We start from the raw sequence: 49,124 nt of genomic DNA, 5'->3' as shown, positions 1-49,124 counted from the left end.
TTAAATTCTCTGGCCCATTGCAATACCATCTTTGGATCAAGCTCATGTTGTCTTGCTATAGCGGTCATGTTGCCGATTTCCTTCCCCTTGGCAACCACCATCTTCTTGAAATTTAGATCATACTGTTTCTTCTTCATTTCGTTCCCCTCCGCCTCAATATTATTGTATCGGAGTAAGGGGTGTACTGTCCAAGTTCAAATAGGGGCTAAATAGATACGACTATGTCCATTGGTTTAACCAGCATCGAATTCATGGAACTTTAGGCTACATGACGCCTTGCAACCCTTAAAAAAATTGTCTGATTTACTGTTGACAATCCAGTTATACTTTATGTATTTCAATAATATTCCTACTTAAACTAGCAAGGGAACTTGCATCAAATGTTTTTTTGCTTTCTGTATCATGTGGCCAAAGCCTAATAAAGCTATAAACATTTAAAAGTACTTTTTCAAATAACCCCTCTGCATAAAGAATTCTAGGTGTAAAGTATACTTTTGGGTTTCAATTCGTGAAACTTGCCTTGCAATTCCAGCCAGTTTCTTTAAGTCGCTTGCTCTCTCTTTAGGTTTTATCATCTATGTTCAGTGCATCCCTTTCTTATAACTTTCTTGTATTTACGAACCTTTAGTCTCTTAAACGAACAAAAGTAGTGACCAAACGCGGTTAGCAGTTTAGGGTTGTCTCGTTGAATAAGTTTCCTTGGTACTGAATAGACTTCTTTCGAACTTTGTGAAAGTCAGGAAAATAATATTAAACGAACACACCATGTTTCAAATAGTCTTTTATAGCATGTTTTCATTATACTATTAATTGGTAAAACATTACGATTATTAAATACACTTTGAAACAAAAAACTTCAACCAAAACTATGGTAGAAGCTTCTGAAAATTGATTCTTATGCACATCCCATCAATGGCATGTGCATAAGAATCATCAAACGTTAACTATACCTAATAGATAAGAAAATAGGCTTATTCCATGTGTAGCATTTGGCTAGGCTTTAATCGTACTAGCAGATAAGTCAATTTCTCAGCGATTCACCCCGGACTGCATAATAAATGAAGTCATTGTATAAATCCCAGAGGCATGTTGTATCCCGGCGATCAGCTCATCCGCCAAATTGTCCGTAATAAGCTTGACATTAAGCTTCGTCGACATCGATTAAGAACACCCGCTCCTGAAAGCCGCCCCGTGCCTCGGCTTTGTCTGCCCGCAGCTTGTCCAGCTCTGCCACATCCGCCCCATGTACTTCTGCCAGCGCCCGGATGACTTCCAGCATATCCGCAAGTTCTTCCAGCGCGTCCTTATCTTTCGCCGCTTTAAAATATTCCTCTGCTTCTTCACGAAGCTTCGTTCTCAGCTCTTGCTTATATTCCTCCGGGTCCAAAATGCGCGTGTGGCATTCCTTGCCCTGAGACGTAATGATGTGCGGAATCCGGTCCCTCACCAGCTTGTTGTATGTAGGCATATAAAATAACACCCTTTCTGTTGTGGAGCCTTTAGGCCGCAGCCAACATCTCCCTTTTTTCCATTATATCATTCGTGAGAAAAGGTTGGGTGTTATTAACATATGATTTAACTGAGCATTTTGCATAAATCCCAAGAGCGATTTCAAATCAGCAATATATAGATCAAAACGGTCTAGTTTGTCTATATATTGTACTTCTAAGCGTTGGGAATCGAATTATGCAAAATGCTGAACTACTTCATGGACTGATTTTCTTTAAAAATAGATTGATACCGCTCAGCAGGATCAGCTACAATTCGCCGAGATAAACGTACTAAAATATGGTCCGTTCTAAAAAGCAGCCTATCGACCTCCTCCAGCTTCATTGGCTTGTTATGTGCATGATCCTCTGCGGAAATAAGGTAATGCACTGTACTGATAAACAGCACCATATCCAAACTCGGCTCAGCATCCGTGTGGATTAAAGTTGGCAGATCGGTTATAGATAGGCTAATAGATGATAGAATGATTTGATTTCGATGAACATAAACGGCCTTAGCCATAGAAAACATCGCCCGGTCACAAAGAATGAGGCAGTTGTGAAATTGATGATAATCACGCATGATCTGTGCAAGCTTTATCTGATATTGGGCCAGCTTTTGAAAATCCATCATGCAATTCAATATGTTGGGGTCGCTATGATTAGGCTGTATGGAATCTGGATCACTATGTAGGTGGTTGCTTAAGGAGTAATTTTTCACGGGGAGTCAACTCCTGAATTTTAATTTAATGAACAGTGAGGGCATCGTAGTACCAATAAGGAACGATTACAATGTACAAATTTCTAGCTATCGGACAAGCTTTATAATAAATATTACTATATAGTAGTTTTTAATTCAATTTACTTATTAACAGTTATTAATTAGAAGTAACTCTTTCTCTACACTTCTAACTAGAAGATTTTGCAAAAATCCAATAAGCGACTTCCAATAAATAATATATAGATTGAAATGGTCTAGTTCGTCTATATATTGCACTTTGGAGCGACTGGAATTGAATTTTGTGAAATCCTTACTGTAGAGAGGTGTAAACATGTCTGAAATTTTAGATTTAGTCGGTACACGCATTCGGGATATTCGGAAGTCCAAAGGGCTTTCCCAAGAAGCTTTAGCCGAAAAAGCAGGATTCAATTCGAGTTATATTGGTTTTATTGAACGCGCAGAGAGAAATATATCTTTAAAAAATCTGGAGAAAATAGCGGAGGCATTGAACGTGGGCGTTTATCAGTTGCTTACATATGTAAAGGAAAATGATGAGCTTGCCGAAGAAGATTCGAGTATAAAAACCATTTTGACTCTGCTAAGAACTCGTGAATCCAAAGATACTGAGCTGGCATTGAAGATTCTTACGGACATATTTATAAGAATTGATGAACGGTGAAAAATAAAAGGAACTGCACTTTGCAGTTCCTCCCATTCCAATCCCCTACGACAATGCCAGCATTGCTTTCATATCTTCCTCCGCTGTAGTAATCAGCTTCAAGCCAAACATCTCCACCAGTATATCCAGTACGCCAGAAGAAATAAACTCGGGCGGCTTCGGCCCGATGCGGATATCCTGAATGCCAAGGCTGAACAAGCCTAGCAGGATCGCCACCGCCTTTTGCTCAAACCAGGACAACACGATGCTGACTGGCAGCTCGTTCACTGTACAACCGAAAGCATCTGCTAACGCCAGAGCGATTTTCACCGTAGAGCCGGAATTGTTACATTGCCCCAGATCAATATAACGTGGAATCCCCGTGTCCCCTACGGTGCCATAGTCCACGTCATTAAAGCGGAATTTCCCGCAGGACGTGGTTAAAATAACTGTATCGTTCGGCAAGGAAGTGGCCAACTCTCGGTAATAGTTGCCGCCTTTACCTGGTGCGTCGCAGCCTGCAATGACGAAGAAACGACGGATATGTCCATCTTTAACCGCCTGAATAATCTCGGGAGCGAGTCCGATAACCGTCTCGTGATGATATCCCGTCGTAAGCACCTGCTCAGATTCTACATCTGCGGGTGGCAGCGCCAACGCGCACTCGATCAACGGTGAAAAGTCGTCTTCCGTAATCTTGGCGACACCCTCCAGCCCGGCTACTTCATAAGAGAAGAAGCGGTCTGCATATGTGCCTTTAATCGGCATCACACAGTTCGTCGTGGCGAGAATCGCGCCCGGGAATTCCTCAAACAGTCTGCGCTGATCGTACCAGGCTTTGCCGATATTGCCTTTCAGATGTGCATATTTCTTCAACGCTGGATAACCGTGGGCTGGCAGCATTTCCGAGTGGGTATAGATATTAATGCCTTTACCCTCCGTTTGCCGCAGCAACTCCTCCAGTGCATACAGATTATGTCCTGTCACTACGATACATTGACCTTCAATTTTATTCTGGCTGACGGTAATCGGCTGCGGAATGCCAAAACGATCCGTATGCGCGCGATCCAGCACATCCATAATCCGTACGGCTGCATTTCCGACCTTCATCGCCATGTCCAAATGCTCTTGTACATTAAAGTTAGAATTGGTTAAGGTCATATATAACGCTTCATGCGTGATACGATCCACCTCTGGATCGCTATAGCCCAACTGACGAGCATGTGTCGCATAGGCCGCAATACCTTTTAACGCAAAAATCATCGTATCCTGCAAGCTCGCTATCGTTTCATTCTTGCCGCACACCCCAACTACGGTACACCCGCCACTCGGCGTCTGTTCACACTGATAACAAAACATATCGTTTTCCTCCAAATATTGATAGATATTTGTTCGTTATCCACAGCGTAACAGACCCCCCAACGCGCAGGTGTGATTACACACACATTTTTTAGCACAGTTCATTATGAGACAGTGTGGGACAAATTCCGCATTCCAATAATTCCTACTCCAACGTATTTTCTTTAATTCCACCGCCTTTTCGGTACTGAACAGGGGACACGCCCATGGTCTTTTTAAAAGCGGTGCTAAAATAATGCTGGCTGTCGTATCCGGTACGCTCTGCTATATCGTAGATGGACAACGTCGTGGAGTCGAGCAGTTGCACTGCTTTGCGGATACGGGCGCGCGTGACGAGGGTCACGAAGCTATCGTTTAGCTCCTTTTTGAGCACACGGCTGAGATACACGGCGGATACCTGTAAACGTGAGGCGAGGGATTCCAGTGTCAGTTCCCTGTCTGCGAAGCCTTCCTGAATAAGCTGTCGCGCCCGACGCACGAGTGGAGATAGCTGCGATTCGCTGTATACACGATCACGGCACACTTGGAACGCATCAACCGCGCCTTCCAAGCCCCCGGCGTTTCGCTCCACATGCGTATGAACCGCTATATTCAGGTAGCGCCCGATAGCCTGCTCCATCGTTGCGCCGAGGGCTTCGGGTGCCTCCTGCCACAGACATAGGCCTATCAGCCCGTTTGCATCGCGGAACAACACATGCGGCAGGCCATCCAGCAACTCGCCAATGATATTTTCAGCGGCAAAAAGAAACAGTTGGCGGTCATTCTCACGCATAATCGTCTGCCGCGCCTCTGCCGCAGGCCACCGTACAACGCCGATCTGAACGGGTGGCCGAGATGGAAGACGTAAAAACGCCAGTTGTTCCATCACGTCTTTTCCCGTGTTCTGTCCTTCCAGCCATTCCAGGCAAAAGCGCTGGCGCAGCAGCGGAATATTCCGCTCAATCTGTCCGGCGGCCTGTTCTACATAGGCAGCACGCTTGCGCTCTTCTTCCAGCCGCTGAACGAGTCGCGACAGTGCAGCGTGAAGCTGCCCTGCATCTACCGGCTTCAATATATAATCCTCCACGCCAAGTCGGACAGCCTCCTGCGCATAAGCAAATTCATCATGACCGGAAATGATCAGACAACGACATTCCAGGCGTTCTTCCCGCAGCCGTCGAATTAGCTCAATGCCGTCCATGAACGGCATATTCATATCGACCAGCAAAATATCGACGCCAAGCCGTACCGCCAGCTCCAGCGCTTCTTCGCCATCCTCCGCCTCACCCGCAACCTCCATGCCGAGAGCCGCCCAGTCTACGCAATCTCGTATGCCCTCTCGAATGATCGGCTCATCATCTGCGATCAGCACCTGATAACGTTTTTTTGTGTACCGTTTTGCCGTCATCGTTGTCACTTCTGTTATGGCCTTGTCCGTCAGACTCGTCGTTGTCGAGGTGCCGGTGGTCTGTGATCTCGTCATCCTGATCTGCTCCTTTTTCATGAGACTTCTTCAACTGTGCCGTATCCCGCAGCAACGGATGAACAATCGTAACGCAGGTGCCTGCTCCTTCTTCACTGTCCAATACAATTCCATATTCCTCACCAAAAGATAGCCGTATACGCGCCTGTACATTCAGCATGCCATAGCTTCTGCCGTTCGCACTGGTAACGCTTGGCTTCTGTTGCCCTTCCATCGCCTCCAGCGGCGCTTCCAGCAAACCCTTCAGCTCCCGCAACCGTTCCACCGTCAGCCCTGCGCCATCATCACGTACCGTCAGCAGCAGCTTATTTCCCTCAATCCGCGCTTCTACCCCAATCGTGCCCGGACCACGTCTGGCCTTGATGCCGTGGTAAATGGCATTTTCCACCACAGGCTGAAGCATCAGCTTCAACACGAACAGCTCTCCTAGCTCCTCGGGTACGTTTAATTCCCAGCGGAGTCTGTCCCGATACCGGGTTTGCTGAATTTGCATATAGCTCGATATATGCTCAATTTCACTGCATAGCGGAATAAAGTCATCCCCCTTACTCAACCCGAGGCGAAACAATCTCGATAGCGCCCCTACCATGTCGGACACATCATCTCCTCCGTTTTTACGAGCCATCCAATGAATCGTATCCAAAGTATTGTATAAAAAGTGAGGCTTAATATGCTCCTGTAGGCTACGCAGCTCGGCATCCCGCTTCTGGCGCTCTCTTAGCTCACTAAGCGACATCAAACGGCGAATTTGCTCCAGCATCCGGTTGAAGCTCCTGCCAAGCATCCCGATTTCATCCCCACGGTCACTCCATTGGCGAACCGTAAGATCCCCTGTCTCTGCTGTCCGCATATAGGACATCAGCCGGAAAATCGGCTGCGCAATCGAACGCGACAGCCTTAAGGATGCCGTCAGCCCGAACAGACATACGATGAAGACAAAGGAGACGACGTAGAATTGAATTTGTCGTACTTCCAGTGTCGATTCCCTCGCCGGGAATACGCCCACCGTCCTCCAGCCCGTAAACTCGGAAGCCCGGAACATGAACAGTAATTCCCTTCCTCCGGCTTCACGGGTAAACATCCCGCTGTCACCTGTGCCGAACCATTCCGGGGGAATGCGCTCAATCAAAGGCATATCCGGCATATACACGCTACGTCCCTCCGCATCTGTCACCATTAGATACCCGGTTTTGCCCAAGGTTACATCTCTGGCGGCCTGCGATACGGCCCGTAGCTTGAGATCAATCATAATCACGCCTAGCACACGTCCAGTTTCCGAATCCGTCACCGACCGGACAACAGACACAATTTCACTGTCCTTGTACCGAACATGAGTGGTCACATTACGATGGCTCGGCTGTCCCAGCACGGTAAAAATACCTGCATGCTGAGCCGCCTGTTTATACCAGTCTTCTTCGGTCAGGCTGTGCGTGCTTCGAGCATACATTTCGTTACTAATATACTCGCCGCGTCCGTTCACGATCAGAATACCCGCGATTTCGGGATATAACGTGGTAAAACCCTGCAAAAATTGCTTCATCCCATACAGCGTATCCTGTTCCCGCTCGCCTTGCTGCTTCTCCTGCGTAACCGACTGCGCTACCTTACCCGTGTGACCGTCAGCCAGCGTCCGTCCTTGCCAAAACTCCCCGATATCCGGGTTAAATCCAATCAGATACGTCATATTCTGCAAATTTTCCATTTTGGTATCCAATGCTTCATTTACCTTGCCAATGAGCTGCATCGTATGGTTTTCCACCTGCCGCTCAATAATCCGTTCCACCGTCCAGTTGACCAGCAGACCTAGTCCCAGTGAAGGTACGATGCCAAAAAACAGGAATAACAACATAAGCTGATACCGCAAAGGCATATTGCGTAAGCGCAAACGCTGCATCCTTTGATCCATCCATGCGCGTATACGCTTCCATTGATCATCATTTCGCATAATAATCATCTACATTCGCCCGTGTAACAACGGATATTCCTGTGTCCACCCGAACGGGCAGCGGGGCATTGTCACCGGAGGAGGAAGGAGCCGGAATCGTCAAATGATGATGGAGATGGAACAGATATTGAAGCGACCAATAGCCCATATTCCACGTTCCCTGAGCAATGGTCGCCGAGATCGTACCTCCACGGATCATATCCAGGGTCGCTTTATTGGTATCAAAAGAAATGATTTTCAACGGACGACGGCTCTTTTGGCTCAACACTGCTTCACCGACACCTGTTCCTCCCGTCGCCTCGGTCACAAAAATTCCTGCCAGCTTCGGATACGCCTTCATCAGCCGCAGCGACTCATCCCGGGATACCATTGCGTCACCGCGTCCATCCGCCACTTCCACCACCTTCATGGCAGGATACTGCCGCTGAATGGTGTCACGAAAGCCACGGGAACGCTCCTCGTGATTTTGCTGACCGGGTAACGTCAGAACAGCTACTTCGCCTTCCCGTCCCAGCAGCTCCGCTATTTTATCCGCAGCGGTCACACCCGCCTTATAATTATCGGTTCCCAAAAAAGAATACGCCCGGCTCCCCGGTGCTCCTGCATCAAACAGCACCACAGGAATGCCCGCATCCAACGCCTTATTGATCGCCGGGATCAGTGAGTGCGGATCAATCGCAGAAATCGCAATCCCTGCGGGCTTCCGGGCAATCGCCTGCTCAATCACTGTCGTCTGCTCCTGCGCATCATAACGGGTAGCCCCCCGATACTCCACGGTCACGCCCATGGCATCCCCGGCATCCTCAAAGCCCTTAAGCCCGCTTTTCCAATACTCCAAACCGGACTGGAACGTAATCATGATATACGTTTCTCCGATGCTGCCGCGCAGTCCTTTTTCCTCCCAAGTGCCATTCAACGGCCCGGATTGTTCATACCTGAACACATAAAGCGCAAAGGCCGCAATCAGCAGCATATATACCAGTAGCGTTTTTTTCATTTTCCCACCTCTTCCGTGCGTATCCTCAAGTTGTGAATTCTGTGATTTTACTTAGATTGTAAACGCAATCATATCAAATTGGAACTACTCTCACTCTTCCAACTTTCAGGTAACGTTAATCCTGCACTAATGTTCCTGCGTTACAATACCTACAATTGTGTTATGGAGAAGATATACGATTTCTTTTGGAAAAGGAGTGATATGGATGAGCAAGCCGCGTATCGCGGAGTGGACAGAACTACGGGGTCTTGCCTACCTCGCTGTCGTGCTTCAGCATTGCATTGGCGAATATATTTATCGCAGCGATATCCAGCAGCCGGATTCCGTTATGCTCGCAATGCTGTACCATTTGACACGATTTGGCACACCGACGTTCGTTTTCCTGTCTGCGGCGCTGCTTTTTTATAATGGTAACAAACCGATTGGCTATCCCCGTTACATTGGCAGACGGTTTCGAGATATTTATGTTCCATTTCTCTGCTGGACGGTCGTTTATTGGGTATGTAACCAGAACTGGTCGACGGCGCAGTGGGGAAATATTTATTTTTACAAGGGCATGTTCGAGGAAATGATTATACCTGTCAGCGGATATCATCTATGGTTTGTGGTGATGATTTTTCAGTTTTATATTTTATTTCCCTTATTTGCAAAAGCGGCCGGACATGTGCAAACGTTTCTCCGACGCTACAGCACCAAAAAACGAAAACAGCTCGTTCTGACTGTGATGCTTACAGCAGCGGCGGCTTATGCTCTGCTATTGCAATGGTCCTACTATGACATGTCTACATGGAGCCCCAAGTTACCGTCCCTTTGGCAGACTCTGCTGGATTACCGCACCTACAACTTTGTCATGTACTTTTTCTATTTTATGCTGGGCGCGGTATGTGCCTATATGACGGACACGTGGCGGGGACTGGCTAAGCAGACATTACCGTGGAATGTATTTGTCTTTATTGGTCTGTTCATGCTCATGGGTCACACGATGCTGATCCAGTCGGGCAATACGATCAATCTCAATATTTCCACCTACCTCAAGCCAAGTACCTTTGTGCTGATTGTCTCGCAGTTGCTTTTGTTATATGGACTGCTGCTCCATTTGCAAAAAGACCAGCGCTCCGAGCCGTTCCGCCGTATGCTGAACTGGATCGGACGCTATTCCTTCGGGGGATATCTGGCCCATGCACTCGTGCTGGCCTTCATATCCTACTTCACCCGCCCGCTTTCACTGGGCGATCATCATTTTACGGCGACACTGATTACGTTTGCCGTCGTGGCAAGTGTTTCTCTCGGCATCAGTTGGCTGTTCGCCCATCTACCGGGAGGCAACTGGATTGTCGGCTCCAAAGGCAGACAGCGCTTGACCTGGCCGTTTCGGTTCCAGCCGCTTTCCTCCAAACGCGCTTCCAAAAACACACAGGAGCTTGGCTAATGGAAAAAGGGATTCGTACGGGGAAGCTTTTCGCTGTACATATCCCTTTCTCCTTGCATCCATTACCTTTACTGAATTATTCGTGGTCGATTGTTGGATCAGTTTATGATTGCGAATAGGCTTTGTAAAATGTAAGGTAAGTGTATGCAGAAGGAGCTATTCGGGCTTGGGGCTATTTGTATATGCAAGTATTCCATTTTGTAAAAGTAACCATAAAGGAGTGGTACTATGGATGAAATTATGGAACTTAATGGTTTGAAGTATCGGAAAACCAAGGAATATCTGCTTGTTTATTTTGAACCTACGTCATTCAAACAAGGGTATGTAGTTTCTTTTAAACTTCCTCATTATCCTTTTTCCAGCAAACAAGAATTTATAGCAGATAGTAGAACGTTTGAGTGTAATCACTTTGAGCAGTTCAGAAATTTTGACCCTGATAAACCAGCGGAATTAGAAAGGACAGGTATCGGATTTTCATGGCCTAACAGTGGTCTGACTAAATTTTTTGAAATGGTAAATGAGAACTTAACTGTGTAAAACGAAAAAGGCATTCTGTCCATTTTAGGACAGAATGCCTTTTTATTAATAGACTGTGAATGTAATATCACAGTTTGGCACTACTCTAGTAAATTGTCTATTTGTATCCCAAGCCAAGCCTGATATTTTCGCTTCATATCTACCTGGTCTTAGTTTAGGGTAGAACGAATCGCTTACAGACAAACCACCGACATTTGTCGCTGAAATGTCCCAATCCGCTACATACCCACCATTATCAGCGTTGGTAAACTCTATTGTTCCCTCAAAATGATAGAAAACGCTGAACTTTGGATCGACAGACCAAAAAATTAAACCTGTATCCCAACGATCTCCAGCAGTATAAACCAAACGAACAGTACCAGCACTCCCTGTGCATGTTCTTAAAGGTTCAATAGTGCTACTTGTACGTTGCCCTTCGTCATAACAAAAGTTCACTGTAGAAGACAGATTATCATATGTAGCATCTGTGATTGAGGTAGAAGGCTTTTCAGAGGAAACGTTTGAATTGACCACAGTTTTAGGATTTTCCACAGATTTTGAAAATGGTACTGGTGAGTCAATATCTACTTCATTTGCATAAGTGGTTGCTGGAGAGAACCCGACAAGTAATAAAAATATGAGACATAAACTTGCAATAGTCTTTAACAGGTATTTCACATTATCATCTCCCAAATTTTGGTGTATCACTCGCACTCAAAGCAGGATATTACTTTATCCGAAATACACATCAACATCCTATAAACGTCCAAAATCAAGTAAAACCAAAAATAGGATAGAAAGAGTCTCCTTTTCGGGTAATGGAAAGTACCACCCAACCATTCCGAAAAGAGGCGACCCTCATGAAACAGTGAACCTTATTTCAAAACTTGCTACCAACTATCCTTAGAGAATCCAAAGTGAAAGCCGTAGCTGAGGAACAAGGCTTTGAAGATACAGCCCGCAAATTTCAACTCCTGTGGTACTGGACTCAGCTGCCTTTGAGCAGTGGAAAGGCTACGGCTACATCGTGGATCAAGCGTCGTTAAGCGGTTTGCCAACAATTAAGGCCCACCTCTTTCCAAGACAGGAATGGTCTTTATTAATCAACTCCCAGTATGTATAAGTTCCAATTTTGCTATATGACTAATAAAGAATTTCCAAAAGTACAGCAGTATCATTTAGCAGCTATACTTTCTACATTTTTATGTCTCATTTTACTTTATAAGTCTTTCATTGTAGTTTTTCAATAGAAATTTGGACAGTCGTACCAATCGCTTTAAACAATAGCTTTTATTTTATCAGTCAGAACAGACATATGACACGAATGCAAAAGACGGAGCCTATTGACTGGTACACCTTCCATCGCAGGTATTCAGCCTGGCTACTATTGCGAATGCAAAGTATGCATCACCCCAACTTATTAACATATTATTCCATGAACATGTATTTTATTTTAAAATAAGTCATTATATTGAATAATGATAAACGTTATGAGGGAGAAGTCACAGTTTCAATAAAAAGAACGGGGGGATGGACTGAATATAGCATCGTCTTTGTCAATGATTTGACCCAACACATAGTGAGATTGCTTCTTGGTCTGAAACATACGGTTGTACTGATTAATCAGTTCATCCAAAAGCATAGACTGCTCAAGTACACAAGCGTGTCCGAGGCCATACTCTTCGTAAAGATCATGCATGTGTTGTCTGGCGTGTTCCATCTGTTGAATTAACGTTAATGTTTCATCCCTGTTCATCCTGCATCCCTCCTAATGAATCTCATTTTAGGAGGTAATGAACAAATATCTCATATCCTTTTTTGAGCCAAAAAATTACAAAATAATACAAAAAAAGACCAGCAATAAGCTGGTCCAGTGTAATGAATATGAAGATGAAGATGATTACTTGGATTAAGATCCACCAATGTGTCCTTAAGTTTGAATTGTGTTTGAGCTTGGATTTCCAACTTGCACTGGTACTGCGAATACCAGCAATAAGCTAGTTACCGTCAAGAAGAAAACCATCTTTTTGATCAATTTTTTCCCATAGACTTTGTAACTGATCTCGGGTTTCAGAAACGGCATACGCTTTGAATCGTTCAAATAACATTGCACAATTATGCGAAAGTATTCCTTTATTAATGAATTCAGCCTTTTCCCATGCATTTAGCAGACATTTGAAACCATATGGATATCTACCTTTATTTAGACTGTACTTGGCCATCTTGTACCAGAACCGAACGTATTCTCCTGGTAAAACCTGCTGTGTATACATGTCAGAAGATGACGATTCTTGATAAGCTGCTATTTGGGGTTCAAAGCGCTGAAGGATATGGTCCACATCTACATTATATCGGTTAGCCACTTCTAGGACGTTCAGTAGCTCAGCAAAAATCTCTTTTTCGGCAGCCATATGCTCTACGTAATCCGGCAGAACACTTATATCCCCGGACATAAGTTTGTTTACGTAGGTATTAATTTTAGCCCATTGCTGATATTGTCTCTTCCAATAAAGCGTATCAGGATCCTTCTCCTTTACCCAACTTAAATCAGCATAACCACGAATATGTTCTAATGCCTGTTCATGTTCTCCTTTTGCATCGCAAGCATTAGCACACAGTAGTTCAGAATACGTTATGTAAGTAAAAAGTGGTCTAACTGGCTTTTTTTGCGGCTCTGTTCCTTTTCGCTTGGAATTATGAACCAAATTATATTGAATCTTTCCCAATTGACCCATTTGATATGCAAATTCTTGAACCTTGTCCCACAGGCTTAATGATCTGTATACGTTTGCTAAATCTTTTAAAGCATCTAATTGCTCTATCTCGTCCAAGCGATCCACAAAAGGGGCAAATTCGGTGGCAGCTTGAAGATTGACAGCCCGATCCTGTCCGATGTTGATTTGGAACAGGCGATATTGGCAGATCGCCAATCGCTCTGAATGCTGGTGCTTCTCACTTTCAGCCACCTTTTTGTACAGGTATGCCGCTGCTTCATTGTAGCCGTCTTTGTACACATTTTCTGCAACTTCAAAGAGCGACGGCGGATAACTAGGGTTATCCAACAACAGAGTTACAACTCGCTGCAAGCAGTCCAGTCGCCCTAGCTCAATGCATCGGTATAGGAATGGGCTGATTTTTTTCCAGTTGAGTGGAGATTCTTCAATGCACTCTTCAATGTAACGTTCGTAAAAATAATCTGGTGGTAAATTCATTCCCGCAGTAATGCAATCTAATTGGTGAACAGAAATAGAACGATTGCCCGTCACAATGCTACTAACTGTACCTACATTCAAATCAATAATGCGACCAAACTCGGTCATAGTTAAGCCTTTTCGTTTTAGATAGGTTTGAATTTCTGCCTGTATCGTAGGTGTGATTTCCATGGATAAACCACCCTTTCAGCGTGAACTTTAAATTAGTGCAAATTTCAACAAAAAATGAATTGGAAAACTTATAGTATAGTTAATATTTTTTCTATTCATGATAATACCATCTTCTGGAACAACAATAAACGCTTTTATTTTATTGCTTTTTATCTTTTTAATAGGAGAGTATTGGATGATGGCCGCAAAAATGACAAGAAATTTAGAAGCTTTTGGTAGACTCGTAATTCCCAAAGAAATACTCATAACCTGTGATATTAGTGCAAACGATGCTATAGAATTTTTCACAGATGAAGAAAAAGGTATCCTATCCCTAAAAAAATACATTGGTCAGTCTTGTAAGTTTTGTCAATCTACCGAGGGATTAAGTTACTTTAAGAGTTCTCTTATATGTACAAGCTGTAGATATATGCTCAAGAGTCATCCAAAGCCCGTGTAAGTCAGCTCATACCAAAAATGTTCGATCAGGTAGGTGACCTGTTAAGAAAATAAAAGGAGAAGATCACTTGAAAAATACAGGTATGACACGTCCCTTGGATACGTTAGGCCGGATTGTTGTTCCTAAAGAAATGCGGGCCTCTATGGGTATTAAAGCTGGCGATCCTTTAGAATTTTATTTAGATGTTGAAACAGGATTTTTGAGTATGCGGAAGTATATTGGAGTTGCCTGCAACTTGTGCAGTTCGGTTAAGGATTTAACCTATTTCAGGGATTCATTTTTATGTAAAAAATGCATACTCGACCTGAAAGGAAACATAGGTGTGAGTCAAATTCCTGCTCCTGCTGTTAAGGAACCGTACAAAGAAAAAAGAGCAAATCGGTCGTCTTCAAAAAAATGGGCTGCACAACTAAGAAGACTCATGCGTGAGCATCCAACAGCCAAGCAAGGCGACTATGCCAAATGGCTTGGCGTATCCCAAGGCCGTATTTCCCAGCTTAAAAAGCTGTTATAGGTACCGCTCAATTCATATTCTTGTAATGCTAAATAACCAGTCGCTGGTTGATTTTATGCGACTGGTTATTTAGCTTACATAGACATGTTCTGCTCTATCTGTACTCATATCTTCTGGTGTCGCATACGATAAACCCTTTTTGCTTCTAGTTTTTGTGAACCGAGGTTGAAGGTGTCCCTGACTCCTGCTTCAATTGCGCTTCATGCGGTGCTCCAGACTTTCGGTCAAACGTAATCGGGCCTTTGCGATTAACCAGCCGTTTCAGATCAACGGTCATTTCATTTTTCAGCTTATCAATCAGTTGCTCCTCTTTGATGCCCTTGCTTTTGGCGATATCGACCAACGATTTTCCTTGTCCCAGCTCATTCTCTAGCCGGGCAGGAGTGATACCCAGAAGCTTGGCGACCTTCTCATTCAAATGGTGGTTCCAGCCGCCAGGTCCTCTGCCGTGTCCATGTTTGTGAACATGCCCATGTTCATGACGGCCCTGTGGCTCAGCATTCCGCTGTGGGGCTTCTCCTTGACTTGAAGCGTTGGGAACGGGAGCTTGCAGCTGGTTACCCGGTTCAGTACCGGAAGCTCCGGCGATACCCGCAGTCCCATACATCATCATCCCTCCATACAGGGTAGCAGTGATTAATTTCCATTGTTTTTTCATATTCAGGCCCTTCTTTCACCCTTTTTAATTTAATATTTTCTCTTTCCGCTATTTTTATTCGTATTTTCACCTGTTAAGTAATCACAAGACCGGGAAAATACGAGCTCATGAACATTTCTATCACGGTTACACCCCAATCTTCGATCTGTACGCGCTCCTCGGAAACCTTATCCTGTAGGGTAAGTAAAAATGAAGTACTAAACTTTCTACAATATAATTCGAAATTTTTCAGGGAAAATATTAAGGAAAATATGATAAAATTTTTTTGTAATCGATTACAATTAATTTTTTGGAAAGAAATGTTGTATCAAGCTACTACAGAATGCACTGCATCATAGTCAGACTACACGCAACTACACATAAGGAGGAAAGTCAATGAAACAAAAAAGAATACGGTTATTTTTATCAATTTTGATTTGTTTTTCGCTTATCTTACCCGCAGTAAATGCACAGGCGGCAACAACGATCACCTCAAACCAAACCGGTACCCATGACAACTACTACTATGAGTTGTGGAAAGATTCCGGGAACACAAGTATGACTCTTAATAATGGGGGTGCGTTCAGTGCCCAGTGGAGTAACATTGGAAATGCATTATTCCGCAAAGGCAAGAAATTCGACGAGACCAAGACACACCAGCAAATCGGAAATATTTCCGTAAACTACAGTGCCAACTACCAGCCAAATGGTAATTCGTATTTATGCGTCTATGGATGGGCAGTTAACCCGCTCGTAGAATATTACATCGTCGATAGCTGGGGAAGCTGGCGTCCACCCGGTGCAACATCCAAGGGCACTTTTACCGTTGACGGGGGAACATATGATATTTATGAAACCACTCGGGTTGACCAGCCTTCCATTAAAGGAGACAAAACAACTTTTCAACAGTATTGGAGTGTCCGGACATCCAAACGCACAAGCGGAACCATATCGGTTAGCGAGCACTTCAAAAAGTGGGAAAGCATGGGCATGAAAATGGGCAAGATGTATGAAACTTCACTTACTGTAGAGGGATACCAAAGCAGTGGGAGTGCCAATGTAACTAGTAATACAATTACGATTGGCGGCAGTTCTGACGGCGGAACGACTACTCCTCCAGGTACAAGTACGAAAATAGAAGCCGAAAGTATGACCAAAAGCGGTCAGCACACCTCAAATATCAGCTCGCCGTTCAACGGAGTGGCTTTATACTCCAACAATGATTCGGTGAAATATACGCAAAATTTCACTAGCGGCACCCATAGTTTTTCACTACGTGGTGCCTCGAACAACTCCAATATGGCCAAAGTTGACTTGAAAATCGGTGGACAAACAAAGGGGACCTTCTATTTTGGTGGAAGCAACCCTGCCGTCTATACTCTAAACAATGTCAGTCATGGCACCGGAAACCAAGAGATCGAGCTCGTTGTAACAGCCGATGACGGAACATGGGATGCTTATGTTGATTATTTGGAGATCAACTAACCTTACTATCTATTAAAATTGTTAAGGAGGTACAACCTTGTCTATAGCTAAAGCAGGAAAATGGACGGCGATTATGTCAATCACCTTGTCTTTATTCACAGGCTCGCTGGTGATCTCGAGCAACCAGGCGCTTGCGGCTGATTGTTCAAGCGGTTATGTGGCGTTAACCTTCGACGATGGTCCCAATCCCTCTAACACCAAAGCGCTGCTTAGTGCTCTGAAGCAAAACGGTTTACGCGCGACGCTCTTTAATCTTGGACAAAACGCGCAGAATAATCCTTCGCTTGTACGTGACCAGCAAGCAGCGGGCATGTGGATCGGTAACCATTCATGGTCACATCCGCATATGACACAACTGAGCACATCGCAGATGTCATCGGAAATTACACGCACGCAGCAAACGATACAGTCCATTACTGGCACGGCACCAAAGTTGTTCCGTCCTCCGTATGGCGAGACCAACGCAACCCTCAAATCCATCGAGACCCAAAACGGTCTTACCGAAGTATTGTGGAACGTTGACTCCCAAGACTGGAACGGCGCCTCCACCGCACAGATTGTAGCTGCCGCGGGCAAACTTAAAAACGGCGATGTGATCCTGATGCATGATCAGTACCAGACTACACTCCAAGCGATTCCACAAATTGCACAGAACCTCAAAAACCGTAACCTTTGCTCTGGTATGATCTCACCAAGCAATGGCCGGGCGGTAGCGCCTGATGGCGGAAACGGCGAAACGCCGCCAAACACAGGCACAAAAGTGGAAGCAGAGAATATGACCAAAGGCGGTCAGTACACTTCAAATATCAGCTCGCCGTTCCACGGAGTGGCTTTATACTCCAACAATGATTCAGTGAAATTCACACAGAATTTTACCAGTGGCACCCATAGTTTTTCACTCCGTGGTGCTTCAAATAATTCCAACATGGCCAAAGTTGACTTGAAAATTGGTGGACAAACGAAGGGTACCTTCTACTTCGGCGGGAGCAGTCCTGCGGTCTATACTTTAAACAATGTCAGCCATGGAACCGGAAATCAAGAGATTGAGCTTGTTGTAACAGCCGATGATGGGACATGGGATGCTTATATTGACTATTTGGAGATCATCTAATTTTTAAAAAACACAATCCCGGCGGGATCTTCCCGGCCGGGATTGTTGTCGATATCCTTTTTACATAATTCTTAATGTAAAAATAACATAATATTGCAATATCGCAATCTCTTATATAATGGCGGGTAACAACTAGAAATCGCTATAAAAATATTCATAAGAGATGCAGGTGATGGCGATGGAATGGTATTTTGCATACAAAGATGAATTGGAAAAAGTTTTTCGTCAAGCGGAAGAACGGACAGCCGCGTTTCCTGCTCCATTTCAGAGTCAGGGCTTGGAATATCTGGCCCGTTTTAATCCGTTACGGGAAGACAGCACGCGTAACTACATATGCTATTTGCTTCCGTTCTGGCTGCAGGAACTCACCGGGCTGGCTCCCGAAATTTGCCGTAAGCTATCAGTAGGCAACGTATTCGTCATGGCTCATTATTTGATTCAGGACGATGTGATGGACACAGCAGCAGACAACCGCAAAACGCAACTCGCCTTAAGCCAATTGTTCTATACCGAATGCTTGGACGTATACCGGGACCTTTTTGCCGCGTCCTCGCCTTTTTGGACGTATGCCCGAACGTATATCGGTGAATGGGCCGTTAGTGTGACATCCGAGGGAACCGAGGACTATTTTCAGGGGGAACGACATCAGGTGGCGCTGAAAGCCAGTCCGTTAAAAATGGCTGGAACGGGTGCTTTGCTGCTCGCAGGACGGTCCGACCTGATCCAGATCATTACGGACATGACAGATACAGCGCTGATTGTACTTCAAATGTCGGATGACTGGGCCGACTGGTCGGAGGACTTGGAGGAAAACAGCTACAACTGCCTTTTGTCCCATATCAGCGCCGAGCAGAAGACCGCTTATCGAGAAGGTCTTGGACCGGAACAGATTCGGGAGGCGATTTATGTACGCGGCGCGCTTGCCAGTTACGTAAGTATTGCTGATCAAGCGGTGCAGCAGTTGGAAAATCTGGAGCCGGACATCCCCGGCCTGCGTATGTTCACACGTTCGATCGCAGAAGAGCTGGGCGAGGAAGCGACGGAGATTGAAGCCGGACGTTCGCATTTGCGAAGAGGTGGCCTGGATTTTTGGCTCTCCAAAAATATGAAATAATGCTAGATTTTGATGAGACTTTCGTGGTATACTGACTAGGTAAATATAACCAATTGAATGAGAGGGTGATTTTTGGTGGCTACTGAAGTTCTTCAAACACAAGTCATTCAAAAAGCGTGGGAGGATGCCAGTTTCAGAGAAAAACTGATGACCGATCCCAAATCAGCAATTCGTGATGTGTTAGGAGTCGTGATCCCCGATCATATCCAAATCAAAACGTTAGAGGAAACAGCCGATCAGTTTTATCTGGTCATTCCTCCAGACCCTTCCGGCGTGCTCGCTTCATCCCAGAAACCACGCTCTATGTGGTAAATTGGCTTTTGTAGCAAACTTGTTTTATATTCCTTAAACACCATGCGGGTGGGTTCAGCAAACTTCCTTCCGTTTTCCCTAGCACAAAAAGCCGGATATTATCCGGCTACGGGGAAGCGGATGGTCGCTTCTGTTCCCACCCCTTTTGCACTTGTAAAGGATATCTTGCCGTTCATTGTCTCAATAATCCGAAAGGTTACCATCATGCCCAAACCTGTGCCTTTGGTCTTATTGGAAAAGTAAGGCTCGCCCAGTCTCGATAAAGTCTGAGCGTCCATTCCTTCGCCATTATCCCGAATATGAATAACAGCTTCTCCGTTCTCTACATAAGCCCATATATGAATATGCCCTTGATCTCGCAGCGCTTCAATACTGTTTTTAATAATATTGATGAACGCCTGCTTGAACTTGGAGGAATTCCCGCGCACTTTGATTTCCTGGGGAATATCCAAAGAAATTTTGCCACCTTGCAAGTTAGCCATTGGACTAATGATTCCTTCAATATGTTTAAACTCATTCAGGATAGACAACGTTTTGGTTTGCTCAAATTCAGGCTTGGCAAATGTCAGAAAATCGGTAATAATCGCGGAAGCCCGATCCAGTTCCTCCAGTGCGATATGCAGATATTCTTTGTTCTTACCATCCTCCTGCTTGCTCATTAACTGGAGAAATCCACGGGTAACCTGAAGCGGATTGCGTACCTCATGAGCCACAGATGCAGCCAGATCGCTAATAATCTCCATTTTCTCCGAACGCTGAAGCTCATTATTGAACATCTCCAGCTCTCTGGAATAGCGAACGACCTGCTTATGCTTCTCTGCCAGCCTTCTGCCCAAAATCGCTATCAGCGCCAGCACAAAGCCGAACACGCCCCATTTCCACAGAAACATATTGTAGTGTCCATCCCTGAGGAAGAACCAGGTCAGTTCACCGATGCAAATGACTGCGAAAAAAGCAAAGCCTATCGATAAAATGATCGCTTCATGATCCCCTTTGATCGCCATACGAACCGAAGCAAACACCAGCAATACGAGTAAAGCCACGAGCAATACGCTCAGCACGGATACACTGAAAAAATAATATACGTCGTTTAAACGTTCCTGTGCTCCCAAATTTACAATCATCATCGTAAAGCAGAACAAAGAGTAAAATGTCAGCACTTTTCTAAATTTGCGAATCAGGATGATTGAACTTATGTTTTGCTCAAAAAAGTAGGCTAGTGAAGGAAGGAGAATAAACATTCCTACATCAAAAAGCTGTAAATAGAGCTTGCCGTAGCTGCGATAGAACGTATACAGGAAAGGTGAATACGTCACGATCATCAAACCAATAGACAGCACAATTGCGCTTAGGGACAGCCACATTGCCATGCTCGGACGGAACAGAAAAAATGAGCAGATCAGCAGCACCAGAGCTATAAATATAAAGGTACTGCCCAGTACGATATCCAGAACATCCATTCTGACCAAGGTCCCCAGCAACTCACGATAATCACCAGTCATCACATTTCCGATAATGCCCAGTCTGTTCTTGCTGCTTTCCGTCCATATGTATAATGTTTTACCACCGTCTTCCGGTCTAAGCGGGATCAGAATGCGATTGTTTTCATAATTGTACCCGCGATAGGACTCGTAAAAATTGATGCCGTCCTTATACAGCGTAATATGTCTGCCATAAATATTTTCAAAAAGCACCGCCGGCGTTTCATCAATCAGCGATGGCAGCCGAATACGAATCCAGGCAGAGCCGGTGTTCGCGGGTTGCTTGGGCAACTCTGATTCATCATTAATATGCATCCAAACTTTGCTTGGGTCCCGCACCTCATCGAGTGATCCATCCTCCCCTTCCACTCCCCATCTCATATCCCAAGAGGGTATTCGGTATTTCATTTCCGGGGTCGTTTTAGCCGCATAGGCGGGTAGGCCTATCGACAACAGTATTACAATGACCGCCAGCAGAGCGGCGACAGCTTTGGGCACAAGCCTCATGTTAAGCACCTCAAAGTTACATAGTAGGATTACAAGCTTGTATACGTTTTATCATTTTTCAACGTCCTGAAATAATATTATTCTATACGATGATGTTCATACCTTCTTCATAAGAAGGGTATCATGTTCTTTTTACTCATTTTTTGTCAAATCTTCATATTGATTTATGATCATGTCCTGTTCACGTGGCTCCATCTGTTCTCTGAGGCCAATCCATGGTTCGCACTCTTCATCCTCATATATCGTCCAAATATCCGAAAATAAATAATCGCGTATTTCTACCACTTTTCCAGACTGACTGCCACCTGACCAGTATAAGCCTTCCGGACGTCGGATCAGGATACGGGAAAATCCCGGGGTAGATGCCTTTTGTCCTACTCGGATACGGCTAATCATCGGACCAAACATATACCATTCCAATTCCTATCCCTCCATATCCTCTTTATCATATCACAGCAGTTACCGAAAAAAACGTTCATTAGGAATGGCAACATTCCGATTTCGCATGATTTCAACCTCGTACAGACACACTAACCCCAGGTTTAGTCGTTCTGCCTTTTGGGTAAGGTCGAAATAAGCAATCAACGAACAAAGGAGCTGAAGCACGATGGCAAAAAGTGATCATATAAACGATAAGCTTCATGACAACGATTTTGAGCCTTCCCTGCAAAATGCAGAAACGAACTGGGAAAACCTGACCGAAGGACCGGATACTCCACTGGAAAAAGTTCCAGATGCCGATGATGTATCCCCGGACAGCCCTGTTGACCCTTCCGCTCCGGCGGAATTTATACATGGCACGGATTTACTGAATGGTGCCGATGGGGATGACGAGGACGAGCGGTTATCGAGCCTTCCAAAAGGGTAATAAAGTATATAACCGAGAGGAGTTGACGTGTGCATATGTATAAAGATCCTATGTCTCAGGCGGATATGGCGTATAAACGTTACAAAGCCTTGAATCCTGTGAAAGAGGACGACCGCAGGTCTGCGGACAAGTCAAATACAGATGATACCGAGCAGCACCTTGTCGAAGACAATCCGCGAGGAGTCGCATCGGCAATGCCCGTACCCAAGGATCAGACATGATCAGGGAACAAATATGGGAATGCAAAAAGGGTGCCTTCGCAAGCCACGCAGATGATGAATGGCTGGCTTGGAGTACCCTTTTTGTATGTGTATTTGTTACAAAGGCAGCAGCGCTACGGTTAATTGGGCTTCCAATCCCTCGACCATTTTATTCCATGTCGCAGGCTTGTTCGACAACACCGTGTAATAGCGGCGCAGGAAGGCGGCCACTAACGCTGCGCTCACCTCGTTTACGCTGTCATCCTCAGGCATATAGCCCAGATTCAGCCCTTCTACCGCGACACCATCGTTATTCCAGGATGGATGTACATAGTCCAGATCCAGCCGCTTGTAGCCCAGATGAGACAGCACCTCACGTCGCACATACGGGTCCATCGGCTTGACGCCGCCAAAGGTATGATCATTGCCACGATAAGGATCATAAATTTCCGCAAACATCCCCTGCAACCGCTGTCCGCTGGCCTGAGCAAGCGAATGCAAATCAGCCTGACGACGCTTCCAAAGGAAACGACCAATACCGAGTCCCGCCTGTCCAATGATCGTAAAGTCCGTCATGGCGACATTAAAATCCTCATAGTAGCGATATTCGGTTGCACCGACCACTCTATGGTCCTGTACGGCGACAAAAACACGGATGCCCGGGTCTTCCAGCGGTACTTTCCACAAGCTGTACTCCAGCACTTCCTCCGGTGGGAATACCTCCTGCATTAACTGATGCATGCTCGCAAACAGCGGATCTTCAATATGAGTAATGCGATGATATTCCATATGGCATACTCCTTTTTTTATTTTGGGATGTAGTGATTTAGTGATCGGTATGAAATGGATTTCTCCATTCCATCAGGGTCGCATAATTACGCGATTGTTCATCATCCAGATAATCAGGCATGATACCAACAGGCACCCGCCCGCAACGAAGCAGGAACGTTAACACCGGGTCCTTAAGCTCGCCGGATACCACGGCATCTACATACGCTTCGGCGCTTAACTGGTCTGCATGATGCTGATAACCCGGCATACGTCCCGCGCCCAGCAAACGATCCAATCCGCGCTCGATGACGAGATGGTATAAGGAAAAAATAAGCCATTTGCCCAGACCCAGTCGGCGATATGCGGGACGGACAGCCAGATCAATAACATACAGTGCCTTACCGTCCTCACGGTGGGTACGGATGTAACCGTCATCTGCGACTTCCTCCCACGTATGTTGGGGATGCTCGGGGTTGTAGTGCATCAGCAGGCTGGTCACCGAGCCGGCCAGTTCCCCCTCGATTTCCACGCATAGCGCTCCTTCTGCAAAATGCTCAACCTGACTGGCAATCTGCTCCCGGCTCCACAACAGCTCCTGCGGATAGGGGGGCGGAAAGCTCTCCTGCTGAATACGCAGCAGCCCCTCATAATCGGCTATCGAATAATTACGGATGACCGCCCGCAGCGGACGATCTTCGTCAAAGACAAGCCATTCTTTGCGATACATGACGCCCTTCCTTTCGTTAGCTCCAGTCTGTGTACAAATCTGTACGGCGGTCACGCCATGTGGTCACTGAGCCGCGCTCGCGTACATCATACAATAGCTGCAAATCCAGATCGGCGGTGACGATCATATCGTTGTTTAGTTCACCTTCCACCATAATGCCGCGTGGCGGAAATGGAATATCATTCGGTGTAATGACTGCCGCCTGTCCATAGTTGGCCCGCATAAAATCAACCGTAGGCAAAGCGCCTACCGTGCCTGTCAAAACCACATACACCTGATTTTCAACCGCTCGGGCGTGGCTTGTATACCGTACCCGGTAAAAGCCGTGGCGATCATCCGTACAGGATGGACAGAAAATGATATCTGCTCCCTTCGCCTTCGCCATGCGTACGATTTCGGGAAATTCAATATCATAGCAGGTCAGCATCGCTATTTTCCCCTTGGACGTCTCAAACACATTGAGTCCCTCACCGGGAGCCATATTCCATTCATGCACCTCAGTCGGTGTGATGTGAATTTTGTCCTGTGTGACTACGCGTCCGTCCGGGTAAAACAAGTGCGCCGTATTATATAAACGTTCGTTTCGTTGCACCACATGGGTACCGCCGATGATATGCATCCCGGTCCGGCGGGCGAATGAAGTGAATAATTCAAGGTAACGATCTGTAAAATCCGGCAGGGCGTTAATGGTCAGGGCCTTGCCTTGACTGTCACCAATCGACATGAGCTGGGTCGTAAAAAACTCGGGAAACAGAACAAATTCCGCACCAAATTCCTCGGCTGTTTTGATATAATGCTCCGATTGAAGGGCAAATTCCTCAAACGAATCAATCGTATGCAAATGATATTGAACCGCCGACACTCTGATTTTGCTCATAATTCCTCCTTGTACATAACGTCTTTTAGATGGCAAGGGATTCCCGTTGCTGTTCACATTATAACCGATTCAAAACCGGGCGAGAACCGAACCTGACAAACAGGTCTTGCCTTCTGCACCTACTTTGTTTAAAATAAGGTCAACTCTTTTGAATCACATGAACAAAGACATGGACGGAGATAAGTAAACGTCTACCCGGATTTCCACAGAAAGGTACGAATTGCTGAGAGCGTACCGAAATCCCGCGTTGAAATTCACTCCCGAGTCGAGCCTTGAACCAGCATAAGGATTCATTTCTTATCTGCACTAGAGGTTTCCGGAAGCCCCCGTTACGGGCATCAAGCTCAGAAGTAGCTACTGTCGGCTGGAATGACGCTGTCGACTTGTATGTATACTTCTGTAATTAGGGTGGTACCACGGCATTCGTCCCTTGCGGCGAGGGCCTTTTTGTGTTATTTCCTGAAAAAAGATCTATGGATTGACAGAAAAAACAATTTTTATTCGTGAAAGGATGTTATGTATGTCGACAAATGAAAATTCTTTGGAGCTGCTGCGGGAACAGCTCGATGCTACCAACCTGCAATTGCTGGAGCTGCTGTCGCAGCGTGCTGAACTGGCCGGACAACTTGGTAAATTAAAAGAAGCTCAAGGGGTGCCTGATTTTGATCCGGTGCGCGAGCAACAAATGCTGGACAAACTGATCGCGGCTAACCGCGGACCGTTCGACGACGCTACGATCCGCCAGTTGTTCAAAAATATTTTCAAGGCTTCCCTGAACTATCAAAAAGAAGAACACAAAAAGCATCTGATCGTTAGCCGCAAAAATCAGCCGGATAGCACAGTCATCAAGGTTAAGGACACGCTCGTTGGTGGCAAAGCCTCCGTTATGGTCGCAGGTCCCTGCTCGGTGGAAAGCTACCAGCAAACTCGTGAAGTCGGTGAAGCTCTGAAAGAGGCGGGCGTTCCGATTCTTCGCGGTGGCGCGTTCAAGCCGCGTACATCTCCATACGATTTCCAGGGACTGGGTGTTGAGGGTCTACAAATTCTCAAACGCGTAGGCGATGAGCTGGGACTGGCTACAATCAGTGAAATCGTCGATCCAAGACATTTGGAGGAAGCGATCCAATACATCGATATCATTCAAATTGGTGCGCGTAACATGCATAACTTCGAGTTGCTCAAAGCTGCCGGCGAAACCAGAACTCCGGTCCTGCTCAAACGCGGACTTGCAGCCACAATGGAAGAGTTCCTTCATGCTGCGGAATACATCGTTTCCCGTGGCAACACGCAAGTGATGCTGATCGAACGCGGTATTCGTACGTATGAAAAATGGACACGTAACACGCTGGACATTTCCGCCGTGCCGATTTTGAAAAAGGAAAGCCATCTGCCTGTTCTGGTCGACGTGACCCACTCCACAGGACGTAAGGACATCCTCGCCCCTTGTGCCAAGGCCGCACTTGCTGCCGGAGCAGACGGGATCATGGTGGAAGTCCATCCGAACCCGGCAGTCGCTTTGTCCGATGCCCAGCAACAGCTGAATATTCCTGAATTCCACAACTTCATGTCCGAAGTAAAAGAGTCCGGTTTGTTCAAAGTGAAATAAATCGCTTTCATTTTCTCGGATTATGATGTAACATCTAATCAGGATTGTGACTGATAATGCAGGCAAAACCTAGATACATGTATGCTCAATTTCTTTTTGACGCATAATGTATCTAGGTTTTTTTATACCTAAAATTAGATATAAAACCATAATTGTGTTCACAGTCCTAATCCTAGAAAACATCATGTGTACGTTCAGGAAGGGGAAAAGAAAATGAAAGAAAGAAAATGGTTAAACGTTTTTCTATTAGGTATGATATGTATTTTGGTCATCAGCGGTTGTAGCGGCGGAAAAGCTCCTGCTGTTGCAAAGGATGAAAAAGCTACTCCAGCCAAAGAACAAGTGGACAATAAAGTGGAAGCTAAAGCGACGAAGGCTAGAACCGTTATTACGACCGATGGAGAAGTCGATGATATGAATTCGGTTATTCGCTTCCTCCTCTATTCTAATGAAATGGACTTGTCCGGTATCGTACTGACCAGTTCCGTGTACCATTATGCAGGTGATGAAAAAGCAGGCATAAAACCATTCAGATGGACTGGAACTCAATGGGTAACGGATATGATCGATGCTTATGGAGAAATTTACCCTAATCTAACTAAACAAGCCGAAGGATATCCCAAGCCTGAATATATTAAGAGCGTGACCAAGATAGGCAATATTTCATACAAAGGTGAGATGGACAAAGAAACAGAAGGATCTAATTTCCTTAAAAATCTCTTCCTGGATGATGACAAAAGAGATTTATATGTACAAACCTGGGGTGGCACAAATACGACAGCCAGAGCTTTAAAATCCATTGAGGACGAATACAAAAATACAGCTCAATGGGCTGATATCCAAAAAAAGGTGAGCGATAAGCTCGTTCTTTATATCATTTTGGATCAGGATGACAGCTACAATAAATACATCGCAAAAAATTGGCCGGACATCAGAATTATCAATGATCAATCTAACTTCTGGCATTTTGCATACGCTTGGAAAATGCACACGGAAGAAGTAAACAGCAAGTTACACGGGGATTGGAACTTCAAGAATATCCAAAATGGCCACGGCAAATTGCTCGATATGTACGCTTTGATGGGCGATGGAAAAATGATTCCAGGTGAATTGCCTGAAGAACAAAGAGGCAGTGACGCTTATTTAAAGAAAAATCCACAATATGATAAATATGATTTTATCTCTGAAGGAGACTCTCCATCATTCTTCTATCTGATTGATAACGGTCTGCGGAGTATGGAAAACCCAACCTATGGTGGCTGGGGAGGTCGTTTCGGTGTGGTTAACGATAAATTATTTAGAAATACCGTGTTAGACTATGATGTGTATACGAAAAAATTTGAAGCGGAATATTCTCTGATGAGATGGTTTGATGATATTCAAAATGACTTTGCAGCTCGTGCAGATTGGGCGATTGCATCCGACTATAAAGATGCCAATCATAATCCAACTTTAAGCATTAAAGAAGGCGTAGATGTAGCAGCTAGTCCCGGAGAGAAAATAACACTGCATGCAGAAGGATCAGATCCGGACGGCGATCCATTAACCTATAAATGGTGGAGATATTTTGAAGCCGATACGTATGAAGATTCTAAAGTAAAACCGGCACCAGTTAAACCTGAAATGGGTAGTGGATTGCAACTTGGTCTCCATCGAGAAGTAGCTAAAGGCGAGAAATTAAATACGATTGACTTGCAAGGCAGCGATACCAATGCAGTAAGTTTTACAGTTCCCGCGGATGCCAAGTCCGGAAATACGATTCATATCATCGCAGAAGTACAGGACAATGGAAAGCATCAGCTAAAACATTACCAACGTGTGATTGTAACTGTAAAATAACAGACGGAACGTCCAATGAAAAAGGCTCATGGAATTATCACTCCATGGGCCTTTATTTATGCATTTTGGACCAGCGTATACTCGCTTTTAAGCCTTCTTTTCAGGTAAAGGGACATAATATCCTTTGCCATTCGGACCCATCGCGAATTTATTGCGAAGATGGTTAAGATTAGGGCCGAATTTGGCTTCCAACTCTTCACGAAACTCATACATGATTTCCATAATATAAACATCATGAATAATCACTTCCGTGATCGGCATCACAAGCCCCGGATGCATCGTCCATGCAGCACGGCTGTCATCCCCGAGCGAAAGTATACCGGCTACAACCTCCCGGTCATCTACGCTCAGTACAATCCACCGTCCCCCAATTTCGGACGTAATTTCCTCACTCATATCATGGTGATAAATGGTGGCGAAATCAAATTTAAGATCTCCGTACGCTACAATGAAAATCTCAATGCCTTCCCGGGCGACTTGCTCTAAAGCAGCTCTGAACACCTCGGCATCCTCTTTCCAAATTTCCATTAAGATTCGGTGTTTGGCTCCCTTAATCCCTTCATTGATGCGACTTATAATGGCTTCATAACCCGATATATTCCAAATATTCTCTCTGTTTTGGGACGATGCTGTATACTGCTCCAATGTCTCTTGCGCTACATTAAAAATCTGCTCTGCTTTGCGTTTTCTCTGGGCAATCAATTCATGGGGCGGGAGTGGTACATATAGCGGTGTATTATCCTGACTGACCATAATGTCCCCACGGTTAACCATCCCTGATAAAACCTCATAAATTTTAGATCTTGGCACGCCGGAATTCAATGACACAGCGTATCCCGAAAGTGGAGAGCTTTCCAGCAAGGTCACATAAGCTTTAGCTTCATATTCCGTAAAATTCAGATCCCGCAGAATTTCTAATACATTTGGTTTCATGATGCATTCTCCTCAAATTCATGTTCAACCTTACTATATCACTTCCCCTTGACAAAAACCGATATACGCACTATCTTTTTTATTAGTAGTCACCTAAGTAGCTACTTTAGTAACTACTAATATTTTATTTGATATGAGATCATGTCAGGGAGGATTTCGCTTGAACAAAGTCATAGCTATCAACAGCAACAGCAATCGCATCTACTACAGCGCTACGATTCTGGCTCTGCTGATTTGGAGCACATCGTTTATCGCCACAAAAGCAGCGTATACCACGTTCCCCCCTCTTACGTTGGGACTATCCAGATTTATGATAGCCTCCGCCGTGTTGGGTATTATTTTGCTTATAAGAAAGGAATTTGTCAAAATTAAGCCAAAGGACTTAGCTATGATTGCATTTAGCGGTGTTTTGGGGATCACTATCTATTTTTCAATGGAGAATATAGGGGTAAGCCTGACCACCGCTTCCAACGCAGCACTGATTGTCGCCTCCTATCCCGCGATTACATCGCTGCTTGAACTCATGATATATAAAGTGAAACTGTCCAAAAATAAAATCATCGGCATTGCACTGGCTATGATCGGGGTATATTTTTTGACTTCGGTAGGCGGAAGCTCGAATGGAAAGAATGAACTGATCGGAAATTTAATATTGATTGGAACTGGTTTTGCGTGGGCATTTTATATTTTCATGACGCGCAAGGTTGTGGACAAATATCCGCCCGTGACTTTATCTTTTTATCAAACTATTGCAGGCAGCATCTTCTTTATACCTTTGGCACTCATTGAAAAAGATAGCTGGCAAGCTCCGACAACGGGATCGTTTATGTTGTTAATATATCTGGGCGTGTTCTGTTCCGTTATCGCATTTTTGCTTTACAATTACGGATTAATCAAGCTGTCACCGAGTAGCTCCGTTTCCTTAATGAACCTGGTACCCATATTCGGGGTATTATTCTCTGTTCTATTGTTGCAGGAAACCATTTCATGGCGACAAATCATTGGCGGTTTGGTCGTTATCCTAGGTGTCCTGCTCAGTGCACAGCAACCAAGCAGCAAATAGCACAATAGTATTCATGCTCTTTGTTCATCTTTCGCTAGGGTTAAGAACATATATCCTTAAAACAAAAAGACGCGATTTACGCGCCTCTTATGAATATATCTTGTTGTCCTCTGACTCTTACAAGAGTCAACACTATGCCCTTCCGACTTCCTCCTGCGAAGCGAAAGGGCTGAAAAGTTTACTTTCATGTGATCTGGAGCGTTATTTCCCCAGCTTTTCTTTTTTATATAATTCAGGTAAAAAATCTGCTGGAAACCATTCTTCTACTCTATGGACAGAACCAATTCCTCCAGGGGAGATAGAAGGATGAATTGTCCATTCGAACATGTCGGGTGTAATGATAGCTTTTCTTTGCTTCTCTCATTATATTTCCCTCCATGTTGATAAATATGATTTTCAAGTTTCATGGTCTGTATTCAGCAGAAAACCTTTACTAAAGATTACAGTACAATAAAATTGATACCTATAGAAGTTCATTTGTCCAACAGTTACAATTCATGTATGACCATAAAGAATGGTATCTTACATTATGGAACCGCAACACGGAGTTATATGTTTTTGAGGATATGCAGCAATTGTTTGAAGAAAAAATGAGAGAGTGTCTTTATGAAAATGGACCACAATTTTCTGTAAATGAGGTTGTAGATTTTATAATAGATCATATTACGAACGGTATGTATCGTGCTTTTTTGTGAATTTTGCAGGGGGTATCGTAAAAGAGGTAAAGGTAACGCTATTTCCGAATACTAAGGCTTCAACTAAAATATATAACGATGTGCCACAATAAAAGGGCGAGTGACCTCACCATGTTTCTCGCCCAGGTCGGTTGCATTCATGCAGTCGGCTTTTTTTCTTTCACATAGAAATGGCGGTTATATTGATTAATGAGCTTGTCCAGAATCATAGATTGTCTGAGCACGCTGGAGTGACTGAAACCATGTTTTGCTTGCAAAACATAAAGCTTTTGTCGAGCTTTCTCCAACCGTTGTCGCAAAATGTCGTCCCTTATCATTATATAACCCTCCTTGTCGTATCCTTAGTTTAGAGGGTTATGAATAAGTTTACTAAAAGTAAAGGTTTGGGATAATTATCTATTATCAAACAAAAAAAGACCCGCTGAAAGAGCAGGTCTGCAATTAAATATGTTCATGCACATCGAACCGTTGTTTACAATACACCTATCCGGCAGGACGAACATCCCGATCCGTTGCGTTATTTGGGGCAGAGGCGTGAAAAACTCCCCTTCCCTTCACCCATAGCAGCAACGCCGCAACCAGCAACATTCCACCGTTCAACACAAAGATCCAGCGGATCGGTATCCAGCTACCCAGCAAGCCGCCAATGAGCGGCCCTGCCATCATCGCCAGTTGTGTCGCTGACTGATTCAAGCTAAAGGCTCGTCCGCGAAACTCCGGTTTGGTAACCTCCACAGTCATCGCATTAATAGCCGGAACGACAGACGCATAAAACAATCCGTAACCAAACCGAAGCGCACCAAAGCCGATAAAATTCGATACAAAAAATTGCAAAATATTGCCGATTCCCGAACCAATCAGCCCGATCAGCAGCACTTGTGCAAATCCAATCCTGCCACCAATCCGTCCCCAGCGGGGAGCCATCAGCACAGCCGCAATACCTACAGCTGAGAATACAATTCCGGAGCTTAAAGACGCTCGACTACGGTCAATTCCCATTTCCAGAACATACACCGTAATCAGCGGCTCCAGGATCATGACGGAAAAGGTACTCAATCCAGCCAGTATGAGCAAAAAATACAACGGCCGATTAGCAATAGCTTCCTTGATATCATCACGGACATGCGAGCGGGTACTGGTTCCCTTGAAGTTGTCCTCTCTAGCGGCAAAGGTCGCAATTAGCGCAGAGACCAACACAAGCCCCGCAGAAAATAGAAAGGTATTTCGATTGCCGTAATAATGGCTTACCACTCCGCCAATCAACGGACCTATGATGCTGCCCGTCGCCCCGGAGGTTGCCATAATGCCGAGTGCATAACCCGTTTTATCCTCAGGCGAACCCGTTCCGACCAATGCGATGGCGGCAGGAATAAACCCGGAGAGCAGGCCCTGAAACAGCCGTACCCCTACGAACACATACGGATCAGTCACAAAGGCACATATCAAATACAATACCGCCAGACTAAAGCCTGAACGAATCAGCATCGGCTTCCGTCCATACTTATCTGCGAGCGAACCCCAAAACGGGGCAATCAGCGCACTGGCTAAAAAGGTAACCCCAAAGGCGATCCCAGCCCACAGCTCCAGATGATCGGTCACACCCATTTCCGTATTCAGAAAAATAGGTAAAAACGGAATGGATACGGAATAGGCCATGCTGCAAAAAAATACACCGATCCACAAAACGACCAGGTTTCGCTTCCAATATAGATGCATGATGCTACACGTCCCTTCTCCTCATTCCATTATTAACCTCTAAATTTGAAAAGTCCACAGCAAACCTTACTCTTCAGCCGTGGAACAACCATGCAGAAGCTGATATAATCGAATGGAATGGAATGGAGTTGATGACATGGCTAAAAAAAGAAATTCGTCTTCCCCTGCTCCTGCGGCTCAGGACAAACCTGCAACGTTAAAGGATCTGTTGAGTCAGGACGTGCTGAATAAGCTCAAGGCTCAGGCCAATGAAGCCCAGGCAGAGCAGGATAAACGTAAGGAAGACGAACGGCAGCGTGCCCTCGAAGCAAAAAAAGCAGAACAGAAGAAGCTGGACAACAACTTCGAGCATCTGCTGAATAACAGCAATCTGGACTGGCACAAATATAAATAAGCCAAAACCATCCCGGTTTTGGCCTATCTCCACGCTTGATTATATTATAGCCAGTCACGGATGTGTTGTACCGAATATAGCACCCCTACCCAAACCGGCAGACTGAACGCCATACCCCATATGAGACCTTTAGCCAGCTTTTTGTCTACCTCCACCATGATTCTGCCCCTTTCCTTGGGAATAGCAGCAGTATGGGCCAAGAATACGGAATTCAAACCCGTATTTCCTTATCCCCACAAAAAAAGGTATGATAGAAAACGGAAAAGTGCTCTGCGCTGTCCCAAACTATAATTTAGGATTTTACACATCCAACCTTTCAGGAGGAATACAAATGATCCGAAAAACGATACGTCCCTGGTATATGCTGTGCCTGCTGGCTACCATGCTCGTGCTGGTTGCTGGATGCGGCACAAAAGCGACAGATGTTGAAGCCGCAAGCCGGACAAGCAGTACAACCCCTGCCGCGACTAAAGACAAAAGCAAACCTGTTTCCCATCCTGTCGTCACGATTGTCATGAACGACGGTAAAAAGATTAAACTTGAGCTGTACCCGGAAGTAGCACCGAACACGGTTAACAATTTCATTTCCCTGGTGCAAAAGGGCGCTTACAACGGTACGATCTTCCATCGTGTCATCCCCGGCTTCATGATTCAGGGCGGTGACCCACAGGGTAACGGTACAGGCGGCCCCGGCTACAGCATCAAAGGCGAGTTCAAGAGCAACGGTGTCAATAACACGCTCAAGCACACGCGCGGCGTACTATCCATGGCCCGCTCAGCGGATCTGGATTCAGCCGGATCGCAATTTTTCATCATGGTTGCCGATGCGGATTACCTTGATGGTCAATACGCTGCTTTCGGCAAAGTAACGTCTGGATTGGACGTGGTGGATGCCATCGTGAACTCCAAGCGTGACAGCAATGATAAACCGATCAAACCAGCTACGATGAAAAAAGTAACCGTGGACACGCTGGGTAAGAAATATCCGGCTCCAGTCAAAGTAAAGTAAGATCTTATCGGCCCTGTGCATATGCATGGGGTCGTTTTTCATGTTATACAAAGATGTTTATCGTGCTTCACAGTAATGTTTACTTGGTGCTGCCTCTGTGATGTAGTAAGAGTATATACACAAAAGGAAGCGTTTTCAATCATTATTTTTAAAGCTTTTTTACTGTTTCAAGGACCGTCAACGTTCGACAAAAGAGGCACTGAAAGACATACTGTATGAACAGTACAGCCGTCTAATTGGATTTGGTCTCTACCGAACGAATACCCTCCATCTCTTGAAGCAACGACAACAACTCCTCCGTCCCCTCTGACCGGGACAGCTTTAAAACCATATGAATAATCAACTGCTCGCCGTTATTGATGCGCTCGGCGTGAAAGCTGTGAATAGTCAGCTTCTTGTGCTCCAGCAGTTCTTTAATCCGATTCAGTACGCCCGGCTCATTTTCAACCTGGACAATCACTTGCCGCGTAGACGGAGTAGCAAGCTGATAAAAACGGCTATGGAGCAAAGACTGTGCTGCCAAAATAAAAAGGGTTACCCCTGCGCCAAGCCCGTACATACCAGCACCCACAGCAATACCAATCCCGGCGGTAGTCCAAATACCTGCGGCAGTGGTCAGACCTTTGATTCTATTTTTTTGTGTGAAAATCATCCCTGCGCCGATAAATCCGACGCCGCTAATGACCTGTGCCGCTATTCTGGAAGGGTCCAGCGACAGGTTCGACCAAGCTGTTTGATCCTGAAAACCGTATTTGGATACTACCATCATGAGCGACGCACCGATACCGACTATGAAATGCGTGCGAATGCCCGCCTCCTTCATCCGACTTTTGCGTTCATAGCCGATTAACGCGCCGCACAAGCCAGCGAACATAACGCGAATCAAATAATCCCAATCCCACATACTCTTGTTCACTCCACTACATTTTATTTCTTGAACAGATGTTATTACCCAAATTTTAAAGAACTTGCACTTCATGCTCCGGCAGATTGTGATGTGCCTTCCTTCCCTTGAGCAGCCATAGCTCCGGTGTATCCTGTACCCCTTCAAGTCTCAGGCTGAACGCCCTCGGCGGCAAATTACATATACGTAGCAGTAGACGGTTACCGTCTGCCGCTGCATCCACAAGCTCTAATGGCCTCAATGAATCGTTCCCGCCTGTGCGAATCAGATCACCCGTTGCACCAGTCGAACTCTCCCGGCTCCAGACACGCAGCTCATTCACAGACGGCACGGCAATCCGCTTGCTGAAAGAAACGACTACCTCATCTGCGGTCGATCTTTCCGCACGGAGCGGGATGGGCGGCTCATCGTACATATAGCCGCCCAGATGGTATTCATAGGCGGTCCAGGTGTTATAACCGCCCTCCAGGGCGGTAGCCCCAAACCGCCGGGTCCATTCGCGGTCCCGAACCATACTCGCGAGTGAACCGATATCCGCCTGCACCCCGAGGGGCAGATTCGGATAAACGACACGTACCGCCTGCGCTATGCGGGCATAGCCGCCAATATAATGCGGCGGCAGGCGGCGGCGCATCCAGTCCGGCCAATGGGTCTGGAGCACATGCATATCCGGGGCTACGCACCCGATCATCGCTACCGCGTCCAGACCCTGCCATTCCCGTAGCTGGCCGGGGACATCGCCGCGTCCGTTCACGGCCAGCGACCACGTCGCCACGCAGATGTCCGGCCGGACATCACGCACGCCACCTGCGCCATTCACCAGCTCGCCGATCAGCGCGTTCACGGCGTCCACGCGCAGATCGACCCACTGCGCGTACAGCTTCGGGACCTTCCGGTAGTAATTTCGGGCATGCTTGTCGCGGAAATCCGGAATGTCCTCGCCGCTGCGCTCGCGGAAGGCCCGCCGGGCATGCGGACCTATATCCCCGTACACTCCACTGCGCAGCCCGTTCCATTCGGGGAAATAAGGCTCCGCCACCTCGAACCCGTCGAACGGAATATCGGTGACCAGCCGGGCAGCGGCTTTCTTTTTCCACTCTACATATTCCTGCGCAAAATGCGAAAGCCGCTGAAACCCGTCATTCGGTTCGCGCAGCAGTTCCATGCGCCATCCCTTCCACTCTGGCGGCAACTGTGACACGCCAAAGGAACCATTGCCAAGCACCATCGCCCATACCGCGATTTTCCTGCGTTGAAAGGCGGCAACGAGCGCCCCATCTACTTCATTTTCACGCACAACAAAATAATGAACGGTCCGGTAGCCTGCAAGGGCGATTTCATCGGCTATACTGTCCCGCGAACGGTTCGCGTAGTAGGGAAATAACGGATCTATTTGAATACTGGGGCCGCTCAACGCCCACGGCTTTATTTTTCCGGTCAGTGCTATAGATTCTGTTGGTTGTGTCCCGTCATTTCTGTTATAGCTCAATTGAATCCACCTCCGTTACCCGTCTTCTTCGCTATATGCTCCTGCTGGTTCGCCTATGTTACCATACTTCGCAAATTCCGTGAAATGCAGACTTACAGACAGAAATGCAGCACATACTGTTTCACCATCATCAATCAGAGGTATTGGAATAACGAGTCAGGTTAGCTTATGTGCGGATGAGGAGGAAATCACTGGCCCCTCAACGCAGTGTTTTCTCCGTGCTATGATCTTCCCCAAGACGTTCAGCTCTGTGCACAGCTCCTTTGCGAAAGCGGGCATACAGCCTGCCTCCAGGCAGCACCTCGAACAGCAACATCATAAGAGAAAAGAATAACAGTGCAATGACCTCTTCTGCCAGAATATACAGCGGATACGGTCCCAAAACATCCAATATCGACGGTGTTGACGGCTTTCCGGCAAGAAACATATAGTTTGCTCCGAGTACATCATCTACGGGCCAAACGATCAGCGCCAAGCCATTGAGGAAAAGCATCGCTCCCCCAACGCCCTTCCACGTCGGCTTCAGCCCTTCGATCCATGTCATGTACAAGGCAGCCCATATAATAGCACTATGAGCCACAAAAAAATGAATAAAACGATAGTGCGGAAAAGCGTATGCCAAATTAGGCGTGAGTACCGCTTGAAGCGCTCCTCCAATTCCGGCAAAAAGTATGATCGGATACAGCCAGCGACTGCGGAAAATCAACATCACAATCGATAGCAGCAGCGTCACACTGCACAGCTCCAGCGGCAATGACGTCTCAGCATTCCAAATGTGCTGGGTCACATACCAAATATTCAGAGTCACCTCTGACAGAATGAGTATGGTAACCAGGAGCCAGCGAATACCCTCGCTTAACGACTTATGCGACCGAATCAGGCCCCTTGTCAGCCAAAGCAGTAAAGTACATAAAATAAGCCCTAGTACAGCCACCCAATGTGAAGAAGTAAAAGCCTCGAATCCTTCCGGCGCAGTGGCATCGAACCAGGACCATGACCACGGCTTGTCCATCAAAAGCCCCCTTCTATCCTTTTTCTCTTTCTTGCTTGTTCGACACCTTAGCCTTTATGATAAAAGATATCATATTCAAAGGAGACCCTCATGCCCATTAATCGCCGTTTGATGACAGATCAGGATTTCACCGAGGCGTTGGAACGTCATCTTCGTGTCCGCATATTTCAGGATGACCAGTTGATTGGTTCGGGCGGAGTCATTATCCGTTTTGACGATCAAACCATCGTCGTGCAATCCAGTGTCAGTGATCTGGCCTACCATCCCAGAAAACAATGTGAGTTTTTTGAAATTAAAAAATAACCGTTACACACCGGAGAACCATTTTGCTTCGTTTTCCGGTGTATAGCGGCTATATTTGCTTTTTCTGACACGTCACGTTCTACAGCTGCATTCCACGAGTTTTCATCATGAGCTTGTTCGTAAGCACTTTCAAATCCTCGGAAGAAGACGAAATTTCCTGCATAATAGCCGTTTCCTCATGAGCGGCTGTATAAATCTTGTGTGCACCTTCCGAGAATGCCCCTGACATTTGCTGAATACGATTGATCTGCTCAAAGGTTTGATCTACCCGATTCGTCTGCTCCGTCACAGCTTCTTCCATTAAGCGAATACCTTCGACAAATTCACGCACAATCGAGTTCAAACGACTCAACGTCTGATCCACAGAGCTTGTCCGTTCCGCCTCAGCGCTGACCAGTGATGTTTGCTGGTGCATTAATTGTACCGTTTCCACAATTTGCGACTGCACACGGCTAACGATGGCATTGATTTGCTGCACCGATTCTGTGCTTTGTGAAGCCAACGCGCGAATCTGGTGAGCGACTACGGCAAACCCGTTACCTTCTTCTCCGGCACGTGCGGCTTCAATGGAGGCGTTCAGCGCCAGCAAATGAGTTTGTTCTGCGATATCCTTGACAGTGCTTGTAATCGCTTCAATTTGTGAAGCTTCCTTTTCCAGTCGTGCAATGACCTGCTGCGAACGGCCATGAGAAGCAGTCAGCTCCCCCATTCCCTCCATCAGGGATGAAAATACCGTCTGCGTCGAATCGACCGAATGCTCCATGTGGCCTGACAGTTCCAGCATATGGCCCGATTTGCTGCGCATCATTTTAAAATCGCCCAGCATTAGATCCGCTGTTTCAATAGATTGGACAGACGCATCCCTTTGCTGCTCTACGCCTTCCAAAATATCCTCCACCACCGAAGTCATGGACTCAATCTGTGTCGTAGCCTGTACAATAGCCGAACTAAGGTTTTCCGCGTTTTGCGAAGTCGCTCTTGAGCTATACGATATCTCGTTAAACATATCCTTGATGTTTAGCATCATACTCCGGAATGCATCATAAAGCACCTTGATTTCGTCATCTGAACGACGATCAGGAATGACTACGGATAGATTCCCTGCCGAGGCTTCCTCAGCCGCCTTTGCCAATCTGACAATCGGACGTGTGAGAAATTTGGAGATCAACCACCCCAAAATGCCACTCCACAGAACGCCCATTAACAGAATGATTGAGATATACAGCCATTCCTGTGTACCTTGAGCAAGCCAGTCCTTGAGTACAAAAATAAAAAAAGCGCTTGTTCCATAGGTTATTGCAGAAATAGCGACAAATGCAGCAACCATTTTCGTACCTAGTGACATTTTCATGTAATGTAGCCCACCCCAAAAAACTCAAATTTGATTCCATTTTACCATATAATTGCTACAATTCTAGTGGTGTTTTTCACAGACAACCTTATTTATGAGCATAAAGATAGAGAGACTTTAGGCCCTCCACCTTAACAGCCAAAAATAACATGTAACAGGCATCAGCGTATCAAAAAAAGGGACAAACCGCACTGCTGCTTGCTTTACAGGCCATTCTTCACCTATTAAACCATTGATTTTCAGGCACTCAACCATTCCATCATTCGGAATTATTGTCATTTCCCTGTTCACTAGCTGTTTTTTTGACTGCTTCAATTGTGTCTATTTGGTGACTGTTTTTTTTCAGTACGGTAAACTCCCATGAGCCTATGGTCATACTCTCTCCCTGTCTGATATCAAAATGCTCTGAAAGCATCCAGCCGCCAATCGTATATACGTCTCTGGCCTCAATATCCGTCTCCAAACGCCGATTGACTTCATGAATGAGCGCTTGCGATTTGAGTATGTAACGATGATCGTCTGTTTTTGTAATGAGAGGGGTTAGCGCCGCAGGGGTTTCGGTATCGGTATAGGAAGGAATGTCCCCTACAATCTCCTCCATAATATCCTCCAGTGTGACCAATCCGGATGTGCCGCCATATTCGTCCACCAGCACCGCTACGGGAATACGTCGCTTTTGCATCTGAATCAGCAGGTCCCGGGCCTGAATGGTTTCAATCACTTGAAGCACCGGATGAATATAGGAAGCCATCGTGGTATTCCCTGTGCTGTGCCCTCGGGCCAAATCATGCAGCGCTTCCTTCACACGGATCATCCCGATAATACGATCCCGATCCCCGTTTTCGGCTACAGGCAGAAAGTTATAGACCTTGTCCTCGATCAGCTCCATAAACTCTGCCACCGTTGCCAGATGAGAAATAGAGCGGATATGGATACGCGGTACCATAATCTCTTGCGCTGCACGGTCGTCAAAATCAAACACATTGTTCAGGTAGCGATATTCTGTCGGTGTAATTTCACCACTGCGGTATCCTTCGGATAATGCCAAACGCAGCTCTGCCTCACTGAGAGCCGCATCTTCCTCGGAAACCTTTTTCAGCCCGAAAAGTCCCGTAATGACACGCGAGGAACGGCTGAGTACCCAGTTCAGCGGATACGTCATTTTATAGAAGATTGTAATGGGACGGGCAAAAAACAAAGCCATCGGCTCCGCAATCTGTATGGCGAATGTTTTGGGCACCAGCTCCCCGATAACCACCTCGAAATACGTCAAAATCAGAAAAGCCAGCAAAAAGGATAATACTCCCGTGAGTCCGGCCGGAATATGCGCCAGCACAAATAGCGGATGCAGCAGCTTTTCAACCGTAGACTCCCCGAGCCAGCCTAACGCCATCGAGGTTAACGTGGTCCCTAGCTGACAAGCAGATAAATACTCATCCAGTCGGGACAAAATATTTTTGACAGCTTTGGCATTTTTATTCCCTTCGGATGCAAGCTGATTGATACGGGATACCCGCACGCGAATAATGGAATACTCGGATGCAACGAAGAACGCAGTTAACGCAATCAGTAAAATGACCAGTATGATATTCACAGTTTCCACAGCCCTCTCTTGCCCCGCCATACGAAGCAAGAAGCACCCCTTATGACGTTCATTTTTGGATGGACAGATCCTATAAGTCATTATGTCCATAATCGTGTATTACCCAAAAATGACAAGGAGTAGACTATGGTTGACCAAGTTAGCGAATCGCCAGCGGACTCTTTTGCACGATATCTATCCATTGATCAGCTATCAGTTGGTGTCCAACCGCTGTCGGATGAACTCCGTCATGCAGCCAATAGGAGGCGTCCGCCTTGGTAGCTGCCTCGTTCAGCACGCTTTGGAGCGGCACAAATACGGCCCCAAATTCGTCCGCAAGCTGACGCACCAGACGCTGATAGCCCGTTATTTTTTCCTGCCAAATGTCCCATCGTGCCTCGGTAGCTCCCGTTTTCAAAATAAACGGCTCACACAGCACCAGCCCGGTATCAGGCTGCACTTCACGCGTTTCCTCCAAAATGTGGCGATAGGCTCGTTCAAATCGGTCCGTCACCCCGGACGGCTCCTGCTCCACGATCCGCCAGGCATCGTTCACTCCGATCAGAATACTGAGCAGGTCCGGCTTGAGGCTAAACGTGTCCTCATTCCAACGCGCATACAAATCCGAAACCCGATCCCCCGAAATCCCCCGGTTCACAAATTCTGGCTGCGTAGCAGTCAATCGACTCCCCAGTTCACCTGCGATCAGATACACATAGCTCTGGCCTAGCCAATGGTTCGCGTCCTCATTCCGCCCTCTTCCTCCATCTGTTATGGAATCTCCCTGAAAAAGAATACGTGTGCGTCCTGTATTAGTGCTGCTTGTCATATTCCACAATCCCTCCTTAACCTTTTCCAATAATATCCTTATCATACCTCGTATTTCTTAAATTAGAAAGCGATTTCAAAACTTGAGAGAATTGTAGATTTGCCATACACTCTTAAGCTGGCTTGTCGTAATGATACCGGCTAGATTGTATAAGCGTACCTACATGTTTTGGAGCCGATGATTAATGAGATGCAGTAGCCACTCTTGCTCACCAGAAATCCCCTCTCGTAACCTGGCAGCCGCTACAGGTAATATCCAGCTATTCATGCTATCAGCTTTTATATTGGAGCTTCTGCAATATTCATTCAGGTAAGCTCTGTTTAGTATTCTTTTAAATAGACACAATAAAGGCTCCATCGTTCTTGGTGTCCCTGGTGGATTAAACGGAGAAAGCAACATTAATGAAGTTCTTGCTACATCGCACATCGGGTCTCCTATACTAGCGTTTGTCCAATCAATTGCGATTGATTGATGATTCGTCATTAAGATATTGTCGGGGTGAAAATCACCATGACAAACCCAATTACCAGTTGGTAAAGTGTCCATAAATTCACAAATCAGCTTTGTTTTCTCTCCCAATAATTCTTTGGAGTCATTCATTGCTTGCTCCAATCTGTCTTTTTGGCGAGGAAGCTTGGTCGTTGGACAGCGATGAATGCTCCAATGAAGCCGAGCCATTTCTCTTGCATATCTCAAAATTCTATACGGAGAGCTTTGAATCATAGCAAGCATAGATACTCCCGGAATCCGTTCGTAAAGCAGTCCTTGCCGCCCTTCTTTCTCCAACATCTCGTAAACGCCTGGGGCAGGTACTCCGGCTTCCTTGACAGCCCTGCCGATCTCGGCTTCAAATCGAATCCATTCAGGCTGATAGCCATCGTAATAGAGCTTTAAAACCTGCTGATCGCCCCATTCATAAACCTCAGCACTCATGCCTTTTCCTATCATGGCGCCTTTGTTCAATGTGATCCCTCCATCCGCATTGGTTGCGCCTGTCACAATCCCATCCTATACCGCGCGGTACTTGCATACCTCCCGAAAATTACAGCCGCCGCACGCTCTGCGTGAAGGCATGGGCGTGAAGAAGGACTCGGGTTTCGGCCGATTATAATAATCATCGTCGAGACAGGACTTCATTTCCTCGATATATCGCCCGACATTGGCAACGACCTTGTCGATATCCTCCTGCGTGGGACGGTACACCTCATGTTCTCCCGTCATTAGATACTCCACACGCACCTCGATCTTATCCAACGGAAGCTGATAGTGCTCCTGCACATAGGAAGCGTACAAAAATAGTTGGTCGGAGAAGTCGCCTTCCTTACCTGTTTTCCAATCTACGATAACCATGTCTCCATTACCTCTGCGGTAGAGCAAATCCATTTTGACATAGACCTTCGTCTCATGAAGCAGCATCGTATCCCACTTCTCGATCTCGACAATTCGGGCCTCAGCCTGCTGTAGCTCACGCCAAACCGCAGTACGGTACAGATTATGTACCACTGTATGTTGTCGCTCTTTAATACGGGCAATTCGTTCCGGCAGCACTTCGTCATCATAATAAATTTCAGCGAGCATGATGCGATTTTTGGGGTCTTGCTGCCATAGCTCACGTTGTTGCAGCGATTCCTTGTAGCTGTCATTCAGCATGTTCTTCATCGCTGTCTCCAGGTACGCCGGACGTGGAACAGCGCCTTTTTCCATCCAACCACGTATGACCGATTCACACATTTGATGCGTAATATTCCCAAACAAAATATATAAGTTGCTCAACTGCTTGAGCCGATACAACGCAACCTGCTCTTCACTGCCCTGTGTAGGGTTCCAGCCGTTATGCGAGCCGTAATAATGATAATAGTATTTGCGTAGGCATTCATCGAACGTTTGGGCCCTAGATTGTGAATAGGACCAGGACGGGTACATAGCCATGAATAGGACCTCCTTCGTTAAAACTTCCATGCTCTATTATACCGCAAGCCTGGACTGCATCGTCCAAAAAGAACGAAGACTTTAACCCAGAGGTTAAAGCCTTCAACGGTCTAGTATAGTCAATTCGCAATAACTCCTGAGATCCGTCCAACTCTGGCTTCATTTTCAATCCTTCGTTGCCGCATGAATCAAATCACTTACATTAACGGCACCCTGCTCACGGACGTTGACAACGAGTACCGGAGTTCCCAGCATTCCGCTGATCCACGTCTTATAATCGTCAACACAATCATTGGGAAGAATCGTCAAGATGACTCCAGCAAAGCCACCACCATGTACCCTGCATGCGCTGTCATCTATTGATTGCAAAAACATTTCCGTTAATGCAAGCGCGACAGATACTTCCTGTTCCCGGTTAACCCCACTTCTATATACGTTTTGAAGCCATTTCCATGAAGAATTACCGGATTCGGTGACGAGCCTCAAGAAATCAGAAAAACGTCCCTCCTCCAGCGATTTCACCTGTTCATCGACACGTCTATTTTCTTCAAAAAAATGCAACGCACGCAGCACTGCACGATCTCCTGCTTTTTCCCTGACCATTTTGAGGTTGGCATACAGATCCTCCGGCGATAAGTCACGGCAAACAGAAGCACCTAAGGACTGAGCCACTGCACGCATTTCGTTGGGCACCGCCGCGTAATCGTCCGTTAAACCAGCATGATCTCCGCCTGTATTGACGATAACCAGGGAATATCCGTTTTCTTGAAAATCCCAGTGAACTGGATTTATGATCGGTTCCTTGGGGTTTACAAAATCAATGGCAACCAATCCTCCATATGCGCAAGCCATTTGGTCAAGCAGTCCCGACGGCTTGTTCCAGTAGCCATTTTCGGCGTACTGACCGATTTTGGATTTGGCGACAGCATCCAACGCTCCCTCATTATAAAAATGACTGATTATAGTGCAGATCAACATTTCAAATGAAGCAGAAGAGCTTAATCCTGAAGCAGAGAACACATTGCTTGATATATAAGCCCGGAATCCTCCGATGCGATAGCCGAATTCGAGCAAGCCAGCCGCAATACCGCGGACCAGAAGCATCGTACCGTCATCCTCCGACCGTGGTGACAAGTCATTTAAATCAATGACGTATTTCGTTTTGTAGCCTTCTGAAAAGAACGTAATTACAGGCTCCTCCACTTTAGCAGCTACAGCGATGGTATCAAGTGTAATACTGCCTGCCAACACCTTCCCGTGATTGTGGTCTGTATGATTCCCTCCAATTTCGCATCTTCCCGGAGCACTAAACCATTCAATATCCCCAACGCCGAAGTGCTCCCGGTACGCCTGTAGAAGTGATTGATATCGCGTCGTTTGCTCTGCAACCTGCTGTTGACCGTACATTCGAGCAAGTACAATTTGGCCCTCACTAGAATTCAACAGTTCCATATCTTTCATCGTTATATCCCCCTATTGTAGGTGATTTCCACTGTGGCACCTGACCGCAAATATATAATGGCGAAACAACACTATGATTATCTCAATTTTTTCTGTACAAAAGTAGGGTATTTTTTAAACCTGTAAGCGCTTATTTAAACCGCTTCTGTGAGAATGTATTCTTACTTTACCCCGGATTGGACTCGTAAGGATATGTAAAAAGGAACCGACCCTTGAACGGGCCGGTTCCTGCGTCTATACCTGCATATTCCATGCACCAGCGGTGCAGTTGGACACAGATATGTGGAATGTCTTTTTAGTCACGTTTCAATACATACTCACCATTACTGTTACGGGTTACTGTAGCACCCAGTGCTTCGGCAACCGATTTGAAAGGAACATACAACGTACCATATTCATCCGTATATGGAGCTTGTGGCAGCGTTAATGTGCTTCCTTCCAGTACAGCCTGTTTGGAACCGCTTTTCAGCTTGATGGTCTTACCTGTAATATCATCCACAACTGTAATTTGCTTGGCTGCTGCATCCCATTTTAATTCGGAACCCAATTCGTACGTCAGCTCACGCAGTGGAATGAAGGCCGTACCTTTACGATTCACCAGCACATAATAATCATCGTTAGGATCAAAGGTTGTTTCTACTTTTGTAATTTCCAAATCATTTTTTAAAATATTGTAGATCGGAGAGTTTGCTTCAAAATTGCGAAGTGTCGCTCCCGGCGTAAGTTCCGCTTGTTTATTCAGGTCGATAACACCATTGGAGATATCTACCTTGTCGGCTGTTACACTGCCGTTTACGTTCCAAGATTGAACTTCCGTAACAATCGAGAAGGACTTCACTGGAAGACTATCTACTTCTGGCAAAGCAACCGTCAGGTCTGACAGTGATTTGCGAACATTTCCTTTTTCATCAAAATATATATCGGTTTTCAGAACCGTATTGGAACTCAGAACCGTTTTAATTTCAGGAGACTGTGCATATAAAGTGCTTACGCCTACATCATATTGAGCAACGGCCAGATCCAAATACTTTTTAACCTCGGTATAAGCCTCATTGACCAGTTTTTCCTTGTTCGTGTTCAGTTCGCTTGTGACTTGATCAGCACCATCAACATTCATGCTGGAAGCGATATTTTTAGTGAAATCAATCGCTTGCCCGATCAGTTCCTTCAAGCCAGCCTCGTCCTTGGCCAGATTGGTCAGGAACGGTTTCACCAATGTAACCAGCTCATCGCCACGAAGTTCAGCATGCAAACGAGTCAGCTTCACTTTGTCCTTCTCACCATAAACTTCCTCGGTTACAGACGTTGCAGAGATGGTCGAAGGGTTAGGAGCATGCTTGAGTACAAGCGCTGCGGCTGTTTTCGTCAGATCTCTTACATCCTTGGAGTATACATAAGGATCAAATCCGGCAGGCAGACCACTCAAACTCTCCTGCGAGTTCAAAGATATGTAATAAGGTTTTTTGGCACCTTCCAGTTGAATAGCCACACCTTGGCGGTCCAAAGCAATTTCAAACGGCAAACTATACTTATCGATGTGCAATGTACCCTTGGCGGAAGCGAGTTCCTCCGATTGTACCTTGGCCTCATCCACTGTTACGGAAATAGAATTGATTAAATCAACAATTTCCTGATCTCCTTGCGTAATGCCTTCTTTTGGAGTCAATTTAAGAGATATCTTCTCCGTTGACTGCTGGGATTTCACATCAAGTGTGCCCAAAAGATTTTTACTTACATCAAATCCGCCTACTGCCTGGCAACCCGTCAAAGCTACCATTAGCAGAATAAGAGGGACGGCAATCCATTTTTTTATATTCATATTAATCCCCTTTCAAAGATATTACCGTTATCTCTTCTATTATCTCAGTGTTAACACGCATTGTAAATGAGTAGATTGGAAAATAGAAGTAGTCATTTAGGATCATTTTTCGGCCTGTAGCATCCGGTGAGCCAGCAATGCCATCTCCAGACAACGACGTTTATCCGGGTCTGCCAGATTTCCTCCTATGATCTCGTTAATTTTGTCCAGCCGATTGTAGAGAGTTTGCCTGTGAATGTACAGGATTCCAGCAGTGTCGCGTTTGGAGCCATGGCATTGAAAATAAGCATCCAGCGTATCCAGAAGCTGCATATGGTGCTCACGGTCATGCGCAAGCAGCCCGCCCAAATGGTCCTGTACAAACTCTTGTAAAAACGGAGTGAGGGGTACGGCTTTCAACAATTGATAGATTCCGATACTGTCGTAAAAAAGTCGATCTCTCATGGCCGAAACGCTTCGCGCCACTTCAATAACCTGATAAGCCTCTTCAAAACTACGGCCTGCTCCGGTCATCCGGTACCTCACTTTGCCGAAACCTGCATGAATGCGCACCTTGTCGAGCTGCCCTGCGGCATAGTTCTGAATATATTGTACGGTATGGGCAAGCACTTTCTTCATTTGCGCCGCGGAACGAAGAGTCAATTCCTCCTTGGCACAAAGAATGTAGCACTGGTTCCCCTTCATCATGAGCAGGTTGTGCAGCGTCTCCTTTTTCAGCAAAGAACGGAGTAGTACCAATATATCCTGGTTAATGGACTCCTTGCGCACCTGGCTGGCTTCCTTATCCTGATGCTCTACCTCAATAACCCCGGCCCAAAATAAATACTGTCCCTTGGACAGCAGACGTAGCCCCATCCGGGTCTGAGCCTGTTCTTCGCTGGGAAGCTGTCCGTTCAGCATATCCTGAATCAGTTCATTCTGGTTGCGTAACAACCGGTCTTCGAGGAACTGAGTTCTCAGCACCAGCGTAGCGGCTGCCTTGGCTGTGTAGTCAAGCAGCAGTGACAGTTCTTCCGTCGGCGTTTCGCCATGCAGCACCAGACCTACTGCGGAAAACACCTGCCCGAAGCAGACAACCGGCTGAAACAAGACGGCGGTGGATTCATTAAGATGGAACAGCAAGTGACCCTCCCGGTCAGACGTCATGCTAGATTCCACCTCATTGGCATAGAAATTCGCAATGCGGTCAGCCACATCAGGCTGGATGGAAGGCACGAACCGATTGGTATCAATGGAAGACATGTAGATGACCTGTCGGGCGGCATAATCATGAAGTGCCCGTAAAAGGGCACTCATATCCGTGCTGCGCAGCGTCTCCTGCTGAAGCTGGCGCGAGAAACGCTCCAGATCTTTCAGTAGTTCGTGGTGGCGGTTAATAAGCAGGGAATGAATATCTTGCGTGATTTCAACAAAGCGTACCGGCTGTTCAAATACGATGACCGGAAAATGATGACGTTCCGCCAGCTCCAGAATTTCAGGCGGAATCTCATGGATGCTCGTACCCAGCTCCACACATAGTCCTGCGGCTTCGGAACGGATCAACTGCTCCATATACTCAGCGCGTTCCTCCCCCTCTCGGGTTAGCCACAGGCCGGTCGTCAAAATCAGGTCATGACGACTCACAAAGGGGGTTACGTTTGTGATTTCCAGCACATGGACCCAGCCGACCCGGTGACTCGTGCCCTGCTCCCCGGCCGCCAGCTTGGCCCGCCGGAATACCGGACGTTCCAGCACATCCGCAATGGTAAAGTTTTTTTTACCGTTCATCGGAATTCTCCTTATGTATATGTCTTAATGTCATTTTATATGACACCTATTCATCAAAAAGTCGAGCCTTGAAGGCAGATAATCCGACAAAATGTATGATGTCAAGGAGCTTTTCCACTTGTAAACTGTACCTAATCTAACATGAATTGCATTTATCGGCTTGAGTCCATATAACTAATTGGCAGGCTGTATAACAAGGATCATGCAATTTTTGCGAAAGTTTGATGCAGCAAATAGCAACACAGCAACACAGCAGCATAGCTGCCCTAAAGAATAATTATTTGCTGGTGGATTCATGATCAACGAATACTAACACAGCAGCGTAGCTGCCCTGAAGAACAATTATTTGCCGTTGGATTCATGATCAACGAATACTAACACAGCAGCGTAGCTGCCCTGAAGAACAATTATTTGCCGTTGGAT

51 protein-coding genes, 1 pseudogene and 1 other annotated feature are annotated in these 49,124 nt (G+C 46.0%); of the genes and pseudogenes, 19 read left to right on the top strand and 33 right to left on the bottom strand.

Features of this window, described 5'->3' with window-relative positions; translation table 11 throughout:
• Nucleotides 1-217: 217 nt before the first annotated feature.
• Nucleotides 218-289: pseudogene (locus ACWXW9_RS20000) on the top strand (IS3 family transposase); the annotation flags it as partial.
• 740 nt (nucleotides 290-1,029) lie between these two features.
• Here the strand turns inward: ACWXW9_RS20000 and ACWXW9_RS19995 are convergent.
• The 3 genes from ACWXW9_RS19995 to ACWXW9_RS19985 form a co-directional block, all read right to left on the bottom strand.
• Entirely contained in the window at nucleotides 1,030-1,158 is a 129-nt protein-coding gene (locus tag ACWXW9_RS19995) for a hypothetical protein (RefSeq protein ID WP_494930840.1), read from the bottom strand.
• Complete coding sequence (locus ACWXW9_RS19990; RefSeq protein ID WP_494930839.1) at nucleotides 1,142-1,468, bottom strand: nucleoside triphosphate pyrophosphohydrolase; 327 nt, start codon at nucleotides 1,466-1,468, stop codon at nucleotides 1,142-1,144. The genes ACWXW9_RS19995 and ACWXW9_RS19990 overlap by 17 nt, the downstream gene beginning before the upstream one ends.
• A 233-nt stretch (nucleotides 1,469-1,701) precedes the next feature.
• On the bottom strand, nucleotides 1,702-2,121 hold the full coding sequence (locus ACWXW9_RS19985; RefSeq protein ID WP_494930838.1) for a hypothetical protein: 420 nt from the start codon (nucleotides 2,119-2,121) through the stop codon (nucleotides 1,702-1,704).
• A gap of 418 nt (nucleotides 2,122-2,539) precedes the next feature.
• On the opposite strand from ACWXW9_RS19985, the gene ACWXW9_RS19980 reads away from it, so the two are divergent.
• Nucleotides 2,540-2,887 (top strand): helix-turn-helix domain-containing protein, encoded by a 348-nt coding sequence (locus ACWXW9_RS19980; protein WP_494930837.1) that lies wholly within the window; start codon nucleotides 2,540-2,542, stop codon nucleotides 2,885-2,887.
• 45 nt (nucleotides 2,888-2,932) lie between these two features.
• Here the strand turns inward: ACWXW9_RS19980 and hcp are convergent, their stop codons facing one another.
• The 4 genes from hcp to ACWXW9_RS19960 form a co-directional block, all read right to left on the bottom strand.
• On the bottom strand, nucleotides 2,933-4,225 hold the full coding sequence (hcp, locus tag ACWXW9_RS19975; RefSeq protein WP_494930836.1) for a hydroxylamine reductase: 1,293 nt from the start codon (nucleotides 4,223-4,225) through the stop codon (nucleotides 2,933-2,935).
• 145 nt (nucleotides 4,226-4,370) lie between these two features.
• Nucleotides 4,371-5,612 (bottom strand): response regulator, encoded by a 1,242-nt coding sequence (locus ACWXW9_RS19970; protein WP_494930847.1) that lies wholly within the window; start codon nucleotides 5,610-5,612, stop codon nucleotides 4,371-4,373.
• Nucleotides 5,560-7,641 (bottom strand): cache domain-containing sensor histidine kinase, encoded by a 2,082-nt coding sequence (locus ACWXW9_RS19965; protein WP_494930835.1) that lies wholly within the window; start codon nucleotides 7,639-7,641, stop codon nucleotides 5,560-5,562. The genes ACWXW9_RS19970 and ACWXW9_RS19965 overlap by 53 nt, the downstream gene beginning before the upstream one ends.
• Nucleotides 7,622-8,629: a substrate-binding domain-containing protein gene (locus tag ACWXW9_RS19960; protein ID WP_494930834.1), complete on the bottom strand. Its 1,008-nt coding sequence runs from the start codon at nucleotides 8,627-8,629 to the stop codon at nucleotides 7,622-7,624. Before ACWXW9_RS19960 ends, ACWXW9_RS19965 begins: the two co-directional genes overlap by 20 nt.
• A gap of 205 nt (nucleotides 8,630-8,834) precedes the next feature.
• On the opposite strand from ACWXW9_RS19960, the gene ACWXW9_RS19955 reads away from it, so the two are divergent.
• Entirely contained in the window at nucleotides 8,835-10,058 is a 1,224-nt protein-coding gene (locus ACWXW9_RS19955; RefSeq protein WP_494930833.1) for an acyltransferase, read from the top strand.
• A gap of 228 nt (nucleotides 10,059-10,286) precedes the next feature.
• Nucleotides 10,287-10,595, top strand: coding sequence for a hypothetical protein (locus ACWXW9_RS19950; protein ID WP_494930832.1), 309 nt, complete (start codon nucleotides 10,287-10,289; stop codon nucleotides 10,593-10,595).
• Nucleotides 10,596-10,640: 45 nt separating this feature from the next.
• Here the strand turns inward: ACWXW9_RS19950 and ACWXW9_RS19945 are convergent, their stop codons facing one another.
• Nucleotides 10,641-11,252 carry a hypothetical protein gene (locus tag ACWXW9_RS19945; protein WP_494930831.1) on the bottom strand — a complete coding sequence of 204 codons (612 nt, stop codon included), beginning with the start codon at nucleotides 11,250-11,252 and terminating at the stop codon, nucleotides 10,641-10,643.
• Between the two features lie 209 nt (nucleotides 11,253-11,461).
• Between ACWXW9_RS19945 and ACWXW9_RS19940 the strand changes: the two genes are divergently transcribed.
• The gene (locus tag ACWXW9_RS19940; RefSeq protein ID WP_494930830.1) at nucleotides 11,462-11,620 is read left to right on the top strand and encodes a hypothetical protein; all 159 of its coding nucleotides are present in this window, start codon (nucleotides 11,462-11,464) and stop codon (nucleotides 11,618-11,620) included.
• Between the two features lie 464 nt (nucleotides 11,621-12,084).
• Here ACWXW9_RS19940 and ACWXW9_RS19935 read toward each other — a convergent pair whose 3' ends face one another.
• The 3 genes from ACWXW9_RS19935 to ACWXW9_RS19925 all read right to left on the bottom strand — a co-directional run bounded on the left by ACWXW9_RS19935 (nucleotide 12,085) and on the right by ACWXW9_RS19925 (nucleotide 14,203).
• The gene (locus tag ACWXW9_RS19935) at nucleotides 12,085-12,330 is read right to left on the bottom strand and encodes a Spo0E family sporulation regulatory protein-aspartic acid phosphatase (RefSeq protein ID WP_494930829.1); all 246 of its coding nucleotides are present in this window, start codon (nucleotides 12,328-12,330) and stop codon (nucleotides 12,085-12,087) included.
• A gap of 241 nt (nucleotides 12,331-12,571) precedes the next feature.
• Nucleotides 12,572-13,957: a helix-turn-helix domain-containing protein gene (locus ACWXW9_RS19930; protein WP_494930828.1), complete on the bottom strand. Its 1,386-nt coding sequence runs from the start codon at nucleotides 13,955-13,957 to the stop codon at nucleotides 12,572-12,574.
• 27 nt (nucleotides 13,958-13,984) lie between these two features.
• The gene (locus tag ACWXW9_RS19925; RefSeq protein ID WP_494930827.1) at nucleotides 13,985-14,203 is read right to left on the bottom strand and encodes a hypothetical protein; all 219 of its coding nucleotides are present in this window, start codon (nucleotides 14,201-14,203) and stop codon (nucleotides 13,985-13,987) included.
• Nucleotides 14,204-14,463: 260 nt separating this feature from the next.
• Here ACWXW9_RS19925 and ACWXW9_RS19920 point away from each other — a divergent pair, with 260 nt between their 5' ends.
• A complete protein-coding gene (locus ACWXW9_RS19920; RefSeq protein WP_494930826.1) occupies nucleotides 14,464-14,910 on the top strand; it encodes an AbrB/MazE/SpoVT family DNA-binding domain-containing protein in 447 nt (148 codons plus the stop codon).
• A 145-nt stretch (nucleotides 14,911-15,055) separates the two neighbouring features.
• On the opposite strand, the gene ACWXW9_RS19915 is transcribed toward ACWXW9_RS19920, so the two are convergent.
• On the bottom strand, nucleotides 15,056-15,568 hold the full coding sequence (locus ACWXW9_RS19915) for a hypothetical protein (protein ID WP_494930825.1): 513 nt from the start codon (nucleotides 15,566-15,568) through the stop codon (nucleotides 15,056-15,058).
• A 375-nt stretch (nucleotides 15,569-15,943) separates the two neighbouring features.
• Between ACWXW9_RS19915 and ACWXW9_RS19910 the strand changes: the two genes are divergently transcribed.
• The 4 genes from ACWXW9_RS19910 to ACWXW9_RS19895 all read left to right on the top strand — a co-directional run bounded on the left by ACWXW9_RS19910 (nucleotide 15,944) and on the right by ACWXW9_RS19895 (nucleotide 19,569).
• Nucleotides 15,944-17,032: a glycoside hydrolase family 11 protein gene (locus ACWXW9_RS19910; RefSeq protein WP_494930824.1), complete on the top strand. Its 1,089-nt coding sequence runs from the start codon at nucleotides 15,944-15,946 to the stop codon at nucleotides 17,030-17,032.
• Nucleotides 17,033-17,069: 37 nt separating this feature from the next.
• Entirely contained in the window at nucleotides 17,070-18,143 is a 1,074-nt protein-coding gene (locus ACWXW9_RS19905) for a polysaccharide deacetylase family protein (RefSeq protein WP_494930823.1), read from the top strand.
• A 178-nt stretch (nucleotides 18,144-18,321) separates the two neighbouring features.
• Entirely contained in the window at nucleotides 18,322-19,257 is a 936-nt protein-coding gene (locus tag ACWXW9_RS19900) for a class 1 isoprenoid biosynthesis enzyme (protein WP_494930846.1), read from the top strand.
• A gap of 75 nt (nucleotides 19,258-19,332) precedes the next feature.
• A complete protein-coding gene (locus ACWXW9_RS19895; RefSeq protein WP_134910939.1) occupies nucleotides 19,333-19,569 on the top strand; it encodes an NHLP leader peptide family RiPP precursor in 237 nt (78 codons plus the stop codon).
• Nucleotides 19,570-19,667: 98 nt separating this feature from the next.
• Here the strand turns inward: ACWXW9_RS19895 and ACWXW9_RS19890 are convergent, their stop codons facing one another.
• Nucleotides 19,668-21,557 carry an ATP-binding protein gene (locus tag ACWXW9_RS19890; protein ID WP_494930822.1) on the bottom strand — a complete coding sequence of 630 codons (1,890 nt, stop codon included), beginning with the start codon at nucleotides 21,555-21,557 and terminating at the stop codon, nucleotides 19,668-19,670.
• A 132-nt stretch (nucleotides 21,558-21,689) separates the two neighbouring features.
• A complete protein-coding gene (locus tag ACWXW9_RS19885; RefSeq protein WP_192510212.1) occupies nucleotides 21,690-21,977 on the bottom strand; it encodes a hypothetical protein in 288 nt (95 codons plus the stop codon).
• A gap of 187 nt (nucleotides 21,978-22,164) precedes the next feature.
• On the opposite strand from ACWXW9_RS19885, the gene ACWXW9_RS19880 reads away from it, so the two are divergent.
• Both ACWXW9_RS19880 and ACWXW9_RS19875 read left to right on the top strand, forming a co-directional pair.
• Entirely contained in the window at nucleotides 22,165-22,425 is a 261-nt protein-coding gene (locus ACWXW9_RS19880) for a hypothetical protein (RefSeq protein ID WP_494930821.1), read from the top strand.
• A gap of 35 nt (nucleotides 22,426-22,460) precedes the next feature.
• On the top strand, nucleotides 22,461-22,646 hold the full coding sequence (locus tag ACWXW9_RS19875) for a hypothetical protein (protein ID WP_494930820.1): 186 nt from the start codon (nucleotides 22,461-22,463) through the stop codon (nucleotides 22,644-22,646).
• Between the two features lie 96 nt (nucleotides 22,647-22,742).
• Here ACWXW9_RS19875 and ACWXW9_RS19870 read toward each other — a convergent pair whose 3' ends face one another.
• From ACWXW9_RS19870 to ACWXW9_RS19860, 3 genes are read right to left on the bottom strand one after another with little or no spacing between them, the layout of a single operon-like run.
• Nucleotides 22,743-23,414, bottom strand: coding sequence for a GNAT family N-acetyltransferase (locus ACWXW9_RS19870; RefSeq protein WP_494930819.1), 672 nt, complete (start codon nucleotides 23,412-23,414; stop codon nucleotides 22,743-22,745).
• A gap of 37 nt (nucleotides 23,415-23,451) precedes the next feature.
• A complete protein-coding gene (locus ACWXW9_RS19865; RefSeq protein WP_494930818.1) occupies nucleotides 23,452-24,123 on the bottom strand; it encodes a GNAT family N-acetyltransferase in 672 nt (223 codons plus the stop codon).
• 16 nt (nucleotides 24,124-24,139) lie between these two features.
• The gene (locus tag ACWXW9_RS19860; protein ID WP_494930817.1) at nucleotides 24,140-25,000 is read right to left on the bottom strand and encodes a carbon-nitrogen hydrolase family protein; all 861 of its coding nucleotides are present in this window, start codon (nucleotides 24,998-25,000) and stop codon (nucleotides 24,140-24,142) included.
• A gap of 161 nt (nucleotides 25,001-25,161) precedes the next feature.
• Nucleotides 25,162-25,434: a binding site (T-box leader), on the top strand.
• Nucleotides 25,435-25,520: 86 nt separating this feature from the next.
• On the opposite strand from ACWXW9_RS19860, the gene ACWXW9_RS19855 reads away from it, so the two are divergent.
• Complete coding sequence (locus ACWXW9_RS19855; protein ID WP_494930816.1) at nucleotides 25,521-26,606, top strand: bifunctional 3-deoxy-7-phosphoheptulonate synthase/chorismate mutase; 1,086 nt, start codon at nucleotides 25,521-25,523, stop codon at nucleotides 26,604-26,606.
• Nucleotides 26,607-26,819: 213 nt separating this feature from the next.
• The gene (locus ACWXW9_RS19850) at nucleotides 26,820-28,445 is read left to right on the top strand and encodes a DUF1593 domain-containing protein (RefSeq protein WP_494930815.1); all 1,626 of its coding nucleotides are present in this window, start codon (nucleotides 26,820-26,822) and stop codon (nucleotides 28,443-28,445) included.
• 87 nt (nucleotides 28,446-28,532) lie between these two features.
• Here ACWXW9_RS19850 and ACWXW9_RS19845 read toward each other — a convergent pair whose 3' ends face one another.
• Entirely contained in the window at nucleotides 28,533-29,378 is an 846-nt protein-coding gene (locus tag ACWXW9_RS19845; RefSeq protein WP_431090130.1) for a TrmB family transcriptional regulator, read from the bottom strand.
• Nucleotides 29,379-29,538: 160 nt separating this feature from the next.
• On the opposite strand from ACWXW9_RS19845, the gene ACWXW9_RS19840 reads away from it, so the two are divergent.
• The gene (locus ACWXW9_RS19840; protein WP_494930814.1) at nucleotides 29,539-30,441 is read left to right on the top strand and encodes a DMT family transporter; all 903 of its coding nucleotides are present in this window, start codon (nucleotides 29,539-29,541) and stop codon (nucleotides 30,439-30,441) included.
• A 201-nt stretch (nucleotides 30,442-30,642) separates the two neighbouring features.
• On the opposite strand, the gene ACWXW9_RS19835 is transcribed toward ACWXW9_RS19840, so the two are convergent.
• Nucleotides 30,643-30,768 carry a hypothetical protein gene (locus ACWXW9_RS19835; protein WP_494930813.1) on the bottom strand — a complete coding sequence of 42 codons (126 nt, stop codon included), beginning with the start codon at nucleotides 30,766-30,768 and terminating at the stop codon, nucleotides 30,643-30,645.
• 170 nt (nucleotides 30,769-30,938) lie between these two features.
• On the opposite strand from ACWXW9_RS19835, the gene ACWXW9_RS19830 reads away from it, so the two are divergent.
• Complete coding sequence (locus tag ACWXW9_RS19830) at nucleotides 30,939-31,136, top strand: hypothetical protein (protein ID WP_494930812.1); 198 nt, start codon at nucleotides 30,939-30,941, stop codon at nucleotides 31,134-31,136.
• A 137-nt stretch (nucleotides 31,137-31,273) separates the two neighbouring features.
• Here ACWXW9_RS19830 and ACWXW9_RS19825 read toward each other — a convergent pair whose 3' ends face one another.
• The gene (locus tag ACWXW9_RS19825; RefSeq protein WP_192510202.1) at nucleotides 31,274-31,453 is read right to left on the bottom strand and encodes an aspartyl-phosphate phosphatase Spo0E family protein; all 180 of its coding nucleotides are present in this window, start codon (nucleotides 31,451-31,453) and stop codon (nucleotides 31,274-31,276) included.
• Between the two features lie 166 nt (nucleotides 31,454-31,619).
• Nucleotides 31,620-32,852 (bottom strand): MFS transporter, encoded by a 1,233-nt coding sequence (locus ACWXW9_RS19820; RefSeq protein ID WP_494930811.1) that lies wholly within the window; start codon nucleotides 32,850-32,852, stop codon nucleotides 31,620-31,622.
• 136 nt (nucleotides 32,853-32,988) lie between these two features.
• On the opposite strand from ACWXW9_RS19820, the gene ACWXW9_RS19815 reads away from it, so the two are divergent.
• A complete protein-coding gene (locus ACWXW9_RS19815; protein ID WP_025685196.1) occupies nucleotides 32,989-33,246 on the top strand; it encodes a YqkE family protein in 258 nt (85 codons plus the stop codon).
• A gap of 44 nt (nucleotides 33,247-33,290) precedes the next feature.
• Here the strand turns inward: ACWXW9_RS19815 and ACWXW9_RS19810 are convergent, their stop codons facing one another.
• A complete protein-coding gene (locus ACWXW9_RS19810) occupies nucleotides 33,291-33,461 on the bottom strand; it encodes a hypothetical protein (protein ID WP_170970780.1) in 171 nt (56 codons plus the stop codon).
• 116 nt (nucleotides 33,462-33,577) lie between these two features.
• On the opposite strand from ACWXW9_RS19810, the gene ACWXW9_RS19805 reads away from it, so the two are divergent.
• Entirely contained in the window at nucleotides 33,578-34,255 is a 678-nt protein-coding gene (locus ACWXW9_RS19805) for a peptidylprolyl isomerase (RefSeq protein ID WP_149096097.1), read from the top strand.
• Between the two features lie 232 nt (nucleotides 34,256-34,487).
• Here the strand turns inward: ACWXW9_RS19805 and ACWXW9_RS19800 are convergent, their stop codons facing one another.
• The 3 genes from ACWXW9_RS19800 to ACWXW9_RS19790 all read right to left on the bottom strand — a co-directional run bounded on the left by ACWXW9_RS19800 (nucleotide 34,488) and on the right by ACWXW9_RS19790 (nucleotide 37,660).
• A complete protein-coding gene (locus ACWXW9_RS19800; RefSeq protein WP_494930810.1) occupies nucleotides 34,488-35,159 on the bottom strand; it encodes an MgtC/SapB family protein in 672 nt (223 codons plus the stop codon).
• 55 nt (nucleotides 35,160-35,214) lie between these two features.
• On the bottom strand, nucleotides 35,215-36,648 hold the full coding sequence (locus tag ACWXW9_RS19795; protein WP_494930809.1) for an N-acyl-D-glucosamine 2-epimerase: 1,434 nt from the start codon (nucleotides 36,646-36,648) through the stop codon (nucleotides 35,215-35,217).
• Nucleotides 36,649-36,847: 199 nt separating this feature from the next.
• On the bottom strand, nucleotides 36,848-37,660 hold the full coding sequence (locus ACWXW9_RS19790) for a YwaF family protein (protein ID WP_494930808.1): 813 nt from the start codon (nucleotides 37,658-37,660) through the stop codon (nucleotides 36,848-36,850).
• A 90-nt stretch (nucleotides 37,661-37,750) separates the two neighbouring features.
• Between ACWXW9_RS19790 and ACWXW9_RS19785 the strand changes: the two genes are divergently transcribed.
• The gene (locus tag ACWXW9_RS19785) at nucleotides 37,751-37,963 is read left to right on the top strand and encodes a hypothetical protein (protein ID WP_342416834.1); all 213 of its coding nucleotides are present in this window, start codon (nucleotides 37,751-37,753) and stop codon (nucleotides 37,961-37,963) included.
• Between the two features lie 79 nt (nucleotides 37,964-38,042).
• Here ACWXW9_RS19785 and ACWXW9_RS19780 read toward each other — a convergent pair whose 3' ends face one another.
• From ACWXW9_RS19780 to ACWXW9_RS19745, 8 genes are all read right to left on the bottom strand, one after another.
• The gene (locus tag ACWXW9_RS19780; RefSeq protein WP_494930807.1) at nucleotides 38,043-39,314 is read right to left on the bottom strand and encodes a methyl-accepting chemotaxis protein; all 1,272 of its coding nucleotides are present in this window, start codon (nucleotides 39,312-39,314) and stop codon (nucleotides 38,043-38,045) included.
• Nucleotides 39,315-39,573: 259 nt separating this feature from the next.
• Nucleotides 39,574-40,917, bottom strand: coding sequence for a hemolysin family protein (locus tag ACWXW9_RS19775; protein ID WP_494930845.1), 1,344 nt, complete (start codon nucleotides 40,915-40,917; stop codon nucleotides 39,574-39,576).
• A 139-nt stretch (nucleotides 40,918-41,056) separates the two neighbouring features.
• Nucleotides 41,057-41,770: an SGNH/GDSL hydrolase family protein gene (locus ACWXW9_RS19770; protein ID WP_494930806.1), complete on the bottom strand. Its 714-nt coding sequence runs from the start codon at nucleotides 41,768-41,770 to the stop codon at nucleotides 41,057-41,059.
• 114 nt (nucleotides 41,771-41,884) lie between these two features.
• Nucleotides 41,885-42,688, bottom strand: coding sequence for an aminoglycoside phosphotransferase family protein (locus ACWXW9_RS19765; RefSeq protein WP_494930805.1), 804 nt, complete (start codon nucleotides 42,686-42,688; stop codon nucleotides 41,885-41,887).
• 45 nt (nucleotides 42,689-42,733) lie between these two features.
• On the bottom strand, nucleotides 42,734-43,654 hold the full coding sequence (locus tag ACWXW9_RS19760) for a PD-(D/E)XK nuclease family protein (RefSeq protein ID WP_494930804.1): 921 nt from the start codon (nucleotides 43,652-43,654) through the stop codon (nucleotides 42,734-42,736).
• A gap of 165 nt (nucleotides 43,655-43,819) precedes the next feature.
• Nucleotides 43,820-45,115 carry a galactokinase gene (locus ACWXW9_RS19755; protein ID WP_494930803.1) on the bottom strand — a complete coding sequence of 432 codons (1,296 nt, stop codon included), beginning with the start codon at nucleotides 45,113-45,115 and terminating at the stop codon, nucleotides 43,820-43,822.
• A 295-nt stretch (nucleotides 45,116-45,410) separates the two neighbouring features.
• A complete protein-coding gene (locus ACWXW9_RS19750) occupies nucleotides 45,411-46,934 on the bottom strand; it encodes a copper amine oxidase N-terminal domain-containing protein (protein ID WP_494930802.1) in 1,524 nt (507 codons plus the stop codon).
• 102 nt (nucleotides 46,935-47,036) lie between these two features.
• A complete protein-coding gene (locus tag ACWXW9_RS19745) occupies nucleotides 47,037-48,701 on the bottom strand; it encodes a PucR family transcriptional regulator (RefSeq protein WP_494930801.1) in 1,665 nt (554 codons plus the stop codon).
• Nucleotides 48,702-49,124: the final 423 nt, after the last annotated feature.

This window comes from Paenibacillus sp. LT-B23, assembly GCF_059417685.1.
The sequence above is the reverse complement of the archived record's forward strand: the minus strand, read 5'-3'. Positions and strand labels throughout refer to the sequence as shown.

What these genes read in the sequence shown, in the direction of transcription:
- ACWXW9_RS19755 (WP_494930803.1), bottom strand. Translation starts at nt 45,115, where the DNA reads ATGAAAGATATGGAACTGTTGAATTCTAGTGAGGGCCAAATTGTACTT.
- ACWXW9_RS19855 (WP_494930816.1), top strand. Translation starts at nt 25,521, where the DNA reads ATGTCGACAAATGAAAATTCTTTGGAGCTGCTGCGGGAACAGCTCGAT.
- ACWXW9_RS19980 (WP_494930837.1), top strand. Translation starts at nt 2,540, where the DNA reads ATGTCTGAAATTTTAGATTTAGTCGGTACACGCATTCGGGATATTCGG.
- ACWXW9_RS19845 (WP_431090130.1), bottom strand. Translation starts at nt 29,378, where the DNA reads ATGAAACCAAATGTATTAGAAATTCTGCGGGATCTGAATTTTACGGAA.
- ACWXW9_RS19745 (WP_494930801.1), bottom strand. Translation starts at nt 48,701, where the DNA reads ATGAACGGTAAAAAAAACTTTACCATTGCGGATGTGCTGGAACGTCCG.
- ACWXW9_RS19930 (WP_494930828.1), bottom strand. Translation starts at nt 13,957, where the DNA reads ATGGAAATCACACCTACGATACAGGCAGAAATTCAAACCTATCTAAAA.
- ACWXW9_RS19955 (WP_494930833.1), top strand. Translation starts at nt 8,835, where the DNA reads ATGAGCAAGCCGCGTATCGCGGAGTGGACAGAACTACGGGGTCTTGCC.
- ACWXW9_RS19780 (WP_494930807.1), bottom strand. Translation starts at nt 39,314, where the DNA reads ATGAAAATGTCACTAGGTACGAAAATGGTTGCTGCATTTGTCGCTATT.
- ACWXW9_RS19830 (WP_494930812.1), top strand. Translation starts at nt 30,939, where the DNA reads ATGTATGACCATAAAGAATGGTATCTTACATTATGGAACCGCAACACG.
- ACWXW9_RS19925 (WP_494930827.1), bottom strand. Translation starts at nt 14,203, where the DNA reads ATGAGTATTTCTTTGGGAATTACGAGTCTACCAAAAGCTTCTAAATTT.
- ACWXW9_RS19770 (WP_494930806.1), bottom strand. Translation starts at nt 41,770, where the DNA reads ATGATAAGGATATTATTGGAAAAGGTTAAGGAGGGATTGTGGAATATG.
- ACWXW9_RS19750 (WP_494930802.1), bottom strand. Translation starts at nt 46,934, where the DNA reads ATGAATATAAAAAAATGGATTGCCGTCCCTCTTATTCTGCTAATGGTA.
- ACWXW9_RS19875 (WP_494930820.1), top strand. Translation starts at nt 22,461, where the DNA reads ATGTATAAAGATCCTATGTCTCAGGCGGATATGGCGTATAAACGTTAC.
- ACWXW9_RS19935 (WP_494930829.1), bottom strand. Translation starts at nt 12,330, where the DNA reads ATGAACAGGGATGAAACATTAACGTTAATTCAACAGATGGAACACGCC.
- ACWXW9_RS19990 (WP_494930839.1), bottom strand. Translation starts at nt 1,468, where the DNA reads ATGCCTACATACAACAAGCTGGTGAGGGACCGGATTCCGCACATCATT.
- ACWXW9_RS19825 (WP_192510202.1), bottom strand. Translation starts at nt 31,453, where the DNA reads ATGATAAGGGACGACATTTTGCGACAACGGTTGGAGAAAGCTCGACAA.
- ACWXW9_RS19760 (WP_494930804.1), bottom strand. Translation starts at nt 43,654, where the DNA reads ATGGCTATGTACCCGTCCTGGTCCTATTCACAATCTAGGGCCCAAACG.
- ACWXW9_RS19890 (WP_494930822.1), bottom strand. Translation starts at nt 21,557, where the DNA reads ATGAGGCTTGTGCCCAAAGCTGTCGCCGCTCTGCTGGCGGTCATTGTA.
- ACWXW9_RS19800 (WP_494930810.1), bottom strand. Translation starts at nt 35,159, where the DNA reads ATGTGGGATTGGGATTATTTGATTCGCGTTATGTTCGCTGGCTTGTGC.
- ACWXW9_RS19865 (WP_494930818.1), bottom strand. Translation starts at nt 24,123, where the DNA reads ATGTATCGCAAAGAATGGCTTGTCTTTGACGAAGATCGTCCGCTGCGG.
- ACWXW9_RS19860 (WP_494930817.1), bottom strand. Translation starts at nt 25,000, where the DNA reads ATGAGCAAAATCAGAGTGTCGGCGGTTCAATATCATTTGCATACGATT.
- ACWXW9_RS19815 (WP_025685196.1), top strand. Translation starts at nt 32,989, where the DNA reads ATGGCTAAAAAAAGAAATTCGTCTTCCCCTGCTCCTGCGGCTCAGGAC.
- ACWXW9_RS19965 (WP_494930835.1), bottom strand. Translation starts at nt 7,641, where the DNA reads ATGATTATTATGCGAAATGATGATCAATGGAAGCGTATACGCGCATGG.
- ACWXW9_RS19960 (WP_494930834.1), bottom strand. Translation starts at nt 8,629, where the DNA reads ATGAAAAAAACGCTACTGGTATATATGCTGCTGATTGCGGCCTTTGCG.
- ACWXW9_RS19985 (WP_494930838.1), bottom strand. Translation starts at nt 2,121, where the DNA reads ATGATGGATTTTCAAAAGCTGGCCCAATATCAGATAAAGCTTGCACAG.
- ACWXW9_RS19835 (WP_494930813.1), bottom strand. Translation starts at nt 30,768, where the DNA reads ATGTTCGAATGGACAATTCATCCTTCTATCTCCCCTGGAGGAATTGGT.
- ACWXW9_RS19970 (WP_494930847.1), bottom strand. Translation starts at nt 5,612, where the DNA reads ATGACGGCAAAACGGTACACAAAAAAACGTTATCAGGTGCTGATCGCA.
- ACWXW9_RS19820 (WP_494930811.1), bottom strand. Translation starts at nt 32,852, where the DNA reads ATGCATCTATATTGGAAGCGAAACCTGGTCGTTTTGTGGATCGGTGTA.
- hcp (WP_494930836.1), bottom strand. Translation starts at nt 4,225, where the DNA reads ATGTTTTGTTATCAGTGTGAACAGACGCCGAGTGGCGGGTGTACCGTA.
- ACWXW9_RS19880 (WP_494930821.1), top strand. Translation starts at nt 22,165, where the DNA reads ATGGCAAAAAGTGATCATATAAACGATAAGCTTCATGACAACGATTTT.
- ACWXW9_RS19785 (WP_342416834.1), top strand. Translation starts at nt 37,751, where the DNA reads ATGCCCATTAATCGCCGTTTGATGACAGATCAGGATTTCACCGAGGCG.
- ACWXW9_RS19950 (WP_494930832.1), top strand. Translation starts at nt 10,287, where the DNA reads ATGGATGAAATTATGGAACTTAATGGTTTGAAGTATCGGAAAACCAAG.
- ACWXW9_RS19995 (WP_494930840.1), bottom strand. Translation starts at nt 1,158, where the DNA reads ATGTCGACGAAGCTTAATGTCAAGCTTATTACGGACAATTTGGCGGAT.
- ACWXW9_RS19850 (WP_494930815.1), top strand. Translation starts at nt 26,820, where the DNA reads ATGAAAGAAAGAAAATGGTTAAACGTTTTTCTATTAGGTATGATATGT.
- ACWXW9_RS19790 (WP_494930808.1), bottom strand. Translation starts at nt 37,660, where the DNA reads ATGGACAAGCCGTGGTCATGGTCCTGGTTCGATGCCACTGCGCCGGAA.
- ACWXW9_RS19900 (WP_494930846.1), top strand. Translation starts at nt 18,322, where the DNA reads ATGGAATGGTATTTTGCATACAAAGATGAATTGGAAAAAGTTTTTCGT.
- ACWXW9_RS19915 (WP_494930825.1), bottom strand. Translation starts at nt 15,568, where the DNA reads ATGAAAAAACAATGGAAATTAATCACTGCTACCCTGTATGGAGGGATG.
- ACWXW9_RS19805 (WP_149096097.1), top strand. Translation starts at nt 33,578, where the DNA reads ATGATCCGAAAAACGATACGTCCCTGGTATATGCTGTGCCTGCTGGCT.
- ACWXW9_RS19910 (WP_494930824.1), top strand. Translation starts at nt 15,944, where the DNA reads ATGAAACAAAAAAGAATACGGTTATTTTTATCAATTTTGATTTGTTTT.
- ACWXW9_RS19870 (WP_494930819.1), bottom strand. Translation starts at nt 23,414, where the DNA reads ATGGAATATCATCGCATTACTCATATTGAAGATCCGCTGTTTGCGAGC.